Source organism: Vibrio sp. TRT 1302 (assembly GCF_050113875.1).
In the GTDB taxonomy this organism is placed as follows: Bacteria; Pseudomonadota; Gammaproteobacteria; order Enterobacterales; family Vibrionaceae; genus Vibrio.
The window spans coordinates 1-57,671 of record NZ_JBNJOF010000007.1; the positions used below are offsets into that span (position 1 = coordinate 1).

At 45.9% G+C, this 57,671-nt stretch carries 52 protein-coding genes (1 of these 52 running past the window's edge); 19 read left to right on the plus strand and 33 right to left on the minus strand.

What is annotated here, in order from left to right; translation table 11 throughout:
* Positions 1-208: 208 nt before the first annotated feature.
* The 8 genes from ACQEXP_RS10990 to ACQEXP_RS11025 form a co-directional block, all read right to left on the minus strand.
* Positions 209-1,636, minus strand: coding sequence for an ATP-binding protein (locus tag ACQEXP_RS10990; protein ID WP_426951063.1), 1,428 nt, complete (start codon positions 1,634-1,636; stop codon positions 209-211).
* Positions 1,626-2,282, minus strand: coding sequence for a response regulator (locus tag ACQEXP_RS10995; RefSeq protein WP_426969854.1), 657 nt, complete (start codon positions 2,280-2,282; stop codon positions 1,626-1,628). Before ACQEXP_RS10995 ends, ACQEXP_RS10990 begins: the two co-directional genes overlap by 11 nt.
* A 3-nt stretch (positions 2,283-2,285) precedes the next feature.
* A complete protein-coding gene (locus tag ACQEXP_RS11000) occupies positions 2,286-2,912 on the minus strand; it encodes a tetratricopeptide repeat protein (RefSeq protein ID WP_331428373.1) in 627 nt (208 codons plus the stop codon).
* 13 nt (positions 2,913-2,925) lie between these two features.
* Complete coding sequence (locus ACQEXP_RS11005; RefSeq protein WP_331428374.1) at positions 2,926-3,732, minus strand: SDR family oxidoreductase; 807 nt, start codon at positions 3,730-3,732, stop codon at positions 2,926-2,928.
* A 9-nt stretch (positions 3,733-3,741) separates the two neighbouring features.
* Positions 3,742-4,425, minus strand: a complete 684-nt coding sequence (locus tag ACQEXP_RS11010) for an iron-containing redox enzyme family protein (protein WP_331428375.1) — start codon at positions 4,423-4,425, stop codon at positions 3,742-3,744.
* A 10-nt stretch (positions 4,426-4,435) separates the two neighbouring features.
* Positions 4,436-5,953 carry an AMP-binding protein gene (locus tag ACQEXP_RS11015; RefSeq protein ID WP_426969856.1) on the minus strand — a complete coding sequence of 506 codons (1,518 nt, stop codon included), beginning with the start codon at positions 5,951-5,953 and terminating at the stop codon, positions 4,436-4,438.
* Between the two features lie 11 nt (positions 5,954-5,964).
* Entirely contained in the window at positions 5,965-6,567 is a 603-nt protein-coding gene (locus tag ACQEXP_RS11020; RefSeq protein WP_269377563.1) for a thermostable hemolysin, read from the minus strand.
* Positions 6,568-6,705: 138 nt separating this feature from the next.
* Positions 6,706-7,419, minus strand: a complete 714-nt coding sequence (locus ACQEXP_RS11025) for a M15 family metallopeptidase (RefSeq protein ID WP_426969992.1) — start codon at positions 7,417-7,419, stop codon at positions 6,706-6,708.
* A 350-nt stretch (positions 7,420-7,769) separates the two neighbouring features.
* Between ACQEXP_RS11025 and ACQEXP_RS11030 the strand changes: the two genes are divergently transcribed.
* A complete protein-coding gene (locus ACQEXP_RS11030) occupies positions 7,770-9,089 on the plus strand; it encodes an MBL fold metallo-hydrolase RNA specificity domain-containing protein (protein ID WP_426969857.1) in 1,320 nt (439 codons plus the stop codon).
* Positions 9,090-9,147: 58 nt separating this feature from the next.
* On the opposite strand, the gene ACQEXP_RS11035 is transcribed toward ACQEXP_RS11030, so the two are convergent.
* Complete coding sequence (locus ACQEXP_RS11035; RefSeq protein WP_426969859.1) at positions 9,148-11,493, minus strand: S8 family serine peptidase; 2,346 nt, start codon at positions 11,491-11,493, stop codon at positions 9,148-9,150.
* Positions 11,494-11,889: 396 nt separating this feature from the next.
* On the opposite strand from ACQEXP_RS11035, the gene katG reads away from it, so the two are divergent.
* Positions 11,890-14,091 carry a catalase/peroxidase HPI gene (katG, locus tag ACQEXP_RS11040; RefSeq protein ID WP_426969861.1) on the plus strand — a complete coding sequence of 734 codons (2,202 nt, stop codon included), beginning with the start codon at positions 11,890-11,892 and terminating at the stop codon, positions 14,089-14,091.
* 155 nt (positions 14,092-14,246) lie between these two features.
* Positions 14,247-14,729 carry a tetratricopeptide repeat protein gene (locus tag ACQEXP_RS11045; RefSeq protein ID WP_426969863.1) on the plus strand — a complete coding sequence of 161 codons (483 nt, stop codon included), beginning with the start codon at positions 14,247-14,249 and terminating at the stop codon, positions 14,727-14,729.
* 66 nt (positions 14,730-14,795) lie between these two features.
* Here the strand turns inward: ACQEXP_RS11045 and ACQEXP_RS11050 are convergent, their stop codons facing one another.
* The gene (locus ACQEXP_RS11050; protein ID WP_426969865.1) at positions 14,796-15,668 is read right to left on the minus strand and encodes a dimethylarginine dimethylaminohydrolase family protein; all 873 of its coding nucleotides are present in this window, start codon (positions 15,666-15,668) and stop codon (positions 14,796-14,798) included.
* Positions 15,669-15,776: 108 nt separating this feature from the next.
* Between ACQEXP_RS11050 and ACQEXP_RS11055 the strand changes: the two genes are divergently transcribed.
* The 5 genes from ACQEXP_RS11055 to ACQEXP_RS11075 all read left to right on the plus strand — a co-directional run bounded on the left by ACQEXP_RS11055 (position 15,777) and on the right by ACQEXP_RS11075 (position 19,017).
* Positions 15,777-15,977 carry an ATP-binding cassette domain-containing protein gene (locus tag ACQEXP_RS11055; RefSeq protein WP_426969867.1) on the plus strand — a complete coding sequence of 67 codons (201 nt, stop codon included), beginning with the start codon at positions 15,777-15,779 and terminating at the stop codon, positions 15,975-15,977.
* 38 nt (positions 15,978-16,015) lie between these two features.
* Positions 16,016-16,789: a transporter substrate-binding domain-containing protein gene (locus ACQEXP_RS11060; RefSeq protein ID WP_426969868.1), complete on the plus strand. Its 774-nt coding sequence runs from the start codon at positions 16,016-16,018 to the stop codon at positions 16,787-16,789.
* A 22-nt stretch (positions 16,790-16,811) separates the two neighbouring features.
* The gene (locus tag ACQEXP_RS11065) at positions 16,812-17,537 is read left to right on the plus strand and encodes an ABC transporter permease (RefSeq protein ID WP_426969869.1); all 726 of its coding nucleotides are present in this window, start codon (positions 16,812-16,814) and stop codon (positions 17,535-17,537) included.
* Positions 17,530-18,297, plus strand: coding sequence for an ABC transporter permease subunit (locus tag ACQEXP_RS11070; RefSeq protein WP_426969872.1), 768 nt, complete (start codon positions 17,530-17,532; stop codon positions 18,295-18,297). Before ACQEXP_RS11065 ends, ACQEXP_RS11070 begins: the two co-directional genes overlap by 8 nt.
* Positions 18,298-18,369: 72 nt before the next feature.
* Positions 18,370-19,017 carry a TetR/AcrR family transcriptional regulator gene (locus ACQEXP_RS11075; RefSeq protein ID WP_426969874.1) on the plus strand — a complete coding sequence of 216 codons (648 nt, stop codon included), beginning with the start codon at positions 18,370-18,372 and terminating at the stop codon, positions 19,015-19,017.
* Positions 19,018-19,122: 105 nt separating this feature from the next.
* On the opposite strand, the gene lhgO is transcribed toward ACQEXP_RS11075, so the two are convergent.
* Positions 19,123-20,373, minus strand: coding sequence for an L-2-hydroxyglutarate oxidase (lhgO, locus tag ACQEXP_RS11080; protein ID WP_426969876.1), 1,251 nt, complete (start codon positions 20,371-20,373; stop codon positions 19,123-19,125).
* 111 nt (positions 20,374-20,484) lie between these two features.
* Positions 20,485-21,444, minus strand: coding sequence for a glutarate dioxygenase GlaH (gene glaH, locus ACQEXP_RS11085; protein WP_426969878.1), 960 nt, complete (start codon positions 21,442-21,444; stop codon positions 20,485-20,487).
* A 184-nt stretch (positions 21,445-21,628) separates the two neighbouring features.
* On the opposite strand from glaH, the gene ACQEXP_RS11090 reads away from it, so the two are divergent.
* The 5 genes from ACQEXP_RS11090 (at position 21,629) to ACQEXP_RS11110 (ending at position 27,461) form a co-directional block, all read left to right on the plus strand.
* Entirely contained in the window at positions 21,629-22,501 is an 873-nt protein-coding gene (locus ACQEXP_RS11090; RefSeq protein ID WP_426969879.1) for a LysR family transcriptional regulator, read from the plus strand.
* 235 nt (positions 22,502-22,736) lie between these two features.
* Positions 22,737-23,888, plus strand: coding sequence for an amidohydrolase (locus tag ACQEXP_RS11095; RefSeq protein ID WP_426969881.1), 1,152 nt, complete (start codon positions 22,737-22,739; stop codon positions 23,886-23,888).
* Positions 23,889-24,105: 217 nt separating this feature from the next.
* Entirely contained in the window at positions 24,106-25,068 is a 963-nt protein-coding gene (locus tag ACQEXP_RS11100) for an L-threonylcarbamoyladenylate synthase (protein ID WP_426969883.1), read from the plus strand.
* A gap of 212 nt (positions 25,069-25,280) precedes the next feature.
* Positions 25,281-26,039 carry a 1-acylglycerol-3-phosphate O-acyltransferase gene (locus tag ACQEXP_RS11105; protein ID WP_426969885.1) on the plus strand — a complete coding sequence of 253 codons (759 nt, stop codon included), beginning with the start codon at positions 25,281-25,283 and terminating at the stop codon, positions 26,037-26,039.
* A gap of 150 nt (positions 26,040-26,189) precedes the next feature.
* The gene (locus ACQEXP_RS11110) at positions 26,190-27,461 is read left to right on the plus strand and encodes a hemolysin family protein (RefSeq protein ID WP_426969886.1); all 1,272 of its coding nucleotides are present in this window, start codon (positions 26,190-26,192) and stop codon (positions 27,459-27,461) included.
* Between the two features lie 42 nt (positions 27,462-27,503).
* Here the strand turns inward: ACQEXP_RS11110 and ACQEXP_RS11115 are convergent, their stop codons facing one another.
* Positions 27,504-28,772: an O-acetylhomoserine aminocarboxypropyltransferase/cysteine synthase family protein gene (locus ACQEXP_RS11115; RefSeq protein WP_426969888.1), complete on the minus strand. Its 1,269-nt coding sequence runs from the start codon at positions 28,770-28,772 to the stop codon at positions 27,504-27,506.
* 223 nt (positions 28,773-28,995) lie between these two features.
* Here ACQEXP_RS11115 and ACQEXP_RS11120 point away from each other — a divergent pair, with 223 nt between their 5' ends.
* Positions 28,996-29,721, plus strand: a complete 726-nt coding sequence (locus tag ACQEXP_RS11120) for a DUF3581 domain-containing protein (RefSeq protein ID WP_426969890.1) — start codon at positions 28,996-28,998, stop codon at positions 29,719-29,721.
* A 165-nt stretch (positions 29,722-29,886) separates the two neighbouring features.
* Positions 29,887-30,459 (plus strand): hypothetical protein, encoded by a 573-nt coding sequence (locus ACQEXP_RS11125; RefSeq protein ID WP_426969891.1) that lies wholly within the window; start codon positions 29,887-29,889, stop codon positions 30,457-30,459.
* Here the strand turns inward: ACQEXP_RS11125 and ACQEXP_RS11130 are convergent.
* A complete protein-coding gene (locus ACQEXP_RS11130; RefSeq protein WP_269377599.1) occupies positions 30,440-31,417 on the minus strand; it encodes an ion channel in 978 nt (325 codons plus the stop codon). The two genes, ACQEXP_RS11125 and ACQEXP_RS11130, sit on opposite strands and share 20 nt — an antisense overlap.
* Positions 31,418-31,516: 99 nt before the next feature.
* Entirely contained in the window at positions 31,517-32,407 is an 891-nt protein-coding gene (locus ACQEXP_RS11135) for a LysR substrate-binding domain-containing protein (protein ID WP_426969893.1), read from the minus strand.
* A gap of 105 nt (positions 32,408-32,512) precedes the next feature.
* Here ACQEXP_RS11135 and ACQEXP_RS11140 point away from each other — a divergent pair, with 105 nt between their 5' ends.
* Positions 32,513-33,763 carry a D-amino acid dehydrogenase gene (locus ACQEXP_RS11140; protein WP_269377602.1) on the plus strand — a complete coding sequence of 417 codons (1,251 nt, stop codon included), beginning with the start codon at positions 32,513-32,515 and terminating at the stop codon, positions 33,761-33,763.
* Between the two features lie 291 nt (positions 33,764-34,054).
* Positions 34,055-35,593, plus strand: a complete 1,539-nt coding sequence (locus ACQEXP_RS11145; RefSeq protein ID WP_269377603.1) for an alanine/glycine:cation symporter family protein — start codon at positions 34,055-34,057, stop codon at positions 35,591-35,593.
* A 129-nt stretch (positions 35,594-35,722) separates the two neighbouring features.
* Here the strand turns inward: ACQEXP_RS11145 and ACQEXP_RS11150 are convergent, their stop codons facing one another.
* The 4 genes from ACQEXP_RS11150 to guaB form a co-directional block, all read right to left on the minus strand.
* Entirely contained in the window at positions 35,723-36,319 is a 597-nt protein-coding gene (locus tag ACQEXP_RS11150) for an acetate uptake transporter (RefSeq protein WP_138973871.1), read from the minus strand.
* A 235-nt stretch (positions 36,320-36,554) separates the two neighbouring features.
* On the minus strand, positions 36,555-38,024 hold the full coding sequence (locus ACQEXP_RS11155; protein WP_426969895.1) for a chitinase: 1,470 nt from the start codon (positions 38,022-38,024) through the stop codon (positions 36,555-36,557).
* A 193-nt stretch (positions 38,025-38,217) separates the two neighbouring features.
* Positions 38,218-39,771, minus strand: a complete 1,554-nt coding sequence (gene guaA, locus ACQEXP_RS11160; protein ID WP_269377606.1) for a glutamine-hydrolyzing GMP synthase — start codon at positions 39,769-39,771, stop codon at positions 38,218-38,220.
* 167 nt (positions 39,772-39,938) lie between these two features.
* Positions 39,939-41,402: an IMP dehydrogenase gene (gene guaB / locus ACQEXP_RS11165; RefSeq protein ID WP_269377607.1), complete on the minus strand. Its 1,464-nt coding sequence runs from the start codon at positions 41,400-41,402 to the stop codon at positions 39,939-39,941.
* Positions 41,403-41,634: 232 nt separating this feature from the next.
* Here guaB and xseA point away from each other — a divergent pair, with 232 nt between their 5' ends.
* The gene (xseA, locus tag ACQEXP_RS11170; RefSeq protein ID WP_426969896.1) at positions 41,635-42,966 is read left to right on the plus strand and encodes an exodeoxyribonuclease VII large subunit; all 1,332 of its coding nucleotides are present in this window, start codon (positions 41,635-41,637) and stop codon (positions 42,964-42,966) included.
* Here the strand turns inward: xseA and ACQEXP_RS11175 are convergent.
* The 14 genes from ACQEXP_RS11175 to ACQEXP_RS11240 form a co-directional block, all read right to left on the minus strand.
* Positions 42,959-43,180: a zinc ribbon domain-containing protein gene (locus ACQEXP_RS11175; protein WP_269377609.1), complete on the minus strand. Its 222-nt coding sequence runs from the start codon at positions 43,178-43,180 to the stop codon at positions 42,959-42,961. The genes xseA and ACQEXP_RS11175 overlap by 8 nt on opposite strands.
* A 73-nt stretch (positions 43,181-43,253) precedes the next feature.
* Positions 43,254-44,258: a sensor domain-containing diguanylate cyclase gene (locus tag ACQEXP_RS11180; protein WP_426969899.1), complete on the minus strand. Its 1,005-nt coding sequence runs from the start codon at positions 44,256-44,258 to the stop codon at positions 43,254-43,256.
* A gap of 273 nt (positions 44,259-44,531) precedes the next feature.
* On the minus strand, positions 44,532-45,398 hold the full coding sequence (locus tag ACQEXP_RS11185; RefSeq protein WP_269377611.1) for an alanyl-tRNA editing protein: 867 nt from the start codon (positions 45,396-45,398) through the stop codon (positions 44,532-44,534).
* An 80-nt stretch (positions 45,399-45,478) separates the two neighbouring features.
* A complete protein-coding gene (der, locus tag ACQEXP_RS11190) occupies positions 45,479-46,963 on the minus strand; it encodes a ribosome biogenesis GTPase Der (protein WP_269377612.1) in 1,485 nt (494 codons plus the stop codon).
* Between the two features lie 168 nt (positions 46,964-47,131).
* Complete coding sequence (bamB, locus tag ACQEXP_RS11195) at positions 47,132-48,292, minus strand: outer membrane protein assembly factor BamB (protein WP_426969900.1); 1,161 nt, start codon at positions 48,290-48,292, stop codon at positions 47,132-47,134.
* Between the two features lie 9 nt (positions 48,293-48,301).
* Positions 48,302-48,916: a YfgM family protein gene (locus tag ACQEXP_RS11200; RefSeq protein ID WP_426969902.1), complete on the minus strand. Its 615-nt coding sequence runs from the start codon at positions 48,914-48,916 to the stop codon at positions 48,302-48,304.
* 67 nt (positions 48,917-48,983) lie between these two features.
* Positions 48,984-50,252: a histidine--tRNA ligase gene (hisS, locus tag ACQEXP_RS11205; RefSeq protein WP_269377615.1), complete on the minus strand. Its 1,269-nt coding sequence runs from the start codon at positions 50,250-50,252 to the stop codon at positions 48,984-48,986.
* A 45-nt stretch (positions 50,253-50,297) separates the two neighbouring features.
* Positions 50,298-51,416: a flavodoxin-dependent (E)-4-hydroxy-3-methylbut-2-enyl-diphosphate synthase gene (gene ispG / locus ACQEXP_RS11210; protein WP_138970494.1), complete on the minus strand. Its 1,119-nt coding sequence runs from the start codon at positions 51,414-51,416 to the stop codon at positions 50,298-50,300.
* 8 nt (positions 51,417-51,424) lie between these two features.
* Entirely contained in the window at positions 51,425-52,399 is a 975-nt protein-coding gene (gene rodZ, locus ACQEXP_RS11215; RefSeq protein WP_426969903.1) for a cytoskeleton protein RodZ, read from the minus strand.
* Positions 52,400-52,725: 326 nt separating this feature from the next.
* Positions 52,726-53,853 carry a bifunctional tRNA (adenosine(37)-C2)-methyltransferase TrmG/ribosomal RNA large subunit methyltransferase RlmN gene (locus tag ACQEXP_RS11220; RefSeq protein ID WP_269377617.1) on the minus strand — a complete coding sequence of 376 codons (1,128 nt, stop codon included), beginning with the start codon at positions 53,851-53,853 and terminating at the stop codon, positions 52,726-52,728.
* 170 nt (positions 53,854-54,023) lie between these two features.
* The gene (gene csdE / locus ACQEXP_RS11225; RefSeq protein ID WP_426969905.1) at positions 54,024-54,452 is read right to left on the minus strand and encodes a cysteine desulfurase sulfur acceptor subunit CsdE; all 429 of its coding nucleotides are present in this window, start codon (positions 54,450-54,452) and stop codon (positions 54,024-54,026) included.
* A gap of 15 nt (positions 54,453-54,467) precedes the next feature.
* The gene (gene tcdA, locus ACQEXP_RS11230; RefSeq protein ID WP_269377619.1) at positions 54,468-55,277 is read right to left on the minus strand and encodes a tRNA cyclic N6-threonylcarbamoyladenosine(37) synthase TcdA; all 810 of its coding nucleotides are present in this window, start codon (positions 55,275-55,277) and stop codon (positions 54,468-54,470) included.
* A 92-nt stretch (positions 55,278-55,369) separates the two neighbouring features.
* A complete protein-coding gene (gene mltA, locus ACQEXP_RS11235) occupies positions 55,370-56,473 on the minus strand; it encodes a murein transglycosylase A (RefSeq protein ID WP_269377620.1) in 1,104 nt (367 codons plus the stop codon).
* 86 nt (positions 56,474-56,559) lie between these two features.
* Positions 56,560-56,949 carry a DUF2850 domain-containing protein gene (locus ACQEXP_RS11240; protein ID WP_426969907.1) on the minus strand — a complete coding sequence of 130 codons (390 nt, stop codon included), beginning with the start codon at positions 56,947-56,949 and terminating at the stop codon, positions 56,560-56,562.
* A gap of 240 nt (positions 56,950-57,189) precedes the next feature.
* On the opposite strand from ACQEXP_RS11240, the gene argA reads away from it, so the two are divergent.
* On the plus strand, positions 57,190-57,671 hold the 5' end (the start) of the coding sequence (argA, locus tag ACQEXP_RS11245; RefSeq protein WP_269377622.1) for an amino-acid N-acetyltransferase. Its footprint extends 856 nt past the window's final position; 482 of the gene's 1,338 nt are visible here — the first part of the coding sequence; its start codon is at positions 57,190-57,192; its stop codon lies beyond the right edge, outside the window.

Below are 57,671 nucleotides of genomic sequence, written 5' to 3' on the forward strand. Positions count from 1 at the left end.
TCAACTTGCTGAAATTCGTGCGCCATCAAATGGATAAGTTCAACGGTCTTATACCCCACAGCATGCCCTATTGAATCTTTTATGCGTGGTTCAAAGGTTACCTAGCTTGTGCTTTTATATCTATAGTTCGGATATAAAATCAATTGAATAAACATCACATATGTCGTGATAATCCGCTTCTTTCTTAGACTAGAATCACACGACAAGGTTATCGATTCGCACTAAAGCGAACGATAAATACATTCCAATCGTCTTTTCTTGGTAACAGCTCAATAGAGGCGTTGTGTAGCGTCGCGATGTCTTTGCAGATCGCCATTCCAAGCCCCGCACCATCGCCTCGATCTGACTGACCTCGATAGAAAGCTTCAAACAATCGCTCACGGACTAAAGAAGAAATGCTTTCCCCATTGTCTGACACTTTTACTTCTATCACGCCATTTTGCTCACTCATCACCACACGAATTTCACTGCCTTGTCCTGAGTAGCGGATGGCATTGTCGATCAGGTTTCTGAACAATACTTCGACTAAGGCTGTATCACCAAGAAACTGACTGGCACTGCCTTCTAAACATATGTCTTGTTGCTGTTTAAGTGCCAAAGGTGCCAAGTCACCAATCACACGTTGCAACAAAGCATTGAGATCAACTGTATCAATTGCTCGCTCCGAAGCACTGTCAACTTTAGCTAAAGTTAGCAACTGTTGGATTAAGCGGTCTGTGCGCTCTATGCCAAGCAATATGTTGTGCAAAGCTTGTTGCTTTTGCTCTGGCTCATCCGTGGAAAGTGCGTTCTCCACATTGAGTCTTAATATGGTAAGCGGCGTTTTCAGCTCATGAGCCGCAGCACGCGTAAAGCGTTTTTCACGCTCCCATGCTAGATCAAGTTCTTCCAATAGCGTGTTGAGTGCATCGACTAATGGTGCAAGCTCCACGGTGTGATCTTTTACATGGATTCGATCGAGATGGTGAGCATTTCTTTGCGCGATGGCAGTGCGCAATTGATCGATGGGTCGAAGATATTTGGCGATCAGCCACAGAAGTACTGCCAGCAGGGTTGGCAATAAAAATAGCTGCTCAATCGAAGTGGACAACGCAATTTCGTTGATAATTTCTTGTCGGATCTCGTGCTTCTCTGCCACCACAACATATTCATTGGTTCCTTGTTCATCAACAAAGGCTAGTTGAAATGTTCGCCATGACTCACCAGCGATCTCTACATCAGAAAATCCATTGCTTTGCGGTGAAGTCGATAGCGCTGGCAACTCTTCTATCGAACTCCACACCAATTCTGTGCGGCTAAAAAGCTGAAAGACCAGGTTTTGTTCGTACGGGTGACCATACTCAGTGCCTTCGTCATCGTCTTTAGCCAGTTTGCTAATGTTGTCCATCCAGCTATCGAACTGATCTCGATGATTGATGAGTTCGTTTTGGTTCTTGGATAAAGATATCGCGAGAAGAAGCAGTTTCGCAGACTGACCTAGACGCGCATCATATACCTCTTCGACCTCATGCTTGGCTGACTGAAAGCTAAAATAGAGCGATACCATCAGTAACACGCTCACCAAGATTGTCACGGACAGTGTCAGTTGGCGCTTAATTGAATAAGGCGCTTGTCGTTTGAAAAGGTTATTTTTCAAGAATGTACCCTACTCCACGGATGTTTTTAATCGCAATATCAGGCACCTTTTTGCGTAAGTTGTGGATATGAACTTCTATCGCATTGTCACTGGCTCCCTCATCCCAGCCATGCAGGGATTGTTGCAACTGATCTTTACTCTGAACACGACCCGCATTGGTCATTAAACCCGCTAAGATCTTAAACTCGTTACGGGTCAGTTTCAGTGGTGAGTCCGCAAAACGAATGCAATGTTCCGACAACGAAAGACTCAACTGACCAACAACAATTTTTTCGTCCGCGCAGCTCGATTGGCGACGAATCAGTACACGCAACCTTGCGAGCAACTCTTCAAGCGCAAAGGGCTTGCCGAGATAATCATCCGCACCACCATCCAAGCCTTGAACACGATCGCGTATATCATCTCGCGCAGTTAATATCATGACGGGTAGTTGGTAACCTTCACGACGAATGGCTCGCAATACCTGTAATCCATCTATATCTGGCAGAGTCAGATCTAAAATCACCGCGGTAAACGCCTCTGTTTTTAGTGCAGTAGTAACCCCTGCGCCCTTATCTAGCCAGTCTACCGTGTAGCCATTGCGACTTAACGATGTCACCATCGATTGCCCCAACAGCACATCATCTTCTACCAGTAATAAACGCATTCGTTATCTCAGTCTCGCCATTGTTATTTCGATCTCTTTTTTACGCCCTTCATCCGCCAACTGGCGGTTAGCCCTTGGTTCTGCTTGTAGCGCTTTCATGAGGTAAGCTTTTGCTTCTGCTTTACGTCCATCTTGCGCAAGAAAGTCACCATAAAAATAGTTGGGATCGATACCTTTAGGATTGATCTCTAACGCTTTTTTTAACATTTCTTCCGCTTTTTCGTCATCTCCGAAACCAATCGGCCAACCAGGTACTTTATAGTATAAAGATCCCAAACTGGTATAGGCGGAACCATTTAACGTTGCCGGTGATGTATCAATAACCTGCTCTAGCAACTCTTTCGCCTCTTCCGCTAATGATAGCGCTCCTAAACCACCTTTTGCTCCCGCCAATGACGCTTTATTGATCGCTAACCAAACTTTTAATTCCGGATCGTTCGGATTCGAGCGTAAATACTGGTTATTTTTGCTGATCAATGCTTCAAGGCATTGCTGTTTGTCCTTATCTTCTGGCGTGTTGTACTGGCATAGAGCCCACTCTTTTTGCACTGTCTGTATTTGTGCCTCATTCGCATTAGCCAGTGAAGCCCAAAGCCCTATCGACATAATTCCTATTAGTTTGATGTTCATGTTACTTCCCTCACTAATGACTAACGCGGTTAACGTACTGATTAATGGTTTCTTTCTGCTTATTAATCGCTGATGAAACCACACCTGGTAAAATTTGATTTATGCGAACAAATAGCTTTTCGGGCCAGCCGATCCATTTGGCACTGGTCTCTTTTTCGATCATGCTCTGTACGTGCTTAGCAACGCGTTGAGGAGAATCGACGGCATTGCCGAGCTTTTGATTCATCTGATTCACAGCACTACTATTCAACGCGGTATCAGTGGCTCGCGGTGCCAAATACAGCACTCGAATACCGCTGCCGTTCAGCTCGCGATCTAAAGATTCGCTGAACCGATGTAGCCCCGCCTTAGCCGCGCAGTAGGTCGTGTACCCAGGATAACCAATCGAACCAAATGTAGAGCCTATATTGAGCATCACACCCGGCTGAGAGATAGATCCAATCAAGGTTTGGCAAATCATGATTGGCGCGACTAAGTTGAGATTAATTTCTTGCTCGATTTGCTGTGGAGATTTACCGCTCAATAACGCAAAATCATTACAGCCCGCATTGTTAATCACGGCATTGATTCTACGGCGCTCTCCAATCGCGCGTTTGGCGTATTCATTGATGTCAGCCACTCCCAGTGACGAGGTCACATCTGCAACCAAAACATGGTGTTGTTCGCTGTTCATTAACCCCGCCTGTAAAGATTGCAACGCTTCGTGACTTCTCCCCACCAGCGTTAGCTTCGCACCTGACTTTGCGAGCTGCTCAGCAATGGCTCGACCTATACCGCCAGTCGCACCAGTCAACAGAATATGACTATCTTTGATCTTCATTTTTCTATCTCACGCGGCTTGTTGACGGTTTTGAACAGGCAGTGCACGCAGCATTTGACCATAGAGATCAAACACCATGTTGGCAGATTCGATAATCACCTGTTGATCTTTAGGGTTGGTTACTTTGTTCATCAGTTGTTCAAAAAACTGTAAGTGAGACTGGTCAAGCACGCTGTGAGAAACCAGATAAGTCATGGCTTCTGGAGGAAGGTTGAGTCGTTTTTGGATCATCTCAGCCATTTTGCCGCCAATACCAACACTCGTGCCTTCTAACACCCAAACCATACCAAATAGCGCCAGAGGGTTATGACGATCAATCTGGTGATACAGGTAGGCCACCATCAGTTCGATTGCTTGCCCTACGTGCCCTTCGTCTTGGTTTTGGCGAACCTTGTCCGCATCCCCTCCACATGCTTTGATGTCGTTTAGAATCCACTCTTGGTGGCCTTTTTCTTCATCAATGTATTCGGCAAGCGCTTCCCTAACCCATTCATATTCTGAAGATAAACGACCACCACATGCCATCAGCAATGGTACGGTATGTTTAACGTGATGATAGGCCTGAGTAAGAAAGGCAATGTACATTTCTTTACTGATGTTTCCGCATTGCACTTCAGCAATAACAGGCGCAGTTAACATCCTCTGCTGAGCGGAGGCTGTGCATTGTTGTAGTTGACTAAAAAACGGGGTCATAGTGTTATCCTCACGAGGCTAAGGGCTGATCTGAAACAATCTCTATTCGGCTGACTTTCTTGCCATCAAGCGATACGTTACTGCGCTCATTCGACAATAGAGCGATTGCATCTTGTTCAAGCTGGGAGCGCCTAATTTTTCCATTTGCAGTAAACCATTGCGGTACTTGGTTAATTTCTTCCACTACCAATAAACTGCCAATTTGAGCGTAATCGGGCAGACGGTGATTCAACTCAATCACTCTTTGCAGTAAAGATGGGGCTTGCTCAGTGACTGCGCACAAAGCACTTTGGTCGTTACCAACGACAAAAAAGGGCAAGTTGGGTAAGAAGGCGAAGGCCTCAGACTCTATCCACTCTGGTGATACATTGCGGCCGTATGCGGTGACGATAAGGTTCTTTTTTCTGCCTAAAAGGGTGACAAATCCCTGTTCATCGATTTCCGCCAAGTCACCCGTCGCTAGCCATTCATCAGTAAATGGTTCACCTAGGTACCCGAGCGCATTATTACCTTTGACTTCCAACTCACCATCTTCAGCGATACGTACCTTTAGATGAGGCAGGACTCGTCCACTAGTGCCCGCCTTATTTGCCTTGGGCGTGTTTAGACAGACGACAGAGCTGCACTCAGACAACCCATATCCTTCATACGCAGCGATGCCAACTTGTCGCGCGGCCTCAATAAGCACCGTCGAAACGCGAGCGCCACCAACGGCAACAAACTTTAGCATTTGTGTTAAATCTGGGGATTGTCGAACCACCGAAATCAGTGCAAGTAGCAGAGCGGGAGTTAGAACAAGACTCTCTGGTCGGTATTGGGCCAGAGCGTGAGCAAAACGCTGCGCATCAAACTTGTTTGATCCTTTCAATCCGGTTTGTTCACCACCGAGCACATAGGAAGTCACACCCAAGAGTAATGGGACGTAAACCCCCGTAATATTCTCAAGCAAAGTCGACAAAGGCAGTACGGTGAGGTGTCGGCTCGCCTCGCCACAAACACTATGAGCTAGCGACTGCGCTACTTGGCATATGTTCTCCTCACTTAAACAAACGCCTTTAGGATCACCTGTAGAACCCGAAGTAAACGTAATTTTCTGAGTGCCAGCTAAATACTCTTTGTGTTCTCTTGTATGATGCTGATAGACAGCAAGCCCTGCGATGCTTTCAATTCGCTCTCCAACATAATCGCCTTGATAAACAGACCAGTCTCCGATCAGTAGATCCACAGCCGAACGTTTTAAGACATGCTCAACTTGTTGCGGCGAGAAAAAAGTAGGAATAGGAACAACGACCACATTGACTGACATAGCCGCTAAATCAACCATCACCCAACTTAAGCTGTTATCTGCTCTTAGGGCGATAGCCTTCGCACCCATCGCTTGTAATTGATGTGCCGTATAATGAATGCAGTCCAGCAACTCTTGGTAAGTAATGGTTAAGGGATCTCCCGTATGATCACTACCAACAAAAGCGATATTGTCAGGCGTTTCGCCTGCCCATTTTTCGATGGCCTCTAGAATCGCGTTCATAATTGTCCTCCCTATGCCTGCTTACGACGGTTGTGTACCAAACGTAAACGCTGCAACCCTTTAATCAGGTTGCCAGCAAAAACCTTAGGTTGATGCTCGTAATAGGTGCCCCAAACTTTCGGTGCATCAAGAATTTTTTCTGCATCGGCGTCAGCAATTAAACGAGGCTCTAATCCTAGTCGTGACATCAATGCGAATAGAGGATCTGTCGCGGTAAAAATGCACCATTCAAAGCCGTTTTCGACTAAGCACTCTGCAATCAAGAAGAAATGGAGGGGAGACATGCCTTTAGCGAAGGACGCAAGATGACCAAACTCTACAAGGTTGGAACGTTCAACAGGTTGTTGGAACAAGTTTGATATCAATACCTCTGCCGGTGCATCCAAATATTGCTCAAGAAACAGAGGCTCATCAGCCGCAATTCGGAATCCACAGACAGACGCGATCTCGTCGTTATCGAGCAAGGTTAAATACGCTGGCATGAAGAGTTTAAGCTCGGCACGAAAGGCTTGCTGGTAGCGCAAAGAAACGTGGTTAACCACTGGCTTCCACAATGCATGTGATGGATAAACGATGTCGAGCTGAAAATGAGTTGCTTGAGTTTGAGGTTTCATGAGCGTCACCTTACCTTGGTTCATTACCAGTAATGATAAAATGCGAAACTTAAGAAACCCTTAATGTTAGAAATATTCTATAAAAACCCTTCTAACCCACTGAAAGTATTACTCTCTATTGTTCAAAAAAAGTGATGACTAACTACCATGAACCGTTAGATATGCGCAGTATGCTCGCGCCTTTTCACCACCCTGCTGCTGGGTATAGCACGTTCGGTAGTTGTCGATGTAACGAAGAAATGCGGCCTCAGCTTGCGCTTTAGGCATTTGCACCAGTTGGTTGATAAAACGGCGCGATCCCACTTCAAAGTGCTGGGTGTCAATTGGGGTGTTCCAGTCTCCTCCCCAGATTAAAAAACCATGATGAGCGAACAGCTCTACGACATCTTCCGCCATGCCCTGACGTTCGATCTCTTCTCGAGCCCTATAGCGAGTCCGGTTGACATAACGTGTTGCCGATTGTGCAGGTTTGACAAAAATCTGGCCATTATCGGCAAATTCTACGAATGGGTTTTGCACGGGGTTAACGTCTATCGCGACGCCATAAGCATGTTTCGACCAGCTAGAACCGCTCGTGATCGGCCGAGCATTAAACGCACTGCTATTATTCGCTGCCATCGATGCGTTGTCATCCCCTTTAAACTCTCGCATCAATCTCGCAGAATGGAGTGGGAAACGGCGTTGATACAAATCCGCAAAAAGACGTTCCACGGAAGGAGCGACAATATCAAGAACGATCACGCTTCCTCGCTGGGTTTGCCCAGAGAAATCAATAAAATCAAAGTCAACCTTAGCCAGACGTTCACATCCTACCGGAGCTCCAGAAGTCAATACGCCCTGCTTTTTCATCATCCCGCATTGCCACTCAGAGACAGGCGCTACCTGAGCATAACTGGTGGCACTTATCGAAAGGAATAGCACAGGCAGTAACCAATTTTTCACGTAGAATTTCCTTCTTTTAGAGATTCAGAGGTAGGCTCAAATCCACCTCTAACTCAGCTAACTTTTCGCTAGTTTGCATCTTTAGTCTTACGGCTTCAAGCGGATCAAATCAGTGAGAAACGAGACATTCGATCACAAATAACTGGCTGAGTTAATTCATAATTACTTAGAAAACACTGCAAATTCGCAATTCGGACCACTCACTTTGTATTGCTGGTGACTTGAAGGCAAAGTCAACTGAGAATAACTCGGAGAGAAAGATGGAAATCATACATCACGGTGGGAAACATACGGTCACAGGTTCATGTCATGAACTGAGGCATGACAATCAGGCTCTGTTGATCGACTGTGGTTTATTTCAAGGACAAGATGCTCGCTCGCTTGACATTGATTTCCCAATCAAACAACTCAATGGGCTGATTCTAACTCATAGTCATATCGACCATATTGGGCGAATACCATGGTTGCTCGCGGCTGGATTTAAACAGCCAATATTTTGTACGGAAGCCACTGCGGAACTGGTCCCTCTGATGCTCGAAGATAACCTTAAGTTACAACTGGGGCTCACCGCAAAAAAAGCACAGCGGGTGTTAGAACGAGTCAAGCGCCAGCTCTGTCCTTATCCCTATGATCATTGGTTCTCTCTCGATAGCAAACAATCTGACTCAATCCAGATACGTCTGCAACAAGCTGGGCACATTCTAGGCTCTTGTTATGTTGAGTTGTGCTTACCCAACCAAGAGATCGTCGTTTTTTCTGGTGATTTAGGCCCAACGAACACACCATTGCTGCCCGATCCTGTCTCACCTCAGCAAGCGGATTATCTGTTTATTGAAACGACGTACGGCGATACACAACACGAAGATATCGCCACGCGCTCCTTGCGGCTGAAAGCCATCATCGATCGTTCTCTTGAAGACGGCGGAACCATACTGATACCGGCGTTTAGTGTCGGCAGAACCCAAGAACTGCTCTTTGATATCGAGCAACTGGTATTTGAGCATCAGATAGATACCAAAATCCCTATAATCCTTGATTCTCCCATGGCACAGAAAGTCACCCGTTCCTATCGCCGTTTCAAGCAATTGTGGGGAAATGAAGCCAAGCAAAGACTGCAAAACCGACGCCATCCACTCGCGTTCGAGCAATGCATCACAGTTGAAGATTTTCGCACCCACCTACGACTGGTTAACCGGCTTAAATCGACAGGAGAACCTGCGATAGTCGTTGCCTCTTCAGGAATGTGTCAGGGAGGTCGCATAGTGGACTACCTTAAAGCCTTGCTGCCAGATCAACGCACCGATATTTTGCTTGCTGGCTATCAAGCGGAAGGAACACTTGGTCGTGCCATTCAATCTGGCTGCGTCGACATTGAGATTGACGATGAGCAGGTGGAGGTATTGGCACAGGTTCATACGATGTCAGGCTACTCAGCCCATGCAGACCAATCGGATCTGCTGCGTTTTATCGAAGGAATCCCGACTAAGCCGCAAGCGATTCATTTGATTCATGGTGAGCCAAATACCCAATCCCAATTTGCAGAGCTCCTTCGCCGCCGAGATTATCAAGTTATCGAATAAAAATAAGGCTGCGAACAACGCAGCCTTATTGTGTTGAGCTGACAGCTTGACGTAAAAGCTATTTTTTACGTATTTCGACAATATTACTGAATCCAGACGTTTCGGAACCATCAAACGCTTGCACGCGATAACCATAACTTCCTGTCGGTAAAGCGCTAATATCATCATCAAAACTGGTCGCGTTAATGCCTACCGTTCCAATTCGAACGAAAGAGAATTGACCTTTACGTTTCAACCCTCGCTCGATATAGAAGCCGCCTTCATTATCAGAGTTGTCCGACCAAGTTAAGGAAATAGTGTTGCCATTTTGAGTCAAAATCAGATTGCTTGGCGCCGCTAAACTACCGGGTTGAGGGCCAGGTCCCGTACCGCCAGAATCGCTGGTGACACTAACAATAAGGGTATCTGATGTTGCTTGGTTAACACTATTTTTTGCCGTAACTCGATAGCGATATTCTCCGGTATTCGGCACAGTATCGACATAGGACGTCGTATCTGCTGGCAACGTCGCGATCTCGATAAAACTCACTTTACCGCGATATTTGGTTCCTCGTTCCACGACGTATTCTGTCTCATTGGCGCTGTTGTCTTGCCAACTCAAACTCACATTTAAGCCATCAACCGAAGCCGCCAGATCCGTAGCAGCATTGAGAGCATCTTGGTCAATGACCAACACATTGACACTGCTGCTGTTCATCGCGCCAGCATTATCCGTCACCGTCAGTGTCACCATAAAATCACCTGCCGACGCGTACGCATGAGAGGCATTCACTCCAACGCTGTTTTGCCCGTCACCAAAGCTCCATTCATAGACGGCGATGGAGCCATCCGGATCACTCGAGCCTAGCCCATTAAAGTAAACGACCTCCCCAATACCATAACTGACCGCGGGGTTGTCGATGGCAATAACCGCATTGGGCAAATCGGTCGTCACTTGAACGGTTGTCGACGTCGAATCCGATAGACCATCGTTATCGGTAACCGTTAAGGTCACCTCATAACTGCCAGCTTGAGCATAGACGTAATCATTAATAGCGACCTGATCAGAGGTAGTACCATCACCAAGATTCCAATCATAACTGACGATATTCCCACCTTCGCTGTCAGATGAGTTGCTGCCATCAAAGTCCACAGAGGTACCAAAGGCAACAGAATTCGCGCTCACGACTATCTCTGCGGTTGGAGGGTTCATACCTCCCGCATTCAATGCATAAGCTACAGCACCTGCTGCATCAACGAGGCCATGTCCAAATACGTTATCGTCACCAACAACGCCAATATCAACAGCCGTACTAAACAAGCCATTTTCTATATCATCTGGGGTAATATTTGGATTTGCCGCTACCATTAACGCGGCAATCCCAGCCGTCAATGGAGAAGAGAATGATGTACCGCTGTAGTATACGTAGCGGTTGTCAGGGTATGTGGTGAGGATTTCGACACCGGGGGCGGTGATGTCAACATAGTCCCCCCAGCTAGAGAAACTGGCTCGATCATTGTTGCGATCTGTTGCCCCAACACCAACAAAACTGGTGAAGTCTGGATAAGTCGCATGCTGTAATCCACTATTACCCGCCGACATAAACAACAGACCATTACGATTTCGCAAATATTGAGCAGCCGCATTAATGGTCTCGTATTGGATGCCTCCGTAACTTAAATTGACCACACGTGCCCCTCTATCCGCGGCGTATTCAATACAGACCGCCATCGTAGAGATATAGGCAGAGCTGTTGTTGTCACTGATAGCGATTCGAACAGGAATAATATCGACATTCCAATTCGCACCCGCAACGCCAGTTGAATTATTACCTACTGCACCTAAGGTTCCTGCCGTCCCTGTACCGTGACCATTGGCATCGTAAATATAGTTAGATCCATCTTGAGCGTTGTAGGCGAGATCGAGTCGTAGGTTTGGACCAAGATCTGGATGATTGACGTCAAAACCTGTATCACACACTGCGACCAGTACCGATGAGCTGCCAGTAGTAATGTCCCAAGCCTGTCGGCTATTTACATTATTGTGGTGCCACTGATTACCAAACATGGGATCATTGGGCTGTAAAGTCGGTTCCATTGCGTAATCCGCTTCTGCAAAAGCAACATACCCACTACTACTAAGAATTTTGGCAATCGCCTTTTCTCGACCATGGTGATCAAAAGTGGCGATGACGATTTGACTGCCTTCAAGGATACGTTCAGAAACCAATCCTTGGCTCTTGAGTAGGCTGTTAAGTCCTTTTAAATCGCTTGGTGAAGCGTTGGCATCGATTTGGTATATAACCGTACCCGGCCTGACGCGTTCCTGATTGCTTTGCACGGTGTTCGCTAAGACACTAAATGTGACAACTGAGAAGGTTGCCCACAGGAATAAAGCTGGAATAAAGGATTTCACTAGGCGCATAGCACTTCTCCATGACGGACTTCAGGACGCTACTAATAGTTTGGTCAATAAATGGACAGCTGTAAAATAACGCTTTGTAATGAAATCCTCCTCAGAGCCTCCCGATTACTCAACATCAATCAGTTAGCCGACAAACCTTTTTTACTCACTCGCTCTACTCGTGGCTTTAGTCAATGAAATACAAACCAAAGTTAACTTCCACCTTCACACAGCGCTAAATCAGAGAATTTTCTATCGTTTTTTCCTATCAAACAAATAGGAGTAAAGAATCTGCAATTGATCCACTCCCATGCCATGCTTACTCAAACGAATAACCTCCCTAGGATTAAGGTCAAACCCTAGTCGCGGCAGGTGGCTCAATAAGTATCTAGACAACAAACAGTTCGGAGAAAAGATATGCACGGTGACAATACGGAAAATGCAGGTCGATGCCCTGTGATGCATGGCAGCAACACAACTGTCGGCGGTAAAGCGACTAAGAATGTTGACTGGTGGCCCAATCAATTAAATCTCAAAATACTGCATCAGAATGATAAGAAGTCGAACCCGCTAGATGAGAACTTCAACTACGCAGAAGCCTTTAAAGCCCTAAACCTTAAAGCGGTCAAAGCGGATCTCGAAGCTCTGATGACCGACTCTCAAGAGTGGTGGCCTGCAGACTACGGTCACTATGGTCCATTCATGATTCGAATGGCGTGGCATGCCGCCGGTACATACCGAACCTCTGATGGACGCGGTGGGGCAAACAATGGTAACCAACGCTTTGCACCGCTGAACAGCTGGCCAGACAATGGCAACTTAGACAAAGCACGCCGTCTACTTTGGCCGGTAAAGAGAAAATATGGCAGCAGTTTATCTTGGGCTGACCTATTTATCTTGGCAGGCAACGTCGCCATCGAGTCTATGGGTTTGACTACTTTTGGGTTTGCTGGTGGTCGCGAAGATATTTGGGAACCAGAAGAGGATATTTACTGGGGTGCGGAGAGTGAGTGGCTCGGCGATGAGCGTTACTCTGGTGAGCGAGATTTAGAAAAGCCGCTTGCTGCCGTGCAGATGGGCTTAATCTACGTTAACCCAGAAGGACCGAACGGCAATCCAAGCATTCTCGCTTCTGGCCGTGATATCCGTGATACGTTTGCACGTATGGGCATGAATGACGAAGAAACCGTCGCGTTAGTCGCAGGAGGTCACACGTTTGGTAAAACTCACGGTGCGGGTTCCGAAGGTCATATGGGACCAGAGCCTGAAGCCGCGCCATTGGAAGAGATGGGCTTTGGCTGGAAAAACAGCTTTGGCACAGGTAAGGGCGACGATACGACCACCAGCGGAATTGAAGGCGCATGGACTCCGAACCCAATCGCTTGGGACAACGGCTACTTTGACATGCTGTTTGGCTATGACTGGGATCTCGTCAAGAGCCCTGCGGGTGCGTGGCAGTGGGAACCCATTGGGGTGACAGAAGAACACATGGCACCGAAAGCGCATGATGCTTCAACTAAAGTGAAAACCATCATGACCACCGCTGATATGGCGATGCGTATGGATCCTATCTATGGCCCAATATCAAAACGTTTCCATCAAAATCCAGACCAGTTTGCCGAGGCGTTTGCTCGAGCATGGTTTAAGCTAACTCACCGTGATATGGGACCAAAAACCCGCTATCTAGGAGAAGAAGCCCCGACCGAAGATCTCATTTGGCAAGATCCTCTCCCACAAGCAAGCTTCGCAGCCCTTTCCGATACAGATACGGCAGAGCTAAAACAGGCAATTCTCGAGTCAGGCCTGAATGTTTCAGAACTGGTCTATACAGCTTGGTCAAGCGCATCGACCTTCCGAGGTTCAGACTATCGAGGCGGAGCAAACGGCGCTCGTATTCGCTTGTCACCTCAACGTCACTGGGAAGTTAACCAACCTGAGCAACTGGATAAAGTACTCGCTACTTTAGAGCGTATTCAGACCAGCTTCAACACAGCTCAGCGCGGTGTATCAATGGCCGACCTTATTGTTTTGGGCGGTAACGTCGCGATCGAGAAAGCGGCCAAAGAGGGTGGATTTAGCGTAGATGTTCCGTTCACTTCAGGACGTGTTGATGCCAGCGAAGAGCAAACGGATCAAGAGTCATTTGCGGTACTTGAGCCTGAAGCGGACGGTTTCCGTAACTTCTCTAAAAAGCTATTCTCAGTTCCAGCAGAGGAAATGCTGCTCGACAAAGCGCAGTTACTTGGACTGACTGCACCAGAGATGACGGTACTCATTGGTGGATTGCGTGTTCTAGGTGCTAACCACAACAAGACTCCACACGGCGTATTCACTGATCGAGTTGGCGTTTTGAGCAATGACTTCTTCGTCAATCTTGTTGATATGGCAACGGAGTGGAAGCCAGTCTGTCCTCACAATAGTGCCTACTTAGGTACTGACCGAGTGACTGGTGAGAAGAAATGGACAGCGACTCGCGTCGATCTCGTCTTTGGTTCAAACTCTCAGCTTCGCGCGCTGGCAGAAGTCTACGCCTGTGACGATGCTAAAGAGAAGTTTGTGAAAGACTTTATTGCAGCCTGGGCTAAGGTGATGAATGCGGACCGATTCGATTTAATCTAATCTCGTTGGGATATATCACAAATAAAATGGGGGCCTAGTGCCCCCTATTTGTTTAGTCGTGAGTTCATCTCAAACTACCCGTTGGATTAGTGCGCGCATTTTGGTCATACTAGCTGCTGTGGCAAAGGCGTATCACTAATTAAAGCGAAGGAAAGATGGAAGCAGTAATCCAACAAGCAATTGAGTTACGTAAACAGGGTAACTACCAAGCATCACGAGATTTGTTGACCACGTTACTGGGCGATAACCAATACGCAGCTAAAGCACACTTGCATATTGCTTGGTCATTCGACAATGAAGGCAAAGAGCAACAAGCCATTGACCATTACCTTGCATCACTTTCAGGGCCGATTTCACCAACCGAGCGTTTTGATGCCTTATTTGGCTTGGCAAGCACTTACCGTAGCCTTGGACAGTACCAGCAAGCACTTGGCTACTTTGAGCAAACCATTGATGAGTATCCCAAGTCACTCGAAGTACAACCCTTTTATGCCATGTGCCTGTACAACTTAGGTCGCCACAAAGAAGCCACTTCACTGCTACTGGAGCTATTAGTCAACACCACGAATAGTGAAGAGATTAAACAGTATCAACGAGCCATTTCCTTATACGCCGAAGACTTAGACCGCACTTGGTAGCCAACCTTCTGTAAATAAAGGCGCCAACTCAGACAGCTAGCGCCTTTCACTTCGCAATGAAAATGACTAGCCCCTGAGAATTGGGTTGGTTAAACAAGTTGGCCCACCCTCACAAGCCATACATAGCGCATCGCCTTCAAATACGCTGACCTTAACACCATGCTCTTCCATTACCTGTTTGGTTTTTGGGAAACCATCAATCATGATGCAGTGATCCGGTGAGGTCGGCAGTACATTCAAGTTTAGGCCAAACGACGCCTTAAACTCATCGGCGGGTGCCACGACCATCTCAATTCCAGTTTCCTTTAACAAAGTCCATAGACGCGCTGGAATCAGAGGTGGATGAACCAAATACTTGGTTTCTGTTAGTGGTGAAATCACCGACATCAAGTGTAAGCACGCCTCTTCACCTGCCCAGTACGGCATGTCAAAACCAAGAACATCAATACCATGAGGGTTAAGGATCTGATTTAACTGCTCAACACCTTGCGCATTAGACCGAAAACCAATCCCCACCAGTAAAGTGTTCTCATTGAGCCAGATGGTATCACCACCTTCAACCATGGCATCCCCAGTAAGCTCACCAAGAATAGGAATTCCTGCTTTTTCAAAAGCCTGACGGTGAAGTTGAGGCTCTGGTTCACGCAGTTTTTTGCCCATTTTTAAAGGCACAGCACCAGCTTTAGTGATTAACGAGGCGTCACGGGTGAACATTGCATCAGACAAACCATCACCGTCATCTTCAATCCAAACAATCTCCGCCCCACTGCTTTCAATCATGCCCGCAAACTCATCGTATTGTTGAATCGCTTTCTCAGCATCAAACAGATGGTTGTAGTGCCAAACAGTACGATCTGCTTCCCTCAAGCTTTTACCCGGACGACGCATCAATACGCGCGACATATTTTCAGCCATTAGCTGACAACCGTAATTTGCCATTTCGCCTTTCCTTGTTATCACTTTGTTAAATAAAGTTTGACATCAGTTTATACAGACATATAAATTTATACAACCGTATAGTTAAACTCTCAACTCTTGGTGATTTGGATGTCTGCAAATGGATTGCGACCTAACGAGCCTGTACTGCGAGTCAAAGGGCTGCATAACTCTTTTGACCATGTCGAAGTGCTAAAAGGCATTGATTTAGAAGCCAATAAAGGTGAAGTCGTCTCGTTAATTGGTGGGAGTGGTTCAGGAAAATCCACCACCTTGCGCTGCCTCAAACAATTTATCAGCAATATTTATTAGTCATTTTCACGTTAGTCATACTCAAGGAAGGAAATAACATGAAACTAGCAAAACTCGTCGCACTCTCATGCACCGCATTAAGCTTAGCAGTGGCTCAAGCACAAGCCGCTCCACTCAAAGTTGGGATCGGAACTGAGTCTTACCCTCCATTTGCTGTGCCTGATGCCAATGGTCAGTATTCGGGTTGGGAAATCGACATTGCCAATGAGATTTGTAAGCAAGCCAATCTTGAGTGTGAAATTGTCGCCACGGCATGGGATGGCATTATCCCTTCTCTGGTAGCCGGTAAGGTCGATATTATTGCGGCATCGCTTTCAATTACTGACGAGCGTAGCAAAGTCATTGATTTTTCGGATAAGTATTACCAAAGCGGAGCAAGTCTTGCTGTCGCTGCGGGCAGTGATATCACTCCAACAGCAGAGAGCTTAGCCGGCAAGAAAATCGGTGTACAATCTGGCTCAATCCACCAGTCCTATGTATTGAAACACTTCAAAAACGCAGAAATCAAAGAGTATCAGACACAAGACGAAGCCAACCAAGACCTGTTCTCCGGACGTATAGATGCCACGCTAGCGGATGCGACTGTGCTGGACGAGTTTCTTGCCTCCCGAGAAGGTGAACTGTGCTGCTCGTCTGCGGGTCTAGTACAAAACGATGAAGCCATTTTGGGCAAAGGTATTGGCTTTGGTCTGCGTAAAGGCAGCGATGAGCTAAAAGCGAAACTCGATCAAGCCATTGTCGAAATTCGTCAGAATGGAACCTACGACAAAATCACTCAGAATTACTTTAACTTCAATATTTATGGTGAATAAGGACTATCCACCGGAGAGCTAGATGGCAAATTATCGAGATATGAGTGCCTTAGAGCTACTCTCAATATCCCCTCCCGGATGGGGGGGATATCTACTAGACGGTCTTATCGTCTCTCTTCAAATAGCAGGGCTAGGCTACTTATGTGGATTGGCAATCGGCTTTGTAGGTGCAAAAGCGAAACGCGGTAACAATCTTGTTTGCAAGGATATCGCGAAAATATACACCACCGTTATTCGTTCTGTACCCGAGTTGGTTCTTATCCTTTTGGTTTACTTCGCGCTACCTGAACTTATCAATCAAGCGCTACAAATGTTTGGTTATCCACCATTTGAAATGAGCGGCTTTTGGGCGGGAGTTCTTGTGATTGCGATCGTGCAAGGGGCATACGCGACCGAAGTGATTCGCGGGGCGCTAAATAGTGTCCCTCCGGGGCACATTGAAGCGGCACACAGTTTTGGGATGCGTCCTTGGGTTATATTCTATCGGATCACGATTCCTGAAATGCTGCCAAACGCAATCCCTGGGCTGTCCAATTTGTGGCTTATCGCAACCAAAGATACGGCTCTGCTTGCCGTTGTAGGATTTACCGAGCTAACGTTAGCCGCAAAGCAAGCGGCAGGGGCGACCAAAGATTACTTCCTATTTTTAGTTGCAGCAGGTGTTTTGTATCTCTTGGTCTCTTTGGTCTCAAACCGCTTGTTCAAGTATCTAGAACAACGAGTAAGCAAAGGAATCAGCTATGCTTAACCGTGCTCACACGCACCGAGTCATTCTCGTGCTCCTTGCTGGTATCTTCGTCTTAGCGACGGTTGTGTATCTCGACTGGCAATGGATAGGCAAGTATTCCAATGACATCATCACGGCTTTGTGGAAAACCCTACTGCTGTTAATCAGCACCGTCATCTGTGGTTTTGTACTTGGCGTTTTTCTTGGCCTCGCGCAACTGTCGCCTTCTAAAACCTTAGCAGGGCTGGCTCGCGGGTTTTGTACCATAATTCGAGGTACTCCCCTGCTACTTCAACTGTGGCTACTTTATTATGGATTGGGGTCTCTGTTCCCCTATATACCGGGTTTAAGACAAAGCTGGCTCTGGCCTTATCTGATAGAAGTGTGGCCGTATGCCTTTGTCGCGCTGACTTTGTCCTTTGCTGGCTATGAAGGAGAGGTGATGCGCGGAGCACTTAAAGGGGTGCCGAAAGGCGAACTAGAAGCGGCCTATTCTATGGGGATGTCGCCTTGGCTAGTCCTACGTAGAATTTGGCTACCCAGAGCCATTCAAAGGGTACTTCCAACCCTAAATGGCGAAGTCATTCTGCAACTCAAGGCGACGCCTCTGGTCGCCACAATATCGTTCGTCGACATTTTTGCGGTGTTTTCTAGAGTCAGACAAGAAACCTATATTATCTACGAACCATTGCTGCTACTTGCTCTTATCTATTTGATGATTGCGGGGTTAATAACATTTGGTTTTTGGCTCATCGAACGGCGTTACCCTAATTATTCTTAGGTAAAGTTTGTTATATTAGGTCAATTAACAACATCGCTATAACAAAATATAACTATCACATAGTCATTTCCTATGAACGAGAAACGCAGATTATCGCGACAACAACAGTCCAATAACCGTAAACATGAATTGGTCGAAGCCACACTGCGAGTCATTGCAGCCCATGGCGTAAAGGCGGCGACAGTTCGCACTATCGCCGAAGAGGCGAATGTCACTCAAGGCCTGATTCGTTACCACTTCCGCAGCAAAGATGAGTTAATCATTGCTGCTTACGAAAAGCACATGACAGATCTTATCTCAACAGCGGCTCACGGTGCTTCACAAGGTGATTTTTCATGCGCGAAATATCGTTTGGCGATGTTTGTTCGTGCATCAGTGACACCTCCAGTCATTGACGCACAAGTGATTGCGATCTGGGCAGGATTTTTCCAAATGCTATTTCACAGCGACTCAATGCGTGAAAGCCATAAAAAAACCTACCACTTACTGCGCAACCACATTAAGTCGTTAATCACCGATGTCTTTGAGCAAGAAGGCAGAGAAACCACAGAAGCCGAACTCCGTCAGTTGAGCATTGCCTGTAACGCCGTGCTGGATGGTTTGTGGATTGAAGGGGGGATTATCCCTGATGAGTTTTATGAGAATGAGCTAGTTGATACGGTTATCCGTGCTTTCAGCGGTATGCTTCAGGTGGATTTAGCCACCTCCACGGACAAGTGATAACAATCCATCGGCTCAGAGAGTGATGACTCACTCACCGATAAAATCATTAATGGGCGTCCCATCTCGTATGTCGATGACTAAAATGATTCCATGTTTACCTTGCTAGGCGACTTGAGCAACCTCCAAAGTATCCCTCTTTAGCTGTTGCTTTTGCTCGATTTTGTCACAGATATAACCACCGATAGGAATCGCCGACGTGGCGGCTGGTGACGGAGCATTGCAAACATGAAAACTACGTGGACTTTCCGCGAACAAGAAATCGTGAACCAGAGTGCCGTCCTTGAGTACAGCCTGAGCACGAATGCCCGCAGGGTAAGGTTCAAGATCTTCCACTTTAATCTGAGGACAGTATTTGTTGACCAGTTTCAGATAGCCTGGCTTCCACCAAGAGTTCTTAGTCTCGATCAAACCCGTTTTTAGATGCTTAGCCGATACTTTCCAAAAACCAGGAAAACTCAGCATATCCAGCACATCACGGAGACAAAAATTAATCTTGCCGTAGCCTTCTCGCTTCCAGCCTTGAACAGCATTAGGGCCAACAGTCACTGAACCGTCAATCATTCGCGTCAAGTGAACACCTAGAAACGGTAGGTCTGGATCAGGAATTGGGTAAATTAGGTGATTGACAATATCGTTATACTTTTTCGGCAGACGATAGTATTCACCACGATATGGAACAATCTGAAAATCTGTCTCGATGCCCATCAATTTGGTCATTCTGTCAGCCATCAGTCCCGAACAAACCACTAGAAACTTCCCATCAAATGAGATGACCTGATCTTTTCTTTTCGCCGATACGACTACACACTGTGGTGATTCATACAAACCTGTAACTTCCGTCTCTAAGGCGACTTCACCTCCTGCTTCAACAAAGACTTGAGCCATTTTCTCGGTCACTCGTCGATAGCTGACAATACTGGTTGTCGAAACAGCAATCGCGCCAAGACCAACGATATTAGGTTCACGAGTTTTCAGTTCATTCTGATCGATCAGCTCTACATCCAATCCATTTTCAAGACAGCGTTGATAAAGTGCCTGCATTCGTTCCACTTCCAATGGACTGGTCGCTACCAGTAGCTTTCCACAGTTCTCGACAGGGATATTGTGCTCAGCACAAAATTGGGTTGTCGCTTCTACCCCTGCTTTACAGAACTCTGCTTTCAGACTGCCAGGAGCATAATAAACACCAGCGTGAATCACACCACTGTTATGTCCTGTTTGATGGCATGAAAAACCCTGTTCTTTTTCAATCAGTAGAATCGACTTATCTGGATAACGCAGTTGTAACTGCCATGCGGTCGACACCCCAACAATACCGCCACCGACGACGATGTAGTCGTAAACTTTACCCACGCTGGTACTCCTTCACTCACTCTATTTTAATTATAGCGAAACGCCCTCCCCCATTCACCGAATGACTGGACAAAGGCGTTTGACTATACGCCCCTAAATAGGGGCTAAAGGTTAACGTGTAAAATGACCACGTTGACGCAGAAGTTCACGCTTTAAACCTTCATGTGCGACAAACTTATCGCGCCCGTGCAACCAACAGTGGTTCTGAACCACCAGCATTGAGCCGACGTTAACACGAACATTGAAGCAGTTAGTATCGCTCTCCAATGATTCACTCATTTGATGCAAGTAAAGACCTTGCTGCATGTTCTGTGGTTGAGCAAACTGGTCGATAAACAGCATATGAGGTTTGCCGTTTTTGTCCTCTTCAAAGAAGACAGGGTGATTAATGGTGTAGCCCACATTTTTGCTTGGCGGCGCACCCCAAACGATATTTTGCTTTGCCATTGGATGGTGATAAAAACGCTCCAGATCCTGCCAATCATCTACATGAAGTAATAATGAATCGCCCATTTGCATGTTCTTCTCATCCATCTTCATCATTAGCACAAAGTCTGTACGCTCATTAACGTAAGTACCATCATTGTGCAGTTCCATGCGGCGATGTGCCTGACGTAAGTAGCTATCACTGTTGTCTTCGTTCTTAACAGTGAAACGCGCGTAGTATTTTCCGTACATAGCATCAAAATTAGGGATACCAATCAGATGAGAGATCGCCGTAGACAGGATCACGAAAAACTCGCGCTGTTCTTCACTATCGGTGAAGGTCGATTTTGCTTCTTCAGACGGTTCAAGCAAGAACGCCCCCGTTTCACGATCTTCCATCGTTTCAACTAAGAATTTACCTAACTGGTAGTCACACGCTTTATCAAGAGCATCAGCGACTGCAAAACGTAAGAACGGTTTGTATTCAATAGACTGTAAGTTGTAGTCTTTGGTCAGGTCAGTAAATTTATCGAGTGTTTCTTTTGCTAAAGTAACGACTTGCAAGCGTGGGCTCTCTGGGTGCAGAGAAATTGTAAAGCCGCAACGCTCTTCGACATTCTGGTTGAAAACCTTAGCGATATTCATTGTTTCACATCCTTTTTTGGCTGAGCAGTAACACTGCTTTTCTCGTCATATTGTTGTTTTTGCTAAGCGAATGGGCCCGACGCTTGAGTTAACAAAACTATAACGACAGCAGGAACATATTAACAATATATGGTAGATATAGTTTCTATATACAAAATAGATGGTGCTTTTCGGAGTAATCACGATGGATCTTAAACGCCTGCAATACTTCCGCCAGCTTGCTCAAACCGGCAATTTCACTAAAGCTGCAGATCAGTTGGGTATTGCCCAGTCAGCTCTTAGTACCAGTATAAAGAAACTCGAACACCAACTCGGGTTAAAACTCGTCAACCGTACCGAGCGACAAATGAGCTTAACAGCAGAGGGGCAAGTATTGCTCCGCCATGCCAACATCATTTTGGAAGATGTTGAACAAGCTCAAAGAGAAATGCAGGAACTGAAAGGGCTCACCAGCGGCGTGATCAATTTTGGTGTTTCCGCCATGTTAGCGTCATACTATCTGCCTGATGCTTTAGAGCAATTTAAGAAAGCGTATCCAGGTATTCAAATCAATATCCATGAAGCTGGAACCGCAACACTCGGTCAAATGCTGGTTAACGGAGAATTGGATCTCGCGTTAATTCGAGGCGATCGGCAACATGACCAGATTCGCCAAAGCTTGCTGGCGCAAGATCAAATTGTAGCCTGCGTTCCAGCTAAGCATCCTTTTGCATCCAGAGAGAGCATCACTCTCGAAGAGTTCTGCCAGCAACCCTTAGTGATGTTTAAAAACGGTTATTTTTTGCGTGAGACAGTGAACAGCTATTGTCAAAACAACAAGATTAAGCCAAACATCCATTTCGAAACAAACCTACCAGAACTGCTTAAGTCTATGGTTAGACGCAATATTGGGATTGGGACCTGCTTACCTGTATTAGTGAAAGGTGACGATGAGTTGAGAGCGATTCCTTTTGATCCTCCCATTCCACTACAACTCGGTATAGGCTGGAAATCGAGTCACTACCTCTCAACTGCCGCCAAAGCATTCGTTCGTTTCCTTACTGACACCTTGAGTTAATTCAGGTTTATCGTCTGTATTGTTTGATGGCGATAAACCTTTATATTTATTCGCTATGATTTTACTCATCCAGAGCCATGGATAACATCTCGGCAAAATTAATCAGGCTCAATGCTCCCTACCTGAAGACTTATCAAAAACGTCCGCAAAAACAGGATAGTTAGAACCCCATCAACATACTCCTGTTCACCTCGGCGTATAGTCATTGACTGGTTTATAAGTCTAGAGATTGCGCATGTTCGATCACCCAACACTCACTCAACTGAGAAGAACTCTTCATCAAAACCCCGAGCTATCACATCAAGAACAACAAACGGCTCAACGTATTCGAACCCTCTTTGAAAGCTTCCAGCCTGATGAAGTTCATACTCAGCTTGGAGGACATGGATTAGCCTTTGTATTTGATGGGGAAAAAGAAGGTCCATCCACCTTGATTCGTTGCGAGTTAGACGCCTTGCCCATTCAAGAGCAAAACCATTTTGCACACCGCTCTCTCGTCGATGGTGTTTCTCACAAATGTGGCCACGATGGTCATATGGCAATAATCTCGTCATTAGGTGCAACGCTGGCGAAGCATAAACCTAAGTCAGGTAGAGTAATTCTATGCTTTCAACCTGCTGAAGAGACGGGGTCTGGCGCAATTGACATGGTCAAGGATGAGAAATTTTCCAGTTTAACACCTGACTATGCCTTCGCGCTCCACAACTATCCCGGATTAGAATTGGGTAAGGTCGCGGTACGAGCTGGCACCTTCAACTGCGCATCACGAGGTATCATCATTAAGCTAACCGGTAAAACTTCCCATGCAGCTCACCCTGAAGATGGCGTCAGCCCCGCGCTTACCATGTGCAAAATTATCGAAACACTGAATCAACTCCCTCAACAAATGGCTAAACAGGGTGTTGGTGACAAGCTTTGGGTTACGGTGATTCATGCCAAACTTGGCGAGGTTGCTTTTGGCACTGCGCCCGGTGACGCGGTGATAATGGCAACCCTTCGTACTGAGACCAACCAAGCTATGGATAGCTTAATCGAGATGGCTCAAACTCTTTCAACTCAATACGCAAAACAGGCTGGATTAGAGATTGAATTCAGCTTCGATGACGTTTTTCAAGCAAGCGTTAACTCCCAAGAAGGGTGTGACCGTGTCGTTCAAGCGTGCCTCAATACTTCAACGGACTACCTATTGATGGATGAGCCAATGCGTTGGTCGGAAGATTTTGGTCAGTTCACAGCGATAGCGAGTCAGGGGGCAATGTTTGCTTTGGGAGCTGGGGTTGAAACACCTCAACTGCACAATCCCGATTATGATTTTGCTGATGAGCTCATTCCAATAGGTCATGCCTTGTTTGTCGATTTAATTCAGCAGATCAACGGATTAGCGTAATGCTTTGCAACTGTCCCTATTCACTCCATGCGTAAAGATGCGGGTTAGCTCGCTCCCCTTTCCATCGTGTAGTTAAGCGATTGAAAGATAGGCTGATATAGAAAAAGATTATCAATCGATACAAATATGCTGCAATTAAACATCGAAAGTTTGAAAAACATGGTTAAAATAGCCGGCTCAGATTTTCTATCCATACTGCTCCTTTGAGGAAGAGACATTGAAAACGCAGCACCTTTCAGCAAGCGACAAACAAGATATCGAACTAGCTAAACAGATTTTAGCGCGTGGTGAATTGGTCGCGATTCCAACCGAAACGGTTTACGGACTGGCAGCAGATGCATCTAACCCAGAAGCAGTGAAGAAGATCTTCGCGGCGAAAGGTCGACCAGCTAACCATCCGCTGATTGTTCATATCGGTGATGTGGAGCAACTGTCTGACTGGGCGCGTGATATTCCAGAACAAGCCTATACGATTGCTGAGGCATTTTGGCCGGGGCCAGTGACCCTGTTGCTAAATAAAGCGCCACAAGCAACCTCTGTTGTGACTGGTGGCTTAGAGACCATTGGTATTCGTATGCCTGCGCACGACGTTTTCAGCACGTTATTGAAGTCATCGGGAATGGCCGTTGCTGCTCCTTCTGCGAATCCATACAAAAAACTCAGCCCGACTTCGGCTGAACATGTGATGAACTCGCTCGGTGGCAAAATTTCAGCTGTCTTGGATGGTGGGGACTGTACCCATGGTCTTGAATCGACCATTATCGACCTGACAGAGAAGCCATACCGTATTCTTCGTACAGGCCCAGTAACTGCAGCACAGTTATCAGAAGTACTTGGAGAAGAAGTGCTATCGCCAAAAGCACACAGTGTTGCCGTCCCAGGCAATGTGACCAGTCACTACCAGCCAAACACTAAAGTTCGTCTGGTTACTTTGGAAGAGATTTCCAATGCGAGTGGTGACAATATCGCATGTCTGCACTATTCACCGATTGCACCTAGCTTGGCCTTTAAATCTAAGCCTATGCCAACCGATGTCGCGCAATACTCACATGATCTTTACCGCGCACTAGATGAAGCGGATAAATGGGGCTGTGACGAAATTTGGGTTGAGAGACCGCCAGTTAGTGAGGAGTGGTTTGCGGTACATGATCGCCTAAACCGAGCTCAGTCTAAGCTGTAGCTACAGAGAACAAATCAGCAAAAACGCCCCTGTACCAAGGGGCGTTTTTGTATCCCTATCGCTCAAATGCTTATCTTAATTACCATAATTTAAGTGACAACGGATCAATCGCCAGTTAAACGTGTTGCAATTTTGTTAAATAGAATTAAAACTCTAAATATACATCCTCGAGCTCAGCTCAGTGTATGCACGTTTAATAGAAGGAGTAAGTTGTGCTAAGTATTCTTCGCCTGATGATGGCTGCCATTTTTGTTGTTTTTACTACTTTATTTGCCTTTGTCTACTGCCTGTTTAGCCCACGTAATCCTAAACATGTCTATTTCTTCTGTCGTTGGTTTAATCAATTACACAAAATCCTTGGTGTTACTTTAATTCAAAGAGGGCTAGAGCGAGCACCTACCCCAGCTAACAGCGTCTATATTTCTAACCACCAAAGCGTCTACGATTTTGTCACATCACCGGGAATGCTCAGACCAAGAACAGTCTCGTTAGGCAAGCGAGAGCTGATCTGGGTGCCATTTTTTGGCCAACTTTACTGGATTACTGGCAACATTCTGATCAACCGGGAAGACAAGTCCAAAGCTCGCGATACGATAAAACAAGTCGCAGAAGCGATTCATAAGCGTAACCTTTCGGTTTGGGCTTATCCTGAGGGAACGCGAAGTAAAGGACGAGGTTTGTTGCCATTTAAGACGGGGGCATTTCGCATGGCAATTGAAGCTGGCGTTCCCATTACACCAATGCTGGTCAGTACGACGCATAATAAAATCAACCTTAACCGCAGTAATAATGGCATCGTGATTACTGAAATGCTCGATCCTATCGACACCTCTGGCTATACCATTAATGATGCTCGCGCCTTGGCAGACCACTGTCATGCTCTGATGGCCGAAAAGATTGCTCAACTGGATCTGGAAGTCGCCCAACTTGAGCTGCAAGCCAGCGAAAAACCGCGTTCTAGCGTCGGCTAAACATCACTCTTCTACGCAAGGGGCAAATATCTTTATTCAATCGTGACCAGAAAAACAATTGCTCATCTGGTAACCGTTTCTTCTTTCTGGTCACATTTATCCAAGCTGCGGCGCACTATTCTATCTATATGTGCCTGTTTGGAATTTTCTATGGACTTGTTAATACTGGTCGGTCTTATATGTCTCAATGGCATATTCGCGATGTCAGAAATCGCTCTTGTTACCGCCAAATCAAATCGGCTAAAAAAACGAGCCGAACAACACGCTTCTGCGGCCATTGCGCTCGATTTAAAAAATAATCCGACTCTGTTTCTCTCCACGATTCAAATCGGTATCACCGCCATTGGTATCCTTAGCGGTGTTTTTGGCGAAACTATGCTCTCGGAGCCTTTTTCTATCTGGCTGATTAAGCAAGGCATTGAAGCCGATGTCGCCAATATCATTGCCACTGTAAGCGTTGTCGCCTCGATAACTTATTTCGCCATTGTCGTGGGAGAACTCGTGCCAAAACGTTTTGCGCAGAACAACGCGGAGCATATTGCCGTGATTGTCGCTTACCCTATCTCTATTCTGGCAAGACTCGCGTCACCCTTTGTCTGGTTACTTAGCCGTTCGACGGATGCGATTCTCCGTTTAGGTAGACAGTCCAATCAAATTGAAGATTCAGTCACAGAAGATGACATTATCGACATTATGGCTGAGGGTTCTGAATCAGGCGCAATCGAGCCACAAGAACAACAAATGATCAGTAACCTTCTGCACCTCAATGACCGTCTCGTTACCTCTCTTATGACTCCACGTTGCGATATTGAATACCTCGATATCACGCAGCCTATAGAGCAAATCTTAATGCGCATTGGCCAAACGCAACACTCGGTATGGCCCATCTGTCATGGCAGTCTAGATAAGATTATCGGCACTATTTCATCTAAGGTTTTACTTGAAGTGTACGATGAGTTATCAATTGCCACCTTAGCAAGGCAAGCGCGTCGGCCAAGGTACGTGCCCGAGTCAATGAAAGGTCTACCTCTACTCAATCATATGCAGCAAACCAATTGTGAAATGGCGTTTATTGTCGATGAATATGGGGACATTCAGGGACTCGTGACCCACTATGATCTTCTGGAATCGATCGCTGGTGAACTGGGCATGGCGCCTCAACATCTTTGGGCCAAGCAACAGCAAGATGGTAGTTGGATTATGGATGCCATGATTCCCTTAAACGAACTAAAACATCGGCTTAGTATCGAAACGCTCGATGGAGAAAAGAGTGAAGGCTTTCAGACTCTCAATGGCTTCCTGACGTGGAAAACCGGCAAGGTGCCAGAGTATGGCGAAGTCGTCCAGCAAGATGACTGGAACTTTGAAGTGTTATCGGTTCGTCACAACCGAGTGCTGCAAGTCCGCTGTTACCAAAGATGACAAACCCCAGCGCCTTGATACACACTGGGGTTATCGATTTTGTTAAGCGTTAAGAGCTTGTTCTAGATCGGCAAGAATATCATCAATATGTTCAATACCAACCGACAGACGAATCATTTCAGGCGAAACGCCAGCCTGTTTCTGCTCTTGCTCACTGAGCTGACGGTGTGTGGTCGACGCAGGATGACAAGCGAGAGATTTAGCGTCACCAATGTTGACCAAGCGCTTAAAGATTTGCAATGCATCATAGAAGCGCACACCTGCGTCATAGCCATCTTTTAGCCCGAACGAGAGAATCGCAGATGGTTTACCCTTCATGTATTTTTCTGCCAGAGGGTAATGCGCTGAAGAGGACAGGCCGGCATAACTCACCCAGCTAACCTTTTCATGTTTGTCTAAAAACTCCGCCACTTTTAAGGCATTTTCAGTATGACGCTCCATGCGAAGAGAAAGCGTTTCTAAACCCTGTAACAACATAAACGCATTCATTGGCGACAAAGCTGACCCAGTATTACGCAAAGGCACTGTTCGAGCTCTGCCGATAAATGCTGCGTCACCAAACGCTTCACAATACACTACGCCGTGGTAGGAAGGCTCAGGCTGATTAAAGACAGGGAAACGATCTTTATGCTTAGCCCATGGGAATTTTCCTGAATCAATGATCATCCCACCCAGCGTTGTTCCATGACCACCGACATATTTAGTCAACGAGTGAACGACAATGTCCGCGCCAAACTCAATGGGTTTACATAGCGCAGGGGTAGCAACCGTGTTATCGACGATAACCGGAACCCCTTGAGCGTGAGCCAATTGAGCAACACGTTCTAAATCGATAATGTTACCAGCGGGGTTACCGATACTCTCACAGTAGACCGCCTTAGTGTTTTCATCGATAAGCTCAGCTAAGCTCTCTGGCTTGTCATCTTTGGCAAACTTAACTTGAATCCCCTGATTGGGCAGCATATGTGCAAACAGTGTGTAGGTTCCACCATAAAGCTGAGGGGTAGAGACGATATTATCCCCCGCCTGCGCTAGGGTCTGAATTGCATAATTAATTGCGGCACTCCCTGCACTCACCGCCAAACCCGCGATACCGCCTTCAAGCGCCGCCATGCGCTTTTCAAGAACGTCGTTAGTCGGATTCATAATACGGGTATAGATGTTGCCCGGAACCGCAAGGTTAAACAAATCAGCACCATGCTGAGCATTATCAAACTCATAGGCAACCGTCTGATAAATAGGTGTTGCCACAGATTTAGTCGTCGGGTCAGTTTCGTAACCAAAGTGAATCGAGAGGGTTTCGTCTTTCATAGTCCTTCCTTGGGCGAATAATAAATAGTCAGCCTATTTTCATATCAGTTATCGAAAGCGAACTGTTCATAAATCATTCAAATATGTGGATTAATTCACACTCCATCGCGAGTTTAGATTTTGTCTCAAATCTCCGACAGCCAACGTTATTCATCTGATTAGACCATTTAATTGCATAGCTTCATGTATACTGCGCGGCAGTTATAGCCACATGAATAAACTTATGTTTCTAACACCGTATTTTTCACAAGAAAACAATCAGTTCCAGTTCACTCGCCAACAAGCAAGCCACTTTGCTAAAAAGGTAGCGGGTGACTTTAACCCTATCCATGATGAAGATAGCAAACGCTTCTGTGTGCCAGGTGATCTATTGTTCGCCGTACTGCTCAGCAAAGAGGGCATCAGCCAAAAAATGCGCTTCGACTTCTCAGGCATGGTGAACGATGGTGTGGCACTGTCTGTTGAAAATAAATGTGAGAAAGAAAGTGCAGTGCTAGACGAGAAGTCTAAAGAGTACTTACATATGTCTCGTGAAGGGGAAGTGAATCACAACCCTGAGTTCATTGAACATGTGGTCACTAGCTATGTTCAGTTCTCTGGCATGAACTTCCCTCATATCATGGTTCCATTAATGGAAGAGCAGCAGATGATGATCAACTGCCAACGTCCATTGGTGATCTATGAGAGCATGGAAGTTGAGTTTTCTCGCCTAGATCTGACTCACCCTGAAGTGGAGTTTTCCGGTGCGACATTTGATGTAGACGGTAAACGTGGCTTAGTGACTCTAAACTTTACCTTTAAAGAAGACGGTGAAGTAGTTGGCAAAGGCCTCAAACGTATGGTTGCGAGTGGTTTAAAACCATACGACCAAGAAGCGGTAGATGATCTTGTAGAACGCTTCCATGCTCGCAAAGAGGCGTTTCTAACCGAGTTTGCTAACGCAGCATAATCAATAAGGGGTTATCGACATTCGGTAACCCTTTTTTGATCGGTAACACCAACATGGTTAGTGGCATCGAGTTGTTGGTCAGCTCAAAGATCTCACTCAATCATCTAGCCCTCAGAGTGATTCTTGGTTAGCCTCCACCACACTGATTCATCCACACCAATCCCCATGACACAGCAAGCCTACTACTCAGCATCTATATTGCAGTTTTCCGAGATCGACACCAAAAACATCCTTAATCATTTGAGTGACGAAGCGCAAGCTATCTGGCAATCGAAGATCGATCTACTGAAAACACAATTCAGCCAATTACCTCATCTTGCGGGTGATGTGATCCTTGGTTTTAATCAGCCAGAACTAGAACTCGATACAGAGGTGGTTATTCTCTATCGCGGTCTAGTGTTTGTTGTCTCAATAGGTTCAGACAATGACCAGTATGATGAACAGCAAATGTCACAGCTCCACAAACAAGCCCTGCGCCTTAAAAAGCATCATTTGGGCAGTCAGACTAAATTCATCATCCCTGTATCAATAGAAACAAAGGCATCACCACAACCGAGCCCAATTACCGTTTCAGAAGATTTGGTGGCTGGCACTATGTGTGACAACGGCGAACATCTCGCTGCGCTCATCGAACACTTTTCTAACCAATATAAAGATGATCAAATCCTCTTGGATGAATGGCTAGAAAGTGGCTTTACTCTCGTGTCGTCATCATCGATTAGCGAGTCATCTTCTTAACAAAGACCACAACAAACAGTGCCATGGTAAAGCTGCCTAAGAAGGCTTCGCAGGCAGCGATAAAGCGCGCTAACCCAATGGGCGAAATATCGCCATAGCCTAATGTTGTGAATGTCACGACACTAAAATAGAGAGAGTTGAAAAACTCAAGCACGTAAAACTGCCAACCCGTAACATCTTCATAAATAGGGTGCGCACCTGTCGTATCGAGAAAGAAGTAGGCAAAAGCGCAGATCAAAATTAGGAAGATTGAGAAACCCACCACTCTTATCGGGTCTTCGCCATAACCACAGAAAATGTCCACTAACTTCGAGATCATTCTCTTAGAGCTGAGTAATGGCATTTGGTAACGACGAAAGCGCATTTCTCGCTTAAAGAAATCCCCCGCCATCTCGAACAAACCTTGCTTTTCACACTGTTTACGTATGTTTCGACACACTTCTTCAGCTTCTTGGCAATAGGTGATGGATGCTTTCCTGTCATGTCCTTTCATTGCTCGTCGTGCTTCCTGCTCTTGTTTAAGGCTCTCGCCCCATTCAATATTCTCCAGTTTCGCACGAGACAACTCTGCTCCTAGTAAGTTGCAGTTGTCGAGCTTGGCGCAATGTAAGTTGGCACCGATTAACTTCGCCTTCATTAACGACGAGTCACGTAAATCTAAACCGAAAAAATGGGCGTCAACCAAATTCGCCCGATAAAAATCTGCGCCCCGACACTGATAACCGTCCTTCGAACCACGGTTAACCAGATCGATGTCCTCGAGATTTGTTTTCGCCAACTGAAATCCGTCTAAAGGTTTACCTGCTGCGGCCCATTGTTCAACCTTGTCTTTTATATCATCATTGCTTTTATCGACTTTGGGGTCATGCCAGTAACAGAGTCCTGACTCCCCACACGGTTGATCGCAGCACCAGCCATCAGGATTTTGATAGCTGCATTGGCCTTGGTGAGATTCCATATGCACTGCCTCTAATCATATCCAGAGTGACGTTAGTAGCTCTAGATATCTTTACTAAGTGTAGTGGGTGCATATTGGCTCGCCATTACTATTTACAAATTAGTCAGTATCAACCTGTTCTCTAAGCCATTTTTTAAATAGCCGAGTATAAGGGTCATCAATGTGCGTAATCACAAAGTAACCTGCATTCGCAGCAATGGGGGCAAACGGAGCAATTAACCTTCCATGCTCAATTTCCTTATCCAATAGAGCAACTCGCGCCAAAGCGATTCCGACCCCAGCTTCAGCAGCCGACATTGCCATATCAGTTCGGTTGAAGAAATGACCTTGGTTGGTTTCAAAGTCCAATCGTTGATGGGATGCCCAATACAGCCACTCATAATCTTTAAGCGCCCCAGACCAAGGCATTAAATCATGAAGCAACGTCACTCTCCCCCACTCATCGCTGCCATGCAAGATCTCACGATGGGCATTGAAATAGTCACGACTCATCACTGGTAGCAACGATTCTTCCATTAACAGTTCCGCATCCGCATGTTTGTATGGCAAAGGCCCGTAGTCGATAGCAATATCGAAGTTTCGATTATCGCTATCCACCAACGCGCCCTCTGCAAAGGTATGGATCTGAACATCGGGATAGCGTTTATGAAAGTTTTCTAATCGCGGGACGAGCCATTTAAAAGCGAAGGATGGAGTCAGTTTCAACCGAATCTGCTTGCGTTCAGAAACCTGCGTCAATTGAAAAATGTTCTCTTCTATTGCCGCCAGATGATGACTGGTTGCCTCCACCAGCTTTCGTCCTTGTTCACTTAAACGTATGCCACGAGCGTGGCGTTCAAAGACACTAAAACCTAGTCGCTCTTCAATCTGCTGTAACTGTTGGCTGACAGCACCAACCGTCAGATTCAGTTCTTTCGCTGCACTGGTTAAGCTTTGATGGCGAGAAACAATACAAATAAGGTTAACACCTTGTAGTAGTGCCGATTTCATGGTCACCCTTTAAATTTTCTAAAAGCTAGTATCAATTCTTATCGATTGTTAAGCGGATGTAAATTGCACATTCTTGGCAAAATTTTAAAACTGTGAGAGTTGAACGTGAAGGTTGTTATTTTAGGCAGCGGTGTGGTCGGTTTGACCAGTGCTTGGTATTTATCTCAGGCAGGATTTGAGGTGACGGTCGTTGATAGGCAGGCACGCTCTGGAGAAGAAACCAGCTTTGCTAACGCAGGGCAGATTTCCTATGGTTACTCATCGCCATGGGCCGCTCCTGGTATTCCAACCAAGGCCATCAAATGGCTATTTGAAGAGCACGCTCCTTTAAAGATTAAACCTAGCCTAAGCCCTGAGCTGATCCAGTGGGCAAGTCAGATGTTGGTTAATTGCCAACTGGATAAATATCGTGTCAACAAAGCTCGTATGCTGACGATTGCCAACCGCAGTCGAGAGTGTTTAGCTCAGTTAAATAAGCAGTTTGACCTCAATTATCAGGGCAGAACCCAAGGTACGCTACAAATCTTCCGCAACCCAGCTCAACTCAAGGCGGTCGAAAAAGATATCGCGCTGCTTGAAGAAAGTGGTACTCAATACCAACTTATGGATCCGGCGCAATGTCTGGCACAAGAGCCAGGGCTAGCGAATATGAACGGGGATTTGGTGGGTGGTCTCTATTTACCTGATGATGAAACTGGAGATTGCCATCTATTTTGTCAGCAGCTTCAGGCAATGGCAGAGCAAGCGGGTGTCACCTTCTTGTTCAATACTCATGTCGAAAAGCTAATCACTGCCAACGATCAAGTGGTTGGCGTCGAAACATCGCATGGAACAATCCATGCCGACAGCTATGTCGTCGCGATGGGCAGTTATTCAAAACACCTTCTTGCGCCGCTTAACATACATATCCCTGTTTACCCTGTGAAAGGTTACTCACTGACTTTACCGGTGATCGACCCAAATCATGCCCCTTGTTCAACCATTATGGATGAGACCTATAAGGTGGCCGTAACACGGTTTGAAGAAAGGATACGCGTTGCAGGTACTGCGGAACTGGCAGGATTTGATCCCGCATTGCCTGATAAAAGGCTAGCGACGCTCAATCACGTAGTGAGCAACTTATTTCCTAACGGCGTCGATTTTTCTCAAGCAGAATACTGGACAGGCTTTAGACCAATGACGCCAGATGGCACACCTATTATTGGTCAAACAAGGCTCTCCAACCTTTATACCAATACTGGTCATGGCACTTTGGGGTGGACAATGGCATGTGGGTCGGCGGACATTCTAACGAATATTATCTCGTCACAAGGCCATGCATCATTCCGCGAACTCAGTATGGAACGCTACATCTAATCGCAAACAACACAATTCACTTGGTTAAACTGAAATTGCAAAACATTTCTCAGTAAGACCAAGTGAATTGGTAATATACAAATCACTAATATACCCACACCTAAAGCAATTACTGCTAATAAATTGTCGAACAACTATTAACCAGAGCTATTAATTAACAATTTTTTAGCACTTTGTGTTTTACCTCACGCAAATTCACATCCACAAACAAATAAATTAACAATTACGTTACAGAAAGGGTAATATCCTGTTCAGAAAACAACCATTACAAAACAAACAGGGAAACTACTTATGCAGTCAATTGTTGATTTTTTGAATGGAATTATCTGGAGCCCGGTATTGATTTATCTTTGCCTTGGCGCGGGTCTATTCTACTCAGTCATGACACGATTTGTTCAAGTTCGTCACTTTGGTGAAATGTGGCGCCTACTTCTTTCAGGGAAAAGTTCTTCAAAAGGTATCTCATCATTCCAGGCTCTAGCTGTATCGCTATCTGGTCGTGTGGGTACTGGTAACATTGCAGGTGTGGCAGCCGCTATCGGTTTCGGTGGTCCAGGTGCCGTATTTTGGATGTGGGTTGTTGCCTTCTTCGGCGCAGCAACAGCATACGCAGAATCTACTCTAGCTCAAATCTATAAAGAAGAAGACAACGGTGAATTCCGTGGCGGTCCAGCTTACTACATCGAAAAAGCGATGGGTCAGAAGTGGTACGCGTGGATTTTTGCTATCTCAACGATCTTTGCTTGTGGCTTCTTGCTACCAGGCGTTCAGTCAAACAGTATCGGTAATGCGGTAGAAGCTGCATTTGGTTCTGGTGAAATGATTGAAACAGCTATCGGTACATTCAGTTTCGCGAAAATCTTTACCGGTACTGTGATTTCAGTAATCCTAGCTTTCATCATCTTTGGCGGTGTGAAACGTATTGCTAACTTCACTCAGATCGTTGTGCCATTCATGGCTTTGGCTTACATCATCACAGCGTTCGTTATCATCCTACTGAATATCGGTGAAGTACCTCGTGTATTCTCAATGATCATTGGTGATGCATTTACGCCTATGGCAGGTGTTGGTGCTGCGATTGGTTGGGGTGTAAAACGTGGTGTTTACTCTAACGAAGCGGGTCAAGGTACAGGTCCTCACGCAGCCGCTGCTGCAAGCGTTGACCACCCAGCTCAGCAAGGTCTAGTGCAAGCGTTCTCTATCTACATCGATACACTACTAGTATGTTCTGCTACTGCATTTATGATCATCATTACTGGTGCATACAACGTACACGGTGCAGAAGGTTTCCTAGTACAGAATATTTCTGCTGATATTGCAGCAAATGGTCCTGTATTTACTCAAATGGCAATCGAGAGCGCGCTACCAGGTATCGGTAAACCATTCATCGCTGTTGCGCTGTTCTTCTTCGCGTTCACCACTATTCTTGCGTACTACTACATTGCAGAAACAAACATTGCATACATCCGTCGTACGTTTAAAGTTAACGGCCTAATGTTCTTGCTAAAAGTCGCATTAATCGCTGTTGTGTTCTACGGTACAGTTAAGACAGCAAACCTTGCGTGGGCAATGGGTGACGTGGGTGTAGGCCTAATGGCTTGGTTAAACATCGTGGGTATCTTAATTATCTTCTTCATGTCAAAACCTGCACTAAAAGCACTTAACGACTACGAAGAGCAGCAAAAACAAGGTGTCACTGAATTTACATTCAACCCTGTTAAGCTTGGCATCAAAGGTGCTGACTACTGGGAAGATAAATACCGCCGTAAAACGGGCAAAGCACCCGAGGCTGAAGTCGAAACAAAGCCAGTTGAACAACCTTCAACCTAATCTCGACTAAAACAGATAAAAGCAGTGGTAAAAAAAGGGGTTAGCCAATGGCTAACCCCTTTGTTATTACTGTTCCCATATATTTCAGTGCGGGCCTAATCAGGCTTGGCCAACACTCAATATTCTTGATTAAGCCGCTACCTGCTCTAACTCCACAGATTCGCGCTGTTTTTTCTCACCAATAGGCAAGATGGTACGACCATATTCGTTGTTCAGTACTTGCGCCATTGCAAAGTAGATTGCGCTTGCGCCGCAGAAAATACCTTCAATACCTGCGATAGTACCAATCAGTTCACTGCCAGAGAAATCACGTGCTGCAAGTAGGAAGAATAGGATTGTTAGTGAACCGAAAACGATCTGTTTAGCCACTGGGTAACACAGTGAACCAATAAACATAAAGCCAGTGAAGACACCCCAAAGTAGCAAGTACCAACCCATAAAGCTTGCTGGGCTTGCAGGAAGACCCATGTATGGCATCACGATTAAACCAACCAAAGTTAGCCAGAATAGACCGTATGAAGTAAATGCTGTGGTACCAAACGTATCACCACGTTTGAAACACATCATGCCGACTAGCACTTGGCTCAGACCACCATAAAAAATACCCATTGCAAGAATCATTGAGTCAATTGGGAAAAAGCCTGCATTGTGGATATTTAGCAGGATGGTTGTCATGCCGAAACCCATAAGGCCTAATGGAGCCGGGTTTGCCAGTTTTGTTGACATTTTGCGCACCTTTCAAAAATGTTAGTAAAAATTACGCGCGAAGTTTAATCCCGTTCAACAAAAAAGATAAACATTGAATTTGCAATCTAAGATTACGCAAACCATTTGATATGCTTTTTATTTAATCACCTCGGTGCTTTCTCACGGTAAGGATGCCAATTATGCTATTGCGCAGAAAACAAAAGGCCTCAACTTTCAGCATTGAGGCCTTATTTCTAGTTTGAACACTCACCGGTTACTGGCAGGATATTTCATCCCAGAACCAATTGGACTGAACGGGTGTTTCCCAAACTCCCGGTCCGTTTTTAGCGATAAAACATTTGCCGTTATAAGTCACTTTGTCACCGTTTGCGACTTGAGTAACGCCCGGTTCCCACTGAGTCATACCGCCTGGGTCTGGCGTTGGATCTGGTGTGGGTGAAGGATCGACAGGATCGAGCTGCTCAACCACTCGAACTTCTGGCCAGCTTGAATGAGAGCCATAAAAGTTGGTCACACACTTTTCATAGTCGCCCTCAACCAAGGCGGAATAAGCCGTTTGGAATCCCACCAGTTCACACTCAAATGAATAGCCACCGGGACGGTCTGCATAGTATTTCCAGTTACCATCCCAATTGGTATAAAGCACATCCGTCGCGCCATTGAGGTTTAAGCTTCCGTATGGAGTTTGCTGCCAACAGGTGTCTTTTTCATCACTGCCAATCGGAATTTGATAGTGGGATGATAAACCTTGCCAATAACGAATTCGGTTAACGGGCTGGCCTTTATCCTTGTTCTGCTCGCCACACTCAATACCACCATTGATAATGTTAATCGTGGTACCAAAACCATAGCCGATCCCTGCATCGCTCTCTCTCTGAGATGGCTGCCATGTTTTATCTATAACGTGAAGCATCGCTGGCTTAGGGGCTTGCGGAGTTAAGAAGAACCAAATCGCTGACGCCAGATTGAGCCAAGAGTCAGCCACTAGCCCTGGGTTGTTGAGTAACACCGACGCATCGCCGTCGAACATCGCTTCCGAGAATGCACCGTAGTTAAAGTGGTAAGAGAGCTGTTTAGCTCCACGTCCAAAGTACCCCTGCCCTGCAACACATGGCCACTTTCTATTTTGCCAGTCGTTCTGACCACATCCAGTCGTGTACCCTTCCTGACCTTCAGACCAGCCCATTTCCCGTACATGAACCAACGCTTGCTGCCACTCTTCTAAACCCAACGGATTATCCCAAGTGTTATCAATGGCAATATGCCCTCCTGTTTCCTGAGCGAAATGAGCAAATGCCGTTACGATAGAGCGCTTACAAATTGCGTCAGAATCACGCCCATCCGTGTACTCAGCACAAAATGCAGGGAACTTACCGATCGCACGTAGGAAGCGAGTGTAAGTGTATTCCGGTGCTGCCATCTGAGTAAGGAAGTCCCACTCTGAACGAGGAAATACTCGCTCAGCGCGCTGTACGTTATCCGGATTGGTGGCTACCCCCGCATCAATGGCTTCAACGACGCCGTTAGGAGCCGTGCGAAGTGCCTGTGACCATAATTGATACATTGGATTGGCTGTTTTTTGCTGCTCTGCTGCGGCGATATCGACACGAGAGATGACATAACCCGTTGGGTTTTGTGGATCAGGTTGGATAGTCATCTCCGCCCAGCTATTTGAGCTTAAACCTAGCAGTGACAACGCGGTCAAAAAAGGTAAGTTTTTCATTGTTATACAACTCCTTTGTCTTTGAAGTTGTATCAGCATAGATGAGGATTGGGCAAAGGGATTAAGGGGGAAGGTCAACTTGCGAGTCAACGCGCCTGACTAGGTAACAATGATATTTATCACTCGCCGAAAGCGATAAATGAGTCGAAAAAAACCAGCCCTTAGGCTGGTTTTTAATGAATTATAAATCAGATTATTCCCACTCGATTGTCGCTGGTGGCTTACCTGAAATATCGTAAACAACACGTGAAATACCATCAACTTCGTTGATAATGCGGTTAGAAACCTTACCTAAGAAGTCGTATGGTAGATGCGCCCAGTGAGCAGTCATAAAGTCGATTGTCTCTACAGCACGTAGTGATACAACCCAATCGTACTTACGGCCATCGCCCATTACACCAACAGAGCGTACTGGAAGGAATACCGTGAACGCCTGAGAAACTTTGTTGTAAAGGTCAGCAGCGTGCAGTTCTTCAATGAAGATAGCGTCCGCACGACGTAGTAAGTCACAGTACTCTTTCTTAATTTCACCAAGAACACGAACACCTAAACCAGGCCCAGGGAATGGGTGGCGGTAAAGCATGTTGTATGGCAGACCAAGTTCTAAACCAATCTTACGTACTTCGTCTTTAAACAGCTCACGTAGTGGTTCAACAAGACCCATCTCCATATCTTCTGGCAGGCCGCCAACGTTATGGTGAGATTTGATTACATGTGCTTTACCAGTCTTAGATGCCGCTGACTCGATAACGTCTGGGTAGATCGTACCCTGAGCAAGCCATTTAGCATTCTTCAGCTTCTTCGATTCTTCATCGAACACGTCAACGAATACATGACCGATAGTCTTACGCTTATCTTCCGGATCAGATTTGCCTTCTAACGCTTTTAGGAAGCGATCTTCAGCATCTACTTTAATGATGTTTAGGCCAAATTTATCGCCAAACATGTCCATTACTTGCTGACCTTCGTTAAGACGAAGTAGACCGTTATCAACAAATACACATGTTAGTTTGTCACCAATAGCACGGTGAACCAGCATAGCAACAACAGAAGAGTCCACACCACCAGATAGACCAAGAATCACTTCGTCATCACCAACTTGCTCTTTGATACGAGCAACTGCGTCTTCAATGATAGATTCTGAAGTCCATAGACGCTCACAACCACATACGCCAAGAACAAAGTTCTCTAGCATCTGTAGGCCACCTTTCGTGTGAGTGACTTCTGGGTGGAACTGAACACCGTAGTATTTCTTCTCTTCGTTTGCCATTGCAGCGTAAGGACAAGTATCCGTTTCGCCAACTTTCACGAAGTCTGCTGGGATTTCTACAACTTTGTCGCCGTGGCTCATCCAAACATCTTGAGTCGCTTCAAGATCTTTGAAGATAGCTGAGTCGCCAGATACTTTTACTTGCGCGTAACCGAACTCACGTTCAGTTGAGCCTGCTACTTTACCACCTAGCTGCTCAGCCATCGTTTGCATGCCGTAACATACACCTAAAACTGGAACACCTGAGTCAAATACGTACTGTGGTGCACGTGGTGAGTTTGCTTCTGTTACGCTTTCTGGGCCACCAGATAGAATGATACCGTCTGGATTGAATTCACGAATATCCGCTTCTTCAACATCCCAGCTCCAAAGTTCACAGTAAACGCCGATTTCACGTACGCGGCGAGCTACTAGTTGAGTGTACTGAGAACCGAAGTCCAAGATCAGAATACGTTGGTCATGAATATTTTTAGTCATTTTGAGCAGTCTTATAAGCTAAGTGATTAAAATGTAGGCGAGTGTACTCGCCTCTTCTTAATGCTTCAAGGAAAAGCAACCGTTTTCGTTAGGCTATATTTCAGCTGGTTATCTCACTGAAAAGGGCTGTTGAGTGCCATTAAAGTTAGTGAAATAACCAGTGAGGATTAACCTAGACGGTAGTTTGGTGCTTCCTTAGTAATTTGAACGTCGTGTACATGAGACTCTTTCATGCCAGCGCCAGAGATACGAACGAATTCAGCTTTCGTACGTAAGTCTTCGATAGTCGCGCTACCTGTTAGACCCATGCTTGAACGTAGACCACCCATTTGCTGGTGTACGATCTCTTTTAGGCGACCTTTGTAAGCAATACGGCCTTCGATACCTTCAGGTACAAGCTTGTCTGCTGCATTGTCAGACTGGAAGTAACGATCTGATGAGCCTTGCGACATGGCACCAAGAGAACCCATGCCACGGTAAGCTTTGTATGAACGGCCATTGTATAGGATGACTTCACCAGGTGCTTCTTCAGTACCCGCGAACATCGAACCAACCATAACGCAAGATGCACCCGCAACGATTGCTTTACAGATATCACCAGAGAAACGGATACCACCGTCAGCAATAACTGGAATACCGTACTGGTTTGCGACTTCTGCAGCATCTGCAATTGCTGTTACTTGAGGAACACCAACACCCGTTACGATACGAGTCGTACAGATTGAACCTGGGCCGATACCAACTTTAACGGCACTTACACCAGCGTCGATCAATGCTTTCGCACCCGCGCCAGTTGCCACGTTGCCACCAATGATGTCTAGGTCAGGGTATGCTGCGCGAGTTTCGCGGATACGGTTAAGAACACCTTCAGAGTGACCGTGAGAAGAGTCGATCAATAGAACATCAACGCCAGCTTCAACAAGTGCTGCAACACGCTCTTCGTTACCAGCGCCTGCACCAACGGCTGCACCAACACGTAGACGACCTTGTGCATCTTTACATGCATTTGGCTTACGTTCTGCTTTATGGAAGTCTTTTGCTGTGATCATACCTTTTAGTTGGAACTCGTCGTTCACAACCAGTACTTTCTCTACACGTGCTTTGTGCATTTTCTCTTGAACTTCTTCACGAGTTGCACCTTCTTTAACCGCTGCCAAACGCTCTTTAGGCGTCATGACAACATCTACTTTCTTAGAAAGGTCAGTTACAAAGCGAACGTCACGACCAGTGATAATACCAACGAGTTCGTTGTTATCAGTTACCACTGGGAAACCTGCAAAACCATGCTTTTCTGTCAGAGCCACAACATCTGCAATCGTCGCATCAGGACTTACGGTTACTGGATGAGAAACCACACCCGCTTCGTAAATCTTAACCTGATGAACCATCTCAGCTTGTTTCTCGATAGACATGTTCTTGTGGATAAAGCCAATGCCACCTTCCTGCGCAAGAGCGATAGCGAGACGAGCTTCCGTCACGGTATCCATAGACGCAGAAATCATCGGAATATTTAGAGTGATATTTTTCGTCAACTGAGTGCGAAGATCAGCTGTGTTTGGGAGAACGGTGGAGTGTGCTGGCACAAGTAGTACGTCATCGAATGTCAGCGCTTCTTTGGCAATTCTTAGCATTTGCAATATCTCACAATTAGAGGAGTAAAAAAAACAATCCGGTCTCATCGTTTCGCATAATGAGGGCAGCAAGCTTGGGAAACTCCACTGCATTTGGATTAGATATTGCGGACGGATTATACGGCTTAGGAAATCGCTTGGCTACACATTTTTCTATTTTTTATTTGCAATCACCCCCTTGATATGTATTATATTGCCGCTAATTTCCATACTCACGTCTACGAGATTAGCTGTGTCTTCTCTGACCAATCAAAACATCTTTACCGTCTCTCGCCTCAATGCTGAAGTGCGACTTTTGCTTGAAAATGAGATGGGCATTGTTTGGTTAGTTGGTGAGATTTCTAACTTCTCTGCTCCCGTTTCAGGTCACTGGTACCTGACCCTAAAAGACTCTCGCGCCCAAGTAAAATGTGCCATGTTTCGTGGTAACAATCGCCACGTCACGTTTAAACCACAAAATGGCAACCAAGTACTGGTCAAAGCTCGTCTATCTCTTTATGAGCCTCGCGGCGACTACCAGTTAATTATCGAGAGTATGCAGCCAGAAGGCGATGGTCGACTCCAGCAACAGTTCGAAGAGTTGAAACTTAAACTCGCAAGTGAAGGCTTGTTTGCTCAGAGCAACAAACGCCCATTACCTGAACATCCTAAGCGCGTGGGAGTCATCACTTCTAAAACAGGGGCTGCCCTGTTTGATATTCTTGACGTGCTCAAACGCCGCGATCCTTCATTACCCGTGGTTATCTACCCTACTATGGTTCAGGGAGAAGAAGCCGCTATCCAAATCGCTCAAGCAATTGGTTGTGCGAATAGCCGCAATGAGTGTGATGTTCTGATCGTCGGTCGCGGAGGCGGTTCGTTAGAGGATCTATGGTGCTTTAACAACGAGATTCTCGCCCGAACGATTGCAGCCAGCCAGATCCCTATTATCAGTGCAGTTGGACATGAAATCGATGTGACGATCGCCGATTTCGTCGCGGATATGCGTGCACCGACACCGTCTGCTGCCGCTGAGCTAGTCAGTCGTGATAATAGCCATAAAGATCAAGCCATCATTGGCCGTCAACACAAGCTTGTTGCTGCCATGCGCCACTACATCAATGAGCAAAAACGGTGCACGACCGCACTTGTACACCGTTTAGAAAGACAGCATCCAAGCTATCAGTTGCAGCGCCAAAGCCAGCAACTTGATGAGCTAGAAGTGAAACTGCACCGCGCGATGCAGCACTATATTTCAGTTCGCCAGCAAAAAGTCGAGCGTCTGCAACACAGAGTTGCTCTCAACTCCCCTTTCAAGCGTCTATCTGAACAAAAAGGCACATTGCAAAGACTCGAACAGAAACTGTTAGATGCGATGGATAGAAAGTTGCTTAACACACGTCATCAATTGGCACTGGCAGCCGAAAAACTTGACACCGTTAGCCCTCTAGCAACGTTAAAGCGCGGTTATTCTATTACCCAAACAGAACAGGGCAAGGTGGTAGTTCGAACCACAGATGTAAAAACAGGTGACATCTTGGTCACCCGTTTATCTGATGGCGAAGTTTGCTCAACGGTCAATTAGCAACAAACTCAAATCTTACTTTCGATTTAGACTTTAACTCGTTGCAGCTGTTACAAAAATAGTTGGCGGCCCCACACGCCTGAAGCTTCTCAAGTTCCGCGTCACAATCTGGGCAGTAGCCTATTTTTTTGTAGCTGACTTGGCAGCTTTGACACTCATATTGTCCATCCCACTGCAGTTCAGCATTACAGCTAGGGCATTGATTTTCAGTCATGGCACTCTCTTTGATCTAACAATATCTTTCCAGCAGTATCATTCGACTCATCATCTACCAGCAATGATCTTAATCAGTATAGACTGCGCTTTGCGTGCTTAACCTGATACATTGACTGGTCCGCACGTCGAATCATGCCTTCAATCGAATCACTATTTGGCTCATGACTGTAGCTATAACCAACACTGACTTTGACCTGATAGCCATCAATGAGTGGCATACCGTTAAAGGCACGTTCTAAACAGCCAGAGAAGTCTTCCAAATCGGACATGCTTTCGAAACAACAAAAGCCAACAAATTCGTCTCCTCCATAACGCCCTAAGACCGAAAGAAACTGGAATTGTTGCTTGAGTACTTCGGCAACTTCGATCAACACGCTGTCCCCAATATCATGACCAAAGCGATCATTGATATATTTGAAGCTATCAATATCGATAAAAAAGCAGGCAAACAGCAAGTTGTGATTTTCATCATTCAGCAATGTATTTTGCACTTCTAATTGCAACATTCTACGGTTGAAACAACGTGTTAGAGGGTCACGGCTTGCGTGAAAGTGCAGTTGCTCTTCCAACTGATACTTTTCCAGGGCAACCGCATATAACGAAGCGACCATTTCGAGTATTTCGAGTTCTTCTGTCGTCGGGGAGGACGGTTTTTCGCTGTAAATGGCAAATGTACCAAGCACACTACTGTCAGATGCAATAATCGGTACAGACCAACAGGCATGCAGATTCGCTTGCTGAGTTAAAGCCGTATAGGGCTGCCAGTTTTCATGCTGATTTATATCCGCGACGACAACCGGTTTTCCCGTTGCTGCGGCTGCACCACAAGAGCCGATTTGAGGTCCGATGGCGACCCCTTCAATCGCTTGATTATAAAAATCAGGTAAATGTGGGGCGTGTTCTAAATACAAGTGTCCGTCAATATGTCGCAAAATAGACGCGAGCCTTCGACCAAATAATTGTTCCGACAATGCGATAACGGCTTCATTTAATCGAGACTTGTCCATTCCTAAAGCTAACTGCTGCAACAAACGATTCACTGCCCGGTGAGCATCGAGCAGGCTGTACGTGTTCATTTCGCGTGCCTTATTCTTTTTTAATATAGTTATATAAGGAGGATATCATATATGCATATGAAATTATCTGAACTGGAACACGCTTACATGATCTTGTACAGATCATCGGCAAAATCCATTTTGATCAGCGATCTACCCTAAAAAGAATATTTATATAACCACACACCGAAAGCATAAGTTACATATGCTGCATTTCAATTTTAAACAGAATTTAAATCTATCATTAAATAAAAAATTGAACCAAACAGGATTTAATAAAAAGATCATTTACTACTATGATGGCTTTACACTGGTGTGCATTTCAATGTTTTGCTCATCTATCTGAGTTAAGCGCACTTCAATAGCAGCGTATTCAGTCAATGAGTTTACATGGCTGCCACCGCAAGGGATTACCGCTATTTCCCCCTGATGGAGATCGCACTGCCAGTAACGCGAATCGGTCAATGAATCACCATGACACTCTACTTTGACCTCTGAACCAAGTTCGATCCACTGCAGCAAAATGTGATTCACCTGTTGTTGGATTTGCTCAAGATTATTCAGAACATCTGCGCTGTTCAGGCCACGTTTACGTAACGTTTTACCGAGTCGATAGGTATCTAAGCATTGATCTGGGGTAACAAAGCTGGTGACCTGAGCATAGCTGTTGAAATCGTAATGACCATGAGGGTCTTTGCGATCAGCGTCTTTTCTCCAATAACCTTGCTCCGTTAACACTTTGTTCAACGCAAGGTAAGATAAATGACCCGCGCTATGTCCACGACTTAGCGAACCTTGGTAAGCCTTATCTACAGCAAGAGTTACACGCTCTCCTAGCTGCAATTCAGAACAATCTGCTGCTAAGCAGTGTACGACGACAAAACACCAACCGGGTTCGTCACGCTTGACCGGAATCTCATGTCCAACATATAACTCACCCGTTGCCAGTTCTACCGCACCAACTTGGCAATCAAGAACGGGGAACTGGTTCAGTGTCCCTTTATCTGCCGGATGATCCGGCCAAATGTGGCTGACAGGGTGAAATGGCGTTTTGTCCGTGACAACGTAAAGATATTCACTACCACGCTGTAACAGTTGGGTGTCGGCGTCTAACTGCCAGATCCCGTGGCAGAATTGGGTAATCGTGGGGGTAACTTGCATCGTTTATTCCTATAAAAAAAGCGCCGGAACGAATGCGGCGCTTTTCATTTAACTCGACAATCTGATCTTTCTCATCAAGATCAGTTTTTACGATTTTTCATCATGCTCATCAAGCGCTTACGTTTGCGCTCTTGAGACAGTGTCATCTTGTTCGATTTACCTTCGAACGGGTTATCACTGTTCTGGAACTGAATACGAATTGGTGTACCCATAATTTCCAGTGACTTACGGTAGTAGTTCATCAAGTAACGTTTGTACGAATCTGGTAACTCATTAACCTGGTTACCGTGGATAACCACGATTGGAGGGTTGTAACCACCCGCGTGAGCGTATTTCAGCTTCACACGACGACCACGAACCATTGGTGGCTGGTGATCATCCGTTGCCATCTTCATGATACGAGTCAGAACCGACGTACCGACACGTGTCGTAGCCGATTTGTACGCTTCTTGAACGGATTCAAACAGGTGGCCAACACCAGTGCCGTGAAGCGCTGAAATAAAGTGAATTCGGGCAAAATCAACGAAGCCAAGACGACGATCGAGCTCTTTCTTCACCTGCTCTTTGACGTCCATATCTAGGCCGTCCCACTTGTTGACAGCGATAACGATAGAACGACCAGCATTCAGGGCAAAGCCAAGTAAGCTAAGGTCTTGATCTGAGATGTTCTCACGCGCATCAATGACCAGCATAACAACGTTCGCATCTTCAACCGCTTTGAGTGTTTTTACTACCGAGAACTTTTCGACCGTTTCGTTGATACGAGTACGACGACGAACACCCGCGGTATCAATCAATACGTATTCGCGACCATCACGTTCCATCGGAATGTAAATAGAGTCACGAGTCGTTCCTGGCATATCGTAAACAACAACGCGTTCTTCGCCCAAAATTCGGTTTGTCAGTGTCGATTTACCTACGTTTGGACGACCGATAATGGCCAGTTTGATTGGCTGATCTTGAAGACGCTTGAACTCTTCTTCCGCCTCTTCTTCGCTGTAGTCGAGCTTCTCGTCTTCATCGACAAACTCAGTCAGATCTTCAATCTCACCTTTTGCTTCTTCAAGAAGTTGCTCTGCGAATGGGTTAAGAGCTAGCTCTATAAGTGCCGTTACACCTCGGCCGTGTGCCGCAGCGATTTGATACATGTTTTCTACGCCAAGCTGCCAGAATTCTGCACTTGCCGCGTCAGCGTCGATACCATCAACCTTGTTTACAACCAGCATTGATGGCTTTTCAATTTTACGTAGGTGTGAAGCAATAGCTTGATCAGCAGCCGTCAAACCAGCACGACCATCGACCATAAACAGTACAACGTCTGCCTCATCGATTGCCGCCAGTGACTGTTGAGCCATTTTGGTTTCAACACCTTCTTCTGTGCCATCAATACCACCGGTATCAATAACGATAAATTCGTGTTCACCAAGCTTAGCTTGGCCATATTTACGGTCACGAGTTAAGCCAGGGAAATCCGCAACCAATGCGTCGCGAGTACGAGTCAATCGGTTAAACAACGTTGATTTGCCAACGTTTGGACGCCCTACCAGAGCAACAACAGGTACCATAACAACCTCTACAATATTCTTTACTTTATGTAGTTATAGGTAACGACTCAGCAGAAATCACGTCGTGAGACCTTTACCTATAACCACATCAAACTATGGGTATCTAAAACAAACAAACGGCTCCCAACTGTTACCAGCTAGGAGCCGAATGTGAATTATATCACACGATTACTCGTTGATCGTCAGTTTCTTTACATCGCCATTGCGAGTCACAGCTACATAGCCACCGGGAACCGCAATTGGAGCAACGGCAAAGCCACTACTGTTGACTTGCTGCATCGAGACAAACTCGCCACTGCTGCGGTCAATCCAATATAAGTAACCTTCGCTGTCACCAACAACAACGTACTGATTAATCATCACTGGTGCTGTCACCAGACGATGCTCTAATTGCTCGTTTGACCACAACTCCGTGCCACTACGAGCATCAACAGCCACAATGTGGTCTTGGTCGGTCACAACAAACAAACGGCTACCGTCACTCACTAAGTCAGTTGAAGATGAGTAGTTGCGCTTCCACGCCGCTTTGCCCGAGCGTAAATCGATTGCCGTCAACTGACCGTTATAGCCAACAATGTACAGTGTACTGCCTAAAATTAATGGAGATGCATCAACATCGACTAGACGGTCGATCTCTGTCGCACCTTGTGGCATACCAATTGGCTGCTGCCAAATGAGTTGTCCACGTTCGACAATAGCGGCGGCCAATCGACCATTCGCCGTACCCCAGAACACACCGCCAGAGGCAGTTACAGGTGCACTGTTACCACGTAAAGTCAGACTTGGAACCTCTGTACTGATGGTCCATTTTGCTTCACCGGTCACTTGATCCAGTGCCTGCAAGATGCCCTTGTTAGTATGGACAATAACAAGGTTGTTATCCGTTGCTGGTGCCGCGAGAACTTCACCATCAACGTCAGCTTGCCAATTTAACTCACCCGTTTCTTCGTTGAAGGCGAATAGACGCCCGTTTTCGCTACCGATGAAAATTTGGCTGTACGCTGCCGTAATGCCACCAGACAATCGAGCCGACACATCAGCTTCAACATTGGCTTCCCAAAGGGTTTTACCACTTTCAGGATCAAATGCTTTAACCACGCCATCACGACCCGCGACAAACACTTTGTCGTAAGCATATTCAGGTGTCAGCTTTGAGTAGTATTGCCCCACACCACCACTGACTGAACTACTCCACTCAGATTTAGGTGTGAACTCGCTGTCCACTTGAGGAACTGGCGCCATGATAATGGTGTCTTCTTCACTAGCACAGCCCGCCAGTACGCCAACAAACATTGCCGTTGCAAGCGCCTTTTTAAGCATATTCTTCATGCTACGCCCTTACTTGGCTAGGTCATCCAGTTTCATTTGTAGAGTCTGGCTAGCGTCACCAGATTGCTGCGCTTCTGTGTATGCAGAATACGCGGCTTGTGTATCGCCTTTACGCAACAGAATGTCGCCTTTCAACTCAGCAACACGACCTGCCCAACTTTGGTCAGTAATGTTCGCGAGTTCCGCGATAGCGGCATCAAACTCACCTTGCTCCGCTTTAACACGCGCAAGACGGTAGTTAAGTACCGCAGATACTGCTGCATCTTTGGTTGCAGACTTCGCCCACTCTAGTTGAGCCAACGCTTCATCCAGATTACCCGCTTCAACTTGAACTTTAGCCAGTTGTAGCGCAGCAAGTACTGAGTACTCAGTCTCTTTGTTGGCATCAATGAAAGCTTGAATATCACCTTCTGCTGATGCGCCTTTTTCTGCTAATGATTGTACCGCTTTGGTGTAGCTTTCAGACGCTGCTTCTTGAGCGGCTGTTACAGAATCTTGGTAGTAACGCCAACCAAACAGACCGCCTAGACCAACAACCGCACCCAAAATGACTGCTTTGCCGTTCTCTTTCCACCAATCTTTGATCGCTTCTACTTGTTGTTCTTCAGTATCGTAGAGTTCCACTTCCTGTCCTCTTACATCTTAAAAAAGTGGCGACTCTCATCACCACTTTTGAGAATAGATAAATTGTTTAAACTAGTTCAGATAGTTTTGCGATAACGTCTGCTTGGCTGTATGTATCTTGTGTACCACCAATCAGATCTTTCAGTACAACTGTGTTATCCGCAACTTCGTTTTCACCAAGAACCAATGCGACCGCTGCGCCGACTTTATCTGCACGCTTGAACTGCTTCTTGAAGTTACCACCACCAAAGTGGTTCATAACACGTAGACCTGGTACCTGCTCACGTAATGTTTCCGCCAGCTTCATACCCGCCATCATAGTGCCTTCACCCGCTGTGACCATGTAAACGTCAACGCTACGACGAACTTCCGTCAATTCCAAAGTTTCAAGCATCAATACTAAACGCTCTAGACCCATAGCGAAGCCAACAGCAGGTGTTGCTTTACCGCCTAACTGTTCAACCAGACCATCATAACGACCACCACCACAAACGGTGCCTTGTGCACCTAGGCTCTCGGTGATCCATTCAAATACAGTACGGTTGTAGTAATCCAAACCACGAACTAAGCGTTCGTTAACTGTGTATTCGATACCAGCAGCGTCAAGAAGTTCACAAAGACCTGCAAAATGTTCTTTAGACTCTTCACCTAGATAATCAGAAAGACGAGGTGCATCGCCAAGAATTGCCTGTACATCTGGATTCTTTGTATCCAAAACACGTAGAGGATTGGTGTGCATACGACGCTTACAATCATCATCAAGAACGTCAAGATGCTGCTCTAGGAAAGCAATCAGTGCTGTACGGTAGTTCGCACGATCATCCAGCGAACCAATAGAGTTAAGCTCAAGACGTACATGCTTATCGATACCCAGCTCACGCCATAAACGCGCTGTCATCATAATAAGTTCAGCATCAACATCAGGGCCATCTAGACCAAATACCTCAACACCACACTGGTGGAACTGACGGTAGCGACCTTTCTGTGGACGCTCATGGCGGAACATCGGTCCCATGTACCACAAACGCTGCTCTGAGCGATCAATCAGGCTGTTTTCAATACAAGAACGTACACAACCCGCAGTGCCTTCTGGACGTAGAGTCAGACTATCACCATTGCGGTCTTCAAAAGTGTACATCTCTTTTTCAACCACATCGGTTACTTCACCGATTGCACGGCTAAATAGATGGGTCATCTCAACGATTGGCATGCGCACTTCATTGTAACCGTATGCGCTGATTACGTTTTTCACTGTGTTTTCAAGTTTTTGCCACAGTGGTGATTGAGTTGGAAGGCAATCGTTCATGCCTCGAATTGCTTGGATTTTCTTTGCCACAATATCTACCGTTAGGTTAATTACTTAGCGTAATCTAGGTTGAGATTAATCTTGTACTTTAATGTCGATACGTTGTTTCTCGTCAAGAATCGCAGCCTTGGCACGAATCTTCGCTTCAAGTTGCGCGACGAGATCATTGTTATCAAAACGCTCTTTTTGACGTTTGCCGTCTTCGTAGAAAGCACTCTTCTTGTTGCTTCCTGCCAGTCCTAGATGGGAGACTTCAGCTTCACCCGGACCGTTAACGACACAACCGATAATCGATACATCCATCGGCGTAATAATATCTTCTAAGCGTTCTTCCAGTGCGTTGACCGTACCAATCACATCAAATTCTTGACGAGAGCAGCTCGGGCACGCAATAAAGTTGATACCGCGTGAACGAATACGCAGTGATTTCAGAATATCGAAACCAACCTTGATTTCTTCAACTGGGTTAGCCGCTAAAGAGATGCGCAACGTATCGCCAATCCCTTCCGCTAATAACATACCAAGACCAACAGAAGATTTAACCGCGCCAGCACGAGCACCACCCGCTTCGGTAATACCTAAGTGCAGCGGCTGATCAATTTTCTTCGCCAGTAGTCGGTACGAATCGACAGCTAAGAAGACATCCGACGCTTTTACACTGACTTTAAATTGGTCAAAGTTGAGACGATCTAGAATATCGACATGACGCATTGCTGATTCAACAAGGGCTTCTGGCGTTGGTTCGCCATATTTCATCTGGATATCTTTTTCCAGTGAGCCACCATTAACACCAATACGAATAGGAATGTTTTTGTCGCGAGCACAATCGACAACTGAACGAATGCGTTCTTCGTTGCCTATGTTGCCAGGGTTGATGCGCAAACAGTCAACACCGTACTCAGCAACTTTAAGTGCGATTCGGTAATCAAAGTGAATATCCGCGACGAGTGGGACATTGACCTGTTGTTTGATCAGTTTAAATGCTTCGGCTGCATCCATAGTGGGCACAGAAACTCGCACTATGTCTGCACCGACATTTTCCAGAGCACGGATTTGAGCAACAGTCGCTTCAACGTCTGTTGTTCGGGTGTTGGTCATTGACTGTACTGCGATTGGTGCACCGTCACCAATAGGTACATCGCCCACGTAGATACGAGTCGATGGACGACGTTTGATCGGAGATTCGTATTGCATAGTAATTTCTAAGGTAAGTTGAATCTTGCTACTTTGCCTGAAGTATACCCAGAAAGGTCGACAGGTTCACTCGCTAATGTCATTGAAACGTTTTCAGGGGCACCTAAAATGACGCTATATGGCAAATTGCCACTTAATTCTAGCGTCTGACCCGCTTTTTTCACACCAGTCGATAATGTTTTACCTGAAGAGTCCTTAACCTGAATCCAGCAATCATCTGAGAAAGTGAGTTTGAGCAGATTAGCAATCGTGTCGGATTGCGTCGATTGAACTGACTCAGACACCGGCTCTGCTTCCGTAGTATTAACGTTTTGCTCTAGCTGTTTTTCAGGCTGAGCTTCTTGTGCCACTTCTGGGACAATTTCTGTCTCTAGAGGTGCTTGAGAATCTGGTTGCTCTAACACGGGTTCCACTTCTGGCGCGTCATCGGCATTAGCATCGAGCGCAACCTCAGATTGCGGCTGCGCGCTTTCTAAAGTGGTAAAATCGAGTTCTTGGTTAGCGGCCTGCTCTTCAAGCGCAATTTCCTGCTCTGTTTGGCTGGTTAGGTCGACCATGGTCGTTTCTTGGTTTTGCCACCACCAAACGGAAGAGATACCAATAATGACCGCAAAGATCCCCCAAGTGAGGGTCATAATTCGGCTGTCATGGGCTTCACGTTTCGTTTTTCGTGAAAAGCTCTTCATCTCCTGAGGTTCTGGCTTAGTTTCTTCACACCCGTCCAACGCGCAAAGGACGACGGATTCTTCAATTCCTACCGCTTTAGCGTAAGAACGTAGATAACCGCGAGTAAAGGTAGCAACCTGATCAGAAGCAAAGTTATTGTTTTCGATATTCTCAATGATTGAAAGACGGAGACGGAGACGGTCAGCAATTTGCTTTTGCGATAAACCAAGTTGCTCTCGTTTGTTCTTTAATAGCGTACCCGCTTGTACTTTTTCTACTTGCTCTTCGCTAGCTGGAGTTTGTTGTTCAGCAGTCATGATGGTAATAATTCTCTTCTCGTTAGTGCCTTGCTAATTCGCATCTTAATTATTTATTTTTCGTTGAATGCGAGATAACCAAGCCCTGAAATAATTCGAGGTCAAAGCCTCATTTAATAAAAATTTACGCTCCACTCAATAGACAGAGGAATACCCCGAAAGCGTTAACCATTAATTCTAATAGATATCATAGATGAAACAACACAGAGAAAGTGCATATTTTACAAGCAGCTCAAGGTTTTTCGTTATTTTGACATAAAGATCGCTACACGATGTAACAAAAAAGCCAGAGCGAGGCTCTGGCTTTGGTAAATTCTTACACGTGATTATGAAACCGCTTTAATTTCGATGGTCTCACCTTTTGCGGCTTTGTTCATCGCAGTACGCTTAGTACGGTCGATTACATCACCCACCAACTGACCACATGCTGCATCAATATCGTCACCACGTGTTTTACGCACCGTTACGGTGTGTTCGTACTGCATCAACGTTTTCTGGAAGCGGTCGATACGAGAGTTGCTTGGTTTCTTGTATGGTGAACCTGGATACGGGTTAAACGGAATCAGGTTGATTTTACAAGGTGTGTCTTTAAGCAGCTCAGCCAACTCACGTGCGTGGTCCATGTCATCATTAACATGGTCAAGTAACACATACTCAACGGTTACCTTGCCGCGGTTCGCGTTTGAAGACGCAATGTAGCGACGCACAGATGCCAAAAAGTCCTGAATGTCCCAACGGTCATTGATCGGCATGATTTCACTGCGAAGCTTATCATTTGGTGCATGCAGCGAGATCGCTAAAGCAACGTCAATTTTACCCGTCATCTGATCAAGACCAGAAACCACACCTGAAGTGGACACGGTAACGCGACGCTTTGAAAGACCGAAACCTAGATCATCTAGCATGATCTCAAGTGCTGGGATCAGGTTCTTCATGTTCAGTAGCGGTTCACCCATACCCATCATAACGACGTTAGTAATTGGGCGACGACCTGTCTCTTTCTGTAGGCCGATTTCACGTGCAGCACGCCAAACCTGACCAATAATCTCAGACACTTTTAGGTTACGGTTAAAGCCTTGTTGCGCAGTTGAACAGAACTTACACTCTAACGCACAGCCTACCTGAGATGAAACACAAAGCGTTGCACGGTCATCTTCTGGGATGTATACCGTTTCAACGTCTTGATCTCCCACCTTCATAGCCCACTTAATCGTGCCATCAGAAGAGTGTTGTGCTTCCGCCACGGTTGGAGCTTTAATCTCACAACGGTGCTCAAGTTTCTCACGTAACTTCTTGTTAATGTTGGTCATGTCTTCGAAGTTATCAACACCGAAATGGTAGATCCACTTCATTACTTGATCTGCACGGAATGCTTTTTCACCGAGCTGGTCAGCAAAAAACTTACGCATACCTTGACGATCAAAGTCGAGTAGATTGATTTTTTCAGTGGTCATGTGGCCTCTCAAGCGACGGAACATTAAATAAGGGCGCGAATTGTACAGCCTTTACGCAGCGACAACAAGCGTTGTAAAGCCACGTATTTATTAAGGCGTTAATATCGCAGTGATTAAATTTTAAACAGTAACAATCAGCCCGCCTTTTTGACAGGCTGAAGAGGAGAAAATTAGTGGGCGACTTGCTTTATCTTCTCAACAATCGCTTTAAGACCATTGCCTCTGGAAGGGCTTAGGTGTGCAATTAGACCTAGCTGTTCGAAATAGCCATCAGTATCAAAGCTAGTGATCTCCTGAGTGGTTTTGCCATCGAATGCAGCCAGCACCAGTGCAATCAGACCTCGAACAATGCGTGCATCAGAGTCAGCACAGAAATACCACTTGTCTTCGACCTGTTCACTAACCAACCAAACCTGACTCTCACAGCCTGCCACCGTCACTTGTTGCGATTTTAGCTCGTCAGGCATCTGAGGTAGTTTTTTCCCCCACTGGATGACCTGACGATAACGGTCTTCCCAGCCTTTGAAACCTTGCATAGTCGCAATGATATCTTCAACGCTAATATCGTGGCCAAACGGAGATTGAGGAAACGACGACATAGAAAACTCCACCTGTTACTTACTGTATTTTTGGATTAGCTTTTCAACAATGCGAGATACGGCAACAAAGCCAAAGGTCGCCGTCACTACCGTTGCAGCACCAAAGCCACTCGCACAATCCATACGTTTTGGACCTTCCGCTGTCGACTTAACGCCACAAACCGTGCCGTCTGCTTGAGGGTATTTCAACTGCTCAGTTGAAAATACACAATCAATACCAAACTTACGTGCTGGATTGGTTGGAAAATTATGATGGCGACGTAGCGTATCTTTGATCTTTTTCGCTAGTGGGTCCTGAATCGTCTTAGTCAAATCAGCAACCTTAATCTGGGTTGGATCAACCTGACCACCAGCACCACCAGTAGTAATTACTTTGATTTTGTTACTACGACAGTAGGCAAGTAAGGACGCTTTTGCTTTTACGCTGTCAATCGCATCGAGTACATAGTCATACTCTTTACTCAAGTATTCGTGCTGATTGTCAGGAGTGATAAAGTCATCGATGAGATTAACTTTACATTCTGGGTTAATCAGCTTCACTCGCTCAGCCATCACTTCGATTTTACTTTGACCAACAGTACCAGACATCGCGTGGATCTGACGGTTAATATTGGTTACACACACATCGTCCATATCGATAAGTGTCAGTTCACCAATTCCGGTACGAGCTAAGGCTTCTACCGCCCATGAACCAACGCCACCAATACCGATTACACAAACGTGCGCAGCACGCAAAATCTCGACTTCGCTGTTACCGTAAAGACGGCGAGTGCCACCAAAACGTTGGTTGTAATTATCAGAAGCTGGAGTATCGAGTTCGCGCATATGGGTTTTCCGCTTGGTACAAAAACAAAGAGTGCGATTTATACGCACTCTTCAATAAAAAGTCTAGATGAAGGAGACGGGTCCTTGTGCAACTATTGTAGCTTTTCCGGTGGCAATGCCCAAGGTGCTTGAGTCGTTGAGTTTTCAAGACCCAGCTTCCATACACGACCAAAGTGTTTGTAGTGCCCTGCTTCGGTCCCCGCTCTCGGTCCCATGCCGTGATATAAATCAAGATGGTTCTGCTTTACAGCCCCACCGGTATCTAACACGATCAAAAGACGGAGCTGATGTGCACCACTCCATGAACCATCTGAGTTCAGCAGAGGTACTTCAGCCAATATAGGCGTCCCCATAGGGAAGATACTACGGTCGCCAGCCACCGACGCCATAGGCAGCAATGGAATTCCAGCAGAGCCTGTCACTGGAGCATCCGCGCGCGGTTCAAAGAAAACAAATGACGGATTTTGCTCTAGTAGTTCACGAACCGTCTCTTCATCGTTTGCCAGAACCCACTCTTTGATCGCTTTCATTGACATTTTCTCGCGTGAAACGAGTTCTCGCTCAATCAACACGCGTCCAATGCTCACGTACGCTTTGTTATTTTTACCGCCGTAAGCGAAGTATTCCAAAGTATCGTCATCTTCAAAATGAACAAAACCACTGCCCTGAACCTCCATTAAAAATGGATCTATCATATTGGCAGCATAGCCGAGCTCTAACCCTTGTCCGCTAAGTGCACCATCATAAATTTGTGCACGGGTAGGACAATCACTTTCACAAGCGGGTTTGCCATAAACCGGATATTTGAAGACCTCGTTCGGTTGATGACGAAGCTCCATGACTGGAGAAAAATATCCCGTAAATAGGACGTTACCTTTTTTATCTCCACCACCTAGCTGTGCAGCCTGAATGCCGAAGTTAGCAAACTCTGTCGGCTCACCACTTTGAAGAACCCACTCATTGAGTTTTTCATACAAAGGTTGGTATGTGGCCGCCAATGAAGGCGAGTTGTCGACGACCAATTCAGCCTGACGATGGAACTCAGTAAAGTCACGAGGTTTGTCAGACTCAACAAGTGAGGATTTATTCAAAATCGAATTGAATTCATCATCGATATATTGCTGAGCACGATCGGTAGGTTGCGCACAGCCAAACAAAACGCTGACTGCGGCGATAGGAAGATATTTTTTGAACACTAATTTTTATTCCTTTCAAGCGATGCTAAGAGCATGACAAACTTGATTGAAATACGCAATTCACCAGTCGTTAGTGAATGTTAATTTTAATAGTTTTCTGACAATCGATACACAGGCTGGTAGTGAGGCTCGGAGATAAGTTGTAACTCGGTCAACTCTTCATTGAGCACTTTAAAGCGACGAGTTTTATCTCCGACTTGATACTCAAGATACGTCCCGTTCCAAGAGTAGTGTGTATCAACAACCCCACCATCAATCGCGACTCCCGCAGGTGTCACAACAAACGCTTCAGCAGAATAAGAAGCGACGTTCTGTTCAGTCCAAGTCCCATAAAGATTCGACTTAGGGTATTTTTTCTCTAGATAGAAGTCATAAAGAACATTTGCCAGCATAACGGCACCAACAGCTGCGACGATCGCTAACAACAAAATGGCTCGCTCTATGAACTTCTTTTTACCCTTACTTACACTACTCACTTTCTTTACTACCTACCCATCACTAGTATGGAATTCACTCTCTAAGTGTTGTTCAAAATATAGACAACTGCGAATCGAATCTCCTAGCACAGCACAGAGTGACGCATTATTCACAAATTCAGTTAGAAGAAACACTTATACCCAAGCCTAAAAACAATAGATTTAGACGCTAAAAAACGCTTGCCGAAAAAAGAATAAAATTGCAGTATATCTGTATATAAATTCATTACGGAAGATATTGTGAAGATTCGAAGTACAGCTCTGGTTAAGGGGTTCAGACAATCCGCTCCCTATGTCAATGCTCACCGAGACAAAACCATGGTTATCATGATCGGCGGTGAAGCTGTAGCAGATGGAAATTTTGCCAATATTATCAGCGATCTCGCACTGTTGCATAGCTTGGGCGTGAAAATTGTATTGGTCCATGGAGCGCGTCCGCAAATTAACAATCTTCTTGAACAAAATAATCATCACACGCCTTACCACAAAGGTATCAGGATCACCGATGAGACATCTCTCAACTACGTCATGCAAGCCGCAGGGCAACTACAGTTGAGCATTACCGCACAGCTATCGATGAGCCTAAGCAATACGCCAATGGCCGGTACTCAACTTAACGTTGTCAGCGGTAACTTTGTCATCGCTCAACCACTCGGTGTCGACGATGGCATCGACTATTGTCACAGTGGACGCATAAGACGTATCGATGCACAAGGCATCAA

Coding starts and splice junctions, on each gene's coding strand:
- ACQEXP_RS11075 (WP_426969874.1), top strand. CDS start 18,370: ATGAACGAGAAACGCAGATTATCGCGACAACAACAGTCCAATAACCGT.
- ACQEXP_RS11150 (WP_138973871.1), bottom strand. CDS start 36,319: ATGTCAACAAAACTGGCAAACCCGGCTCCATTAGGCCTTATGGGTTTC.
- ACQEXP_RS11125 (WP_426969891.1), top strand. CDS start 29,887: ATGACACAGCAAGCCTACTACTCAGCATCTATATTGCAGTTTTCCGAG.
- ACQEXP_RS11120 (WP_426969890.1), top strand. CDS start 28,996: ATGTTTCTAACACCGTATTTTTCACAAGAAAACAATCAGTTCCAGTTC.
- ACQEXP_RS11155 (WP_426969895.1), bottom strand. CDS start 38,024: ATGAAAAACTTACCTTTTTTGACCGCGTTGTCACTGCTAGGTTTAAGC.
- ACQEXP_RS11020 (WP_269377563.1), bottom strand. CDS start 6,567: ATGAAACCTCAAACTCAAGCAACTCATTTTCAGCTCGACATCGTTTAT.
- csdE (WP_426969905.1), bottom strand. CDS start 54,452: ATGTCGTCGTTTCCTCAATCTCCGTTTGGCCACGATATTAGCGTTGAA.
- ACQEXP_RS11220 (WP_269377617.1), bottom strand. CDS start 53,853: ATGACCACTGAAAAAATCAATCTACTCGACTTTGATCGTCAAGGTATG.
- guaA (WP_269377606.1), bottom strand. CDS start 39,771: ATGACTAAAAATATTCATGACCAACGTATTCTGATCTTGGACTTCGGT.
- ACQEXP_RS11005 (WP_331428374.1), bottom strand. CDS start 3,732: ATGAAGATCAAAGATAGTCATATTCTGTTGACTGGTGCGACTGGCGGT.
- ACQEXP_RS11000 (WP_331428373.1), bottom strand. CDS start 2,912: ATGAACATCAAACTAATAGGAATTATGTCGATAGGGCTTTGGGCTTCA.
- ACQEXP_RS11180 (WP_426969899.1), bottom strand. CDS start 44,258: ATGAACACGTACAGCCTGCTCGATGCTCACCGGGCAGTGAATCGTTTG.
- ACQEXP_RS11050 (WP_426969865.1), bottom strand. CDS start 15,668: ATGGCAAATTACGGTTGTCAGCTAATGGCTGAAAATATGTCGCGCGTA.
- bamB (WP_426969900.1), bottom strand. CDS start 48,292: ATGAAGAATATGCTTAAAAAGGCGCTTGCAACGGCAATGTTTGTTGGC.
- ACQEXP_RS11035 (WP_426969859.1), bottom strand. CDS start 11,493: ATGCGCCTAGTGAAATCCTTTATTCCAGCTTTATTCCTGTGGGCAACC.
- ACQEXP_RS11090 (WP_426969879.1), top strand. CDS start 21,629: ATGGATCTTAAACGCCTGCAATACTTCCGCCAGCTTGCTCAAACCGGC.
- ACQEXP_RS11060 (WP_426969868.1), top strand. CDS start 16,016: ATGAAACTAGCAAAACTCGTCGCACTCTCATGCACCGCATTAAGCTTA.
- katG (WP_426969861.1), top strand. CDS start 11,890: ATGCACGGTGACAATACGGAAAATGCAGGTCGATGCCCTGTGATGCAT.
- ACQEXP_RS11015 (WP_426969856.1), bottom strand. CDS start 5,953: ATGAACGCGATTCTAGAGGCCATCGAAAAATGGGCAGGCGAAACGCCT.
- ACQEXP_RS11025 (WP_426969992.1), bottom strand. CDS start 7,419: ATGATGAAAAAGCAGGGCGTATTGACTTCTGGAGCTCCGGTAGGATGT.
- ACQEXP_RS11010 (WP_331428375.1), bottom strand. CDS start 4,425: ATGACCCCGTTTTTTAGTCAACTACAACAATGCACAGCCTCCGCTCAG.
- ACQEXP_RS11115 (WP_426969888.1), bottom strand. CDS start 28,772: ATGAAAGACGAAACCCTCTCGATTCACTTTGGTTACGAAACTGACCCG.
- der (WP_269377612.1), bottom strand. CDS start 46,963: ATGGTACCTGTTGTTGCTCTGGTAGGGCGTCCAAACGTTGGCAAATCA.
- tcdA (WP_269377619.1), bottom strand. CDS start 55,277: ATGCGCGAACTCGATACTCCAGCTTCTGATAATTACAACCAACGTTTT.
- guaB (WP_269377607.1), bottom strand. CDS start 41,402: ATGCTAAGAATTGCCAAAGAAGCGCTGACATTCGATGACGTACTACTT.
- ACQEXP_RS10995 (WP_426969854.1), bottom strand. CDS start 2,282: ATGCGTTTATTACTGGTAGAAGATGATGTGCTGTTGGGGCAATCGATG.
- ACQEXP_RS11030 (WP_426969857.1), top strand. CDS start 7,770: ATGGAAATCATACATCACGGTGGGAAACATACGGTCACAGGTTCATGT.
- ACQEXP_RS11185 (WP_269377611.1), bottom strand. CDS start 45,398: ATGCAAGTTACCCCCACGATTACCCAATTCTGCCACGGGATCTGGCAG.
- ispG (WP_138970494.1), bottom strand. CDS start 51,416: ATGCAATACGAATCTCCGATCAAACGTCGTCCATCGACTCGTATCTAC.
- ACQEXP_RS11110 (WP_426969886.1), top strand. CDS start 26,190: ATGGACTTGTTAATACTGGTCGGTCTTATATGTCTCAATGGCATATTC.
- ACQEXP_RS11065 (WP_426969869.1), top strand. CDS start 16,812: ATGGCAAATTATCGAGATATGAGTGCCTTAGAGCTACTCTCAATATCC.
- ACQEXP_RS11130 (WP_269377599.1), bottom strand. CDS start 31,417: ATGGAATCTCACCAAGGCCAATGCAGCTATCAAAATCCTGATGGCTGG.
- ACQEXP_RS11070 (WP_426969872.1), top strand. CDS start 17,530: ATGCTTAACCGTGCTCACACGCACCGAGTCATTCTCGTGCTCCTTGCT.
- ACQEXP_RS11045 (WP_426969863.1), top strand. CDS start 14,247: ATGGAAGCAGTAATCCAACAAGCAATTGAGTTACGTAAACAGGGTAAC.
- ACQEXP_RS11145 (WP_269377603.1), top strand. CDS start 34,055: ATGCAGTCAATTGTTGATTTTTTGAATGGAATTATCTGGAGCCCGGTA.
- rodZ (WP_426969903.1), bottom strand. CDS start 52,399: ATGACTGCTGAACAACAAACTCCAGCTAGCGAAGAGCAAGTAGAAAAA.
- ACQEXP_RS11095 (WP_426969881.1), top strand. CDS start 22,737: ATGTTCGATCACCCAACACTCACTCAACTGAGAAGAACTCTTCATCAA.
- ACQEXP_RS11135 (WP_426969893.1), bottom strand. CDS start 32,407: ATGAAATCGGCACTACTACAAGGTGTTAACCTTATTTGTATTGTTTCT.
- ACQEXP_RS11175 (WP_269377609.1), bottom strand. CDS start 43,180: ATGACTGAAAATCAATGCCCTAGCTGTAATGCTGAACTGCAGTGGGAT.
- ACQEXP_RS11055 (WP_426969867.1), top strand. CDS start 15,777: ATGTCTGCAAATGGATTGCGACCTAACGAGCCTGTACTGCGAGTCAAA.
- glaH (WP_426969878.1), bottom strand. CDS start 21,444: ATGAATATCGCTAAGGTTTTCAACCAGAATGTCGAAGAGCGTTGCGGC.